We start from the raw sequence: 57,199 nt of genomic DNA on the forward strand, positions 1-57,199 counted from the left end.
TCCTTTGATAATTTTAGATTGAGAATTTTTTTATGTTTTTACCATAAAAAAATATATGGTTTAAGCCATAAGACATAAACCATATATCATTAATTTTTATTCACCAACACTATTTGACAAAGAACCATTATTATCGAAGAGCTGTCTTTTTTTGCAAAAAATTAATAATTTTATTATTTAAAACTTTAAAAATTTTAAACTAGAAAGAAAAGTGTGAACAGTAGATACAAAATTTAAAGTGTGAAAATTCAAATAGTTTGCCGATTAATATGAAATATAAAATTAAAAAATAAATCTTAATATAATTAAATTAAAAATATACTCAAATTGATTTAATTTTTCAATTAGCTATGGTATAATTAATTGAGAAATTGATAATCAAATTCAAATATTGAAAAGTATTTATAAAAGTAGGTAGGTGTTAAGATGCTTAGTTTAATAATGGCGCCTCTAAATATAAACTTTAAAGTTTTTAAAGTTAAAAGTTTAAGAAATAGTGACGTAACTGAATCACACCTTGCAAATCTTGGGTTTGTTAAAGGGGCGATTATAAAAGTTATAAGCGAGAATGATGGCAATTTAATAGTTTCTATTAAAGATGCAAGGGTTGCAATTGGTAAAGACATTGCAAAAAAAATTTTAGTAGAGGAGATGTAGAATTGCAAACATTAAAAGATGCAGTTGTTGGTAGATATTATATTGTAAAAAAAATAAATGGTTCTGGGCCTTTAAAAAGAAGAATAATGGACATGGGCATTACAAAAAATTCGAAAATCTACATAAGGAAGGTGGCACCTCTTGGCGATCCAGTTCAAATTAATATTAGAAATTATGAACTTAGCATAAGGCGTGCAGATGCTGAGTTAATTTTAATTGAAGAAATAGAAAAGGAGGAGATCTAATTGGCTATAACTATTGCACTTGCCGGGAATCCCAATAGTGGTAAGTCTACTTTATTCAACAATTTAACTGGTTCAAACCAATACGTTGGAAACTGGCCTGGAGTAACTGTTGAAAAAAAGACTGGTAAGTATAAAAAAGACAAGGAAGTACATTTTACAGATTTGCCGGGTATTTATTCTCTTTCTCCTTATACTTTGGAAGAAGTTGTATCAAGAGATTACCTTGTAAATGAAAGACCTGATGTAATAATTGACGTTGTAGATGGTACAAATATTGAAAGAAATTTATTTTTGGCTACACAACTTGTAGAACTTGGCATTCCAGTTGTAATTGCACTTAACATGATGGATGTAGTTAGAAAAAACAATGACTTCATCGACATTAAGAAATTAGAGAAAAACTTTGGATGCAAGGTTGTTGAGATTTCTGCACTAAAAAATGAAAACATTGAAAAATTAATTGAGACGGCAAAGGGAGCTGTTAATTCAAACACAAATTGTTGCTATGAATTTAACAGTGAAATAGAAAAATATATTACAGAAATAGAAAACTTTAGCGTTATAAAAGACAATCCTGCAAAGAGATGGCTTGCCGTTAAATTTTTTGAACAAGATGAAAAAATCTTAAAGGAATTTCCTCTCTATGGAAAAGAAATTAGAAGATTAAATGAGATTATAGAAGAAGCTGAAGAAAAATACGACGATGATGGCGAAGGCATAATCACAGATGAAAGGTATAATTTTGTATCAGAAGTTACAAAAGATTCTGTTAAAAAAGGTAGAAAGGGAATGACCACTTCTGACAAAATCGACAGAGTTGTTACAAATAGATTTTTGGCAATTCCAATTTTCGTTGGAGTTATTACCCTAGTTTATATTTTAGCAATAAATTATGTTGGAGGACCAGTTACTGATTGGGTCAATGATACTTTCTTTGGAGAAATAATTGGAGAAAACTTTAGGGGATTTTTAGAAAATGCTGGCACATCACCTGTATTGACATCATTATTAGTTGATGGAATCATAGGAGGAGTTGGAGCAGTATTAGGATTTTTACCAGTAATCGCTGTACTATTTTTATTTATAGCAATCTTAGAAGACATTGGTTATATGGCAAGAATTGCCTTTATACTAGATAGAGTTTTCAGAAAATTTGGTTTATCCGGTAAATCCTTTATTCCAATTTTAATGGGAACTGGTTGTTCAGTACCTGCAATTATGGGAACTAGAACTATTGAGTCAGACAATGACAGAAGAATGACTATTATGACTGCATCCTTTATGCCATGTGGTGCAAAGCTTGATATAATTGCAATGTTTGCGGCTTTCTTAGGTGGCAGCTGGTGGTATGCACCTCTATGGTACTTTGGTGGAATTATTGCAGTAGTAGTATCAGGAATAATTTTAAAGAAGACAAAATATTTTTCAGGAGATCCTGCTCCTTTTGTAATGGAACTTCCTGAATATCACATGCCAAGTGCTCACAATGTTTTTAAAGCAACTTGGAATAGATGTAAGGCCTTCGTAGTAAAAGCTGGAACAATTATCCTTCTTGCAACAGTTGTAATTTGGGTACTAAAGAGTATATCAGTTACAGGACAATTTGTGGACTTTGAATCAGATGCAAAGGACTCAATTCTAGCAGCAATAGGTAGAGCCATTGCACCAATATTTGCGCCTCTTGGTTTTGGAAATTGGATTGCAAGTGTTGCTACAATTCTTGGACTTGTTGCAAAGGAAGTTGTCGTTGGAACTTATGGAGTCTTAGCAGGAATTGGAGAAGTAGGAGCAGAGGATAGCAACATGATATCACTTGTAGCTTCACAATTTTCCGTTGCATCAGCTTTTGCCTTTGTATTTTTCAATCAACTTACAGTTCCTTGCTTTGCAGCCATGGGAGCAATAAAAGAAGAAATGGGATCTAAAAAATGGTTTGGATTTGCCGTAGGGTATCAAATTGTATTTTCTTACACAATTGCTTTTATGATTTATCAATTTGGAAGATTGTTAGAAGGAGGATCCTTTAATATAATGACAGGAATTGCAGTACTTGTTTTATTGGTATATATATATCTTTTGTTTAGAAAAGATAGATCAAAATTACAAGGTGGAGAATTTAAAAAGAAAAGGGACAAGGTGGTAAAGTATGAATCCAATTAATGTTGTAGTTGCCCTTGTAATAATTTTAGCAATTGTCTTTGCTGCAAAAAGGGTAATAAGTAAAAAAGGTGGATGCGATTGTGGATGCAATTCATGTCACAGTGCATGTTCATTAGGTGAAAAGAAAAAATAAATTTTAAGAATACCTCTTAGCAGGTATTCTTTTTTTGTGATTTTTTAATTAAAATCTTTCCTTAAATCCTTAAATAAATTTTAAAGTTGTAATAAAAATTTAGCTTTTTATAAATTCCTTATTACAAATTTTAAAACAAGGAAAATTAGAATAAAAAATATATTTTAATAGAAAATTATTTTTCGAATCATTGGAAAAAATTTATAAATAATGATTTTCACTATATAAAGGTTTTATTCATCATATGAAATGTGAAACTTTAGTGAAATTTGTAAATCTAAAGCAAATCCCTTGAATTAGAATTTCAAAGTAATATAATGAGAAATGCACAAGGTAATGAAAAGAGTGGTGATATTTTTGAAAGAAAGTATAGATAGTATTTTAGCAATAGATAAAAAAACTAGAGAACTTGTCGACAGCACTGAAAAAGAAATTGAAAATATTAAAAAAGACTTGAGAGAAAAGTTAACTGATATTGAAAATGAATCAATAGAAAGGGCGAAGGCTATTGGAAAAGAAAAAAGTGATGAAATTTTAGCTGATTTTGAAAAAAAAGCTGAAGATTTAAAAAAAGAAAATGAAAAGAATTTAAAGAGAATTGAAGAATTTTACAGTGAGAATTCCGATAAACTCATTCAAAATGCCTTTGAAATGGTGATTGGAAGTAAATCAAATGTTTGATGGTTTAAAGGCTTTAAATGCTAAAATCTCAAAAATGTATTCAGAATTTTTAGCCTATGAGGATTTTGAAAAAATGGCAGATGGTGACAATGTTAGATTCTGCCTTTCCTATTTAAAAGAAAAAAAATTTCCTAATATAGATTCTTTTTCGGATATTTATGAAATTGAAGTCTTTTTGGAAGAGTACAGAAGAAGTGAAATTGCAAAACTTCGTGGATTTTTGCCGCTGAGATATGCAGATTTTTTGAAGGCCTACTTGGAGAGAATAAATATTGAAAAGATCGTCAAGATTTTGAGGTCTTTGAGGATGAATAAAGAACCAAAGGTTGATAAACTTGTCATTTTAGGTAAAAAAATCAACTTTAAAGAGGAAACCTTTGAATCTTTTATAGACAATTTAAAGGACACACATTATTATGAGTATCTAAAAAACTATAAGTCATCTAAGGACGAAGATGCTCTTTTTTCTATTGAGATGAATTTAGAAAAATTTTATTACAGAAATTTAACTGAGACAACAAAATCTTTTTCCAAAGAGGATGTAGAAGAGTTTAAAAAAATTTTTGGTGTAAAAATTGATTTGCTCAATATTATTTGGATTTATAGAGCAAAGAAATATTATAATATTTCACCTGAAGAAATTTTCAACTTCACTATTTTTGGTGGAAATTATAATTCAGAAAAACTTCTTAAACTTTCTTATTTAGATGAAAGGGAATTTGAAGAAGAAATAAGAAATTCAAAATATGGAGCCCTTTTTGCACAGGGAAGAGTTATTGTTACTGGTAGAACTGCTAAAAAGATTATGTATTCTATTGTAAGGAAAAATTTTAGAAGAACCGATGGTATAGATAAGTTCATGAGTTTTTTGGTTCTTTTAGATTATGAAATTGCCAATATCGAAAGAATTCTTGAAGGCACTAGATTTGGTCTTAATAAAAAGGAAAAGTTAAAATACATGATTGTTGATAGAGAGGGAAGTGAAGAAATTGGCCGTTGAAAAAATGAAGGTCGCTAATATCATTGGCAATATTAGTGATATGGATTCAGTTGTTCTAGACATTTTGAATTTAAAATGTATGCAATTTATGTCCACTGAAGCGAATATAGCAGAAAATAAATTCACCTTTAGTTTGGACAATGAAGAAAACTTAGAGAGAAATCTTGAACTTAATTATATTTCTCCTATTGAAGAAGATCAATCCCATAAATCCACAGCTAAGAAAGCCACTGAAATTATGGATTTCTTAGGCTTTGACAAGATTGATGAGTATTACTTTGAAAAGGTAAATGTAAAGGAAGACATAGATTCTTTCGTAAAAAACATCAGTGATAAAATCAATGAGTACGAAAAGACTAAGGAAAATTTAAAAATACTTGATACTTTAAAAGAGAATTATGAATTATTTAAAAATGTTGATATTGACTTAAAAGACATTGCAGATTTAAAATATTTCAACTCTAGATTTGGTTTCTTGGACAAAGATGCTAGACAAAGATTAAAGAAAAACTATGGCAATATCCTTGCCATGATTTATCACACAGGTACTGTGGATAATCGTGAACTTTTCCTTGTAATCTATCCAAGGGAAGCTGAAAAAGATGTCGATAGACTGCTAAATAGCTTAAACTTTACAGAAGTGGAACTTCTTGGTGAAAATGTAGAGGGTACTGCAAACTTAATTTATAAGAACCTTGAAGAAGAAGAGGAAAATGTAAAGAGAAAGATTTTTGAAATAGAAGAGTATAAGAAAAATCTTTTGGAAAGTAGAAATGAGGAGTTAAAGACTACCCTCGCTCACATGCTTAGCTATGAGGGAATTGAAAAAGCTAAGAGATACATGCTTAAATCAAACAAGTACTTCTATCTTTCAGGTTGGATTGGTGACTCTGATAAGAGCAAATTAGAAAAAAAATTATCCAAATATAGGGACCTTGATATTAAGTATTTCGACCCAAAAAGCGAAAACATGAAGACACCGACAAAGTTAAAAAATGCAAATTTTTTCAAGCCCTTTGAGCTATTAATAAATATGTACGGAACGCCGAATTATGGCGAATTTGATCCAACTGTAATTTTTGGAATTACCTACATGATTCTTTTTGGAGCAATGTTTGGCGACTTGGGTCAAGGGGCTGTATTTGCAATTGCCGGACTAATATTAAGAAAGAAAAACAAGGATTTTGGCGGACTTCTTCTTAGGATGGGTGCATCTTCAATGTTTTTTGGTTTGATGTATGGATCAGTTTTTGGAAGTGAAGAAATCATTCGGGCAATGTGGTTTAGACCCTTTGAGAATATAAACGACACTCTTGTAATTGCAATATATTTTGGCATTATTCTACTTGCCATAGCTTATGGTATAGGTATTTACAATAGATTAAAAAGTGGAAAACCTGATGAAGCCTTTTTCTCTAAAGAAGGTTTTTTGGGAGTTCTAATTTTTGTAGCGATGATTAATATTGGAATGAATGTAATGGGAGCAAAATCACTTATACCTATGAATATTTCTTTAGGAATATTGGTGATAAGTCTAATAATTATGCTACTAAAAAGACCTATTCTTAAAATTTTATTTAATAAAGAGGCAGAGGGTTCTGCCGCAGATTATTATATTGAGTCCTCCTTTGGACTATTAGAGGCTTTATTATCTACCATGAGTTCAATTATTTCTTTTATAAGAGTTGGTGCCTTTGCCATAAACCACGTTGGTTTGTTCTTGGCATTTAAGACCCTTGGAGAAATGGTTGGTTCAAGTGGAGGAAATATTGCAGTTTTAATTTTTGGAAATATTTTGATTTTGGGACTAGAAGGTCTAATTGTATTTATTCAATCTCTAAGACTTGAGTATTATGAAATGTTTAGCAAGTATTATAGTGGTGACGGCATACTTTTTGAAGCCGATAGAATTTATTAAAGAGGAAGAGGAGTTTAAAGATGGAAAAAATTATTATTTTCGCAGTGTTGACAGTTTTTTCAATGGTAGTTTCAGGTTTTTATTTTATTTACAAAGGAACAGATGCAAATAGAAAGTTTGCACGTGCCTTTATGAAATTAAACCTATTTGTTTTCGTACCAATTTTTGTTTTTGGATTAATATCTCTTGTGCCACAAATGGCATCTGCAGCAACTGCTTCAACAGGTGGTAATGGACTTGGATTTTTAGCAGCAGGTCTTTCAACTGGACTTGCATCACTTGGCGCTGGTGTCGCTGTATCAAATGTAGGCTCTGCAGCAATAGGAGCTGTATCAGAAGATCCAAATATTCTTGGTAAGTCAATGATCTACCTAGGACTTGCAGAAGGTATTGCTATTTATGGTCTTATCATTTCAATTATGATTCTTGGAAGACTATAATGAGATCAATTCTTTTAACATCCAACGAAGATATTATTAACGGCCTTCGCCTTGCAGGTGTAAGGTCTGTTAAATGTAATGACAGATCTGAACTTTTAAAAAATTTTAAAATATATACAAAGACTGAAAATATAGGAATAATTATTTTGACATATTCTTCCTTCAAAGAAATCAAGGAAGAAGTCTTGGAATTTAAACTTAGTGGAGAACTTCCACTAGTGGTAACTATTCCCGATTTAGATGGACAAATGGAAGATGATTTTATTTTAAAATATGTCAGAGAAGCTGTCGGTGTGAAAGCTGTAGGTGATTAAATGATTTTACTTGAAAACAAAATTGCCATATTTAACAAAATTGTTTTTTTAAAGCAAAAGGAAGAATGTGAAAAGAGGATTCGAGAAGAAAAAGAAAGGGCTGAAAAGATTTTATCTGAAAAAATTGAATCTCTAAAAAAAGCTGAAGAAGCTTTTATAGATAGAAGAATAACCCTTGCAAATAGGAGAGGATATGAACTCATTGCCTCTGTTGAGGAGCAAAAGAGAGTTTTATTTTTAGAAGAAGATGAAAAGCTATTAAAAGAACTCCTTGAAACACTTTCACAAAAGCTTTTAGAATTTACTAAAACAGAAGAATATGTGAATATGGAAACTGAAAATTTTAAAAATATTTTAGAAGAAATAGATGAAAAAAGCATTTATCTCTATGTAAAAAACAATGAAAATGAAGAACTCATTAAAAAATTTAAAGAAATTGCAAAAAAAAGGGGAGTTGAGTTAAAAATCGACGAGCTTTTTGAATATCATATTGGCGGATTTATAATTTCTGATATAGAACAAACTTATAACATCAATATGTCTTTAAAAAATAAATTGGAAGACATGAGATATGAAATTGGATCAATGCTACACGAAAAATTAAAAGAAAGAGGTGAAGTCATTGGAAAGGGCAACAATTAAATCAGTTGACGGACCAGTAGTAATTGGAAAGAACATGGCAGATTATAAAATCAGAGAAATGGTTCTTGTTGGCGAAAAAAAATTAATTGGTGAAGTTATTTCAATTGATGGAGATCTTGGTACAGTTCAAGTTTACGAAGAAACTGAAGGACTAAAAAGAGATGAAGACATTATTTCCACTGGTGCACCTCTTTCTGTAAAACTTGGGCCTGGAATGATTAGAGGAATATTCGATGGGATTGAAAGACCCCTTGAAGTTATAAAAAAAGAACATGGATCCTTTATGCCAGAAGGTATTGGACTTATTTCCCTCGATGAAGAAAAACTTTGGGATGTAAACTTTAAAGTTTCGCTGCACGATAAAGTTCACCAAGGACAAATTTTTGCAGAAGTTCCAGAAACTGATATTATAACTCACAAAGTTATGATTCCACCAGGAGTAGAGGGAGAAATTGTAGAAATCCTTGAAGATGGTAAATACAATATTGAAACAGTTTTATTAAAGGTAAAGGATGAATTAGGAAAAATCAATGAAGTCAAGATGTACCAAAACTGGCCAGTAAGAATTCCTAGACCCGTTAAGGAAAGACTTCCAATTGATAAATTACTTGTAACTGGACAAAGAGTCTTCGATGTATTTTTCCCAATTGCCAAGGGAGGCACAACTGCAATTCCAGGAGGCTTTGGCACTGGAAAAACTATGACACAACATCAAATCGCAAAATATTGTGATGCCGACATAATCATATACATTGGATGTGGTGAAAGAGGTAACGAAATGACAGAAGTTTTGGAAGATTTTCCAAAACTAATTGACCCAAATACGGGCAAGGCTCTTATGGATAGGACTATTCTCATTGCCAACACATCTAATATGCCAGTTGCAGCTCGTGAAGCATCAATTTACACAGGCGTAACTATGGCTGAATACTTTAGAGATATGGGATATCACGTTGCATTAATGGGAGATTCAACATCTCGTTGGGCAGAAGCACTTCGTGAAATTTCTGGTCGTCTTGAAGAAATGCCAGCAGAAGAAGGATACCCCGCTTACCTTCCATCAAGGATTGCAGGTTTTTACGAAAGGGCTGGTTATGTAAAGACTTTATCAGGCAAGGAAGGTTCTGTAACTCTTATTGGTGCAGTTTCACCAGCTGGTGGAGATTTCTCCGAACCAGTAACAGAAAATACAAAGAGATTCGTAAATGTATTTTTAGCATTGGATAAAGAACTTGCCTATTCAAGACACTATCCTGCAATTAACTGGATGAATTCCTATTCAGGTTATATACCATTACTAAAAAATTACTACGACATGAGACTTGATGGAGATTTGCCAGAACTTAGAATAAAATATTTAGATTTACTTCACAAAGAAGCTAAGTTAAATGAAATTGTAATGTTAGTTGGAGAAGATGTGCTTCCTGACGAAGAAAGGCTTGTTCTTGAAATTTGTCGTGTTGTAAAAGTTGGATTTTTACAACAAAATGCCTTTAACCCAATTGACACTTTTGTGCCACTTGAAAAACAATTTGAAATGTTAAAGACAATAGACAATCTTTACGAAAGAGGCAAGGAAGCTTTAAAACTAAAAATTCCAATTTCAGTAATAAAGAACGATGCTATTTACGGAAAAGTAATTAACATGAAATACGATATAGAAAATGAAGATTTAAAGAAATTTGTAAGCTTAAACAATGAAATCAATGATTTTTATTTAGAGCTTAGCACAACTTATGGTGATGTAGAATGAAAAAAGAATATTTAACACTTGATAGAATTGAAGGATCATTGCTAGAACTTTCAAATCTTCACAGAGTTAGTTATGGTGAAGTTGTAAAAATAATGTCAAAGGATGGCAAGAGTTCAGAAATTGGGCAAGTTATAAAAATTGACGAGGATAAGGCAATTGTTCAAGTTTTTGGCAATAACTTAGGTGTTTCGACAAAAAATACCAAGGTAGAATTTTCTGCACATCCCTTTGAAATTCCACTTTCAGAAGAAATTTTAGGAAGAGTATTTAATGGAACAGCAAAGCCCATTGACAAGGGCGGTGCAATTTATTCCAAGAATGTATATAACATAAATGGCAGACCGATTAATCCGTCAGCTAGAGAATACCCAAGAAACTTTATCCAAACAGGTATATCCTCAATTGATGCACTAATGACTCTTATTAGAGGTCAAAAGTTGCCAATATTTTCTGGATCAGGACTTCCTCACAACGAAGTCGCTGCTCAAATAGTTAGACAAGCAAAAATTGTCGATGAAGGTGGAGAAAATAACTTTGCCATTGTCTTTGCAGCCATTGGTGTAAAGCATGACGAAGCCGATTTCTTTAGGGAAAGCTTTAAAAACTCTGGAGTAATAGACAAGGTAGTAATGTATATAAATTATGCTGACGATCCAATTATGGAAAGACTAATTGCACCAAAATGTGCTCTTACAGCTGCGGAATATTTAGCATTTGAAAAGAATATGCAAGTTCTTGTAATAATGACTGACATCACATCCTATGCAGAAGCATTGAGAGAAGTTTCATCATCGAGAGAAGAAGTGCCTTCAAGAAAGGGCTATCCAGGACACTTGTACTCTGACCTTGCATCACTATATGAAAGAGCAGGTATGATTAAGGACTCCAAGGGTTCTGTAACACTTATACCAATTTTAACAATGCCAAATGACGATATTACACATCCGATACCTGACCTCACAGGTTATATCACAGAAGGTCAAATTGTAGTAAGTCGTGATCTATTCTCAAAGGGAGTTTATCCTCCGATAGATGTACTTCCATCACTTTCAAGACTTATGAAGGATGGCATTGGAGAAGGATATACTAGAGAAGACCACCCAGATCTATCTTCACAACTTTTTGCATCATACTCAAAGGTACAAGAAACTAGAGCCCTTGCACAAATAATTGGCGAAGATGATATTTCCGATGACGAAAAATTAGTTTTAAAATTTGGAGATGAATTTGAAAAAAGATTTTTGACGCAAGACCAAAATGAAAACAGAGATATAGAAGAAACACTAAATTTAGGTTGGGAATTATTGAAGATTCTTCCACCTGAAATGATTGATAGAATTGATCCTAAGTTAAAAGAAAAATATTTAGGTGATAAGAATGGCAATTAAAGTTACTCCAACTAAGGCAAATTTAATCGCATCAAAAAATGCACTTGTCCTCGCAGAAAAGGGTTATGACCTTCTCGACAAAAAGAGGACTGTCCTAATTAAAGAAATGATGGACTTAAATAAAAATGCAAAGAAACTTCAATCTGATATAGAAGGTAAATTCGCAGATTCCTACTCTGAACTTGTAATGGCAACTATTTCCATGGGAGCACTTTCCTTAAAAGACATGGGAGAATCTGCTCCCTTGGAAAAGGAATATGAAATAATATCTCGTTCAGTCATGGGACTTGAACTTCCAAAAATAAAATATGAAAAAAAAGTAGTTAAGGCAGATTATTCCCTTCATCAATCTAATGCAGCCTTTGACAGGGCAAAGATAAATATTTCAGAAATTCTGCCAGTTATCTATGAGCTTGCAGAGATTGAAACATCAGTCTTTAGACTTGCAAATGAAATAAAAAAGACTGCCAAGAGGGCAAATGCCCTTGATAAAATTCAAATACCTAAGTATAATCACATTATCAAGGAAATTGAAGACACTTTAGCAGAAAAGGAAAGAGAAGATTTCTTTAGACTTAAAAAAGTAAAGAATAAAAAGAATAGAAAAAATAAAGAAAAAGTTAATAAATAAAAAAGCTCCTAAAGTTTTAAAGCTTTGGGAGTTTTCTTTTTGCAAAATTTTTTAAGTTCAATAAAATATTTTGTCTTCCATATATTTTTAATATATTTTTAATCAATTCCAATAAGAAGCGCAATTATTTGTGGTAAGAATACCATAAAAATTGTTGCAGTTGGTTGAGTTGCAGCATAAAAAGAAGATACTCTATCATCTTCTGTAACTGTTAAAAGAGCTCCAAGAGATGGTGCACTTGTCATAGCTCAAGTAGTTGCTCCCAGTGCTCCAAACAAAGGAAGTTTAAATACTTTATATGAAAGTAAAAATGACACGATTGTAGTAATAAGAGTCATGAGAACTCCTACAAAGAAAAGTTTTATACCATATTGACTTACAACTTCAATAAATCCAGCCCCAGCTTTTAAACCTGAAGGGAGAAGGAAAAATGCAAGTCCTAAGTCACGAATAGCAGATAATATACCCTTATCAGCACGAAGATTAATTTTACCAATATTGCCAATATGTCCTAAAATAAGACCACCTATTAAAGAACCTCCACCACTTCCAAGGGAAATTTTAGCAGAGCCAGCTTTAATTTTAATCATTCCAATTAAAATAACAAGAAATGCTGCAATTGCAATTGAGAAAAGTCCACTTTTTTCAATTGTGATGAGTTTAGAAGCATCAACGATTTTTTTGTTGGAAGATTTAGAACTATGAATTTCAAGTTTTGCATTTTCAACTTCTCTATCTGCACCTAAAAGTTTAGGAACAATTTGAACGAAGAGCACAACGCCAACAACTCCAAAAACATAAGCAATACCATAACCAACGCCTGGTAAAATAGAATCTGTCAATTCATTTACTGTTCCCAACATAGAAGTTGAAGTAAGAGCTCCTGTTGCTAATCCAAGAGAAAGAGAAACAGGGAGTTTAAAAATCTTAACAGATGCTATAATTGTAAGGCCTCCTACTATTGCAGCGACAATAGATATTAAAAGAAAAGATACTCCATTTTTTTTAATATTTTCTACAAAATCGGGGCCAGCCATAAGACCAATAGGCGTTAAGAATAAAACAAGACCAATTTTAGATAAAAAAGCAGGTGCTTCAAATCCATAATGACCAAAGAATAGTGCGACAATCAAAATCGCTGAAGCTCCAAACTTAATTCCAAAATAATACCTCCTAAATAAATGATTTTAGTATATTACCATAAAAGCATTATACATACAAATTATATTTATCCAAATAAAAATTTATTTAATCACAATATTAAATAAAGAGGGATTGTAAAATAAAAATTTTAATTTTTTAAAATTTCTATTGCAATTTTAAAAAGGTAACTATATAATAATTATTGTATTAAGGAGTTGATACAACAGTACAAAAATTATTTTAATATTATTAAGTTTAAGATTTATCTTTGATTTAATTAAACTTAAAATTATAAGATTAAAAATAAGAAAATTTATGGAGTCAAGACTAAAGTAAAATCAATAACTCTACATATAAGGAGGGTTTTATGGAATTTGATAACAACAGACCTATTTATCTACAACTTCTCGAAGACTTTAAATTAAAAATTTCAAGTGGTCAGTGGAAAAGTGGAGAAAAGATGGACACTGTAAGGAATTTGGCAAAAATTTATGGCGTAAATCCAAATACAGTGCAAAGAGCACTTCAAGACCTAGAAAGAGAAGGACTAGCAAAATCAAATAGGACTATGGGAAGATTTATAACTGATGACGAGAGTTTAATAGAAGAAATTGCAAGGGGAGCTTTTTATAAATCCTGCGATGAATTAATTGAAGTTGCAGAAGAACTCAACTTGACAAAGGAAAAATCACTTACGCTTTTAGATGAATATTGGAGGGAGTCATGAGCAAATTAGAAATAAAAAATTTAAATATTAACTACAAAAATAAAGTACTTGACGATTTAAACCTAGAGTTAGATAAGGGACAAATAGTTGGACTAGTTGGGCCAAATGGCACGGGAAAATCTACATTACTTAGAATACTTGCAGGACTCGAAAAAACTTATAAAGGAGAGGTATTGATAGATGGCGAAGAAATATCACATAAGACGGCAGACATCTTGTCTTATCAACCGGACAAATTTGCATTAAGTGATAGACTATCAGTAAAAGAAGTTGTCAATACTTATAAATTATTCTTCAAAGATTTTGACGAGGATAAGTTTTACAAAATTTACGAAGAATTTAAATTGCCAATTAAGTCTAAAGTAAAGGAAATGAGTAAGGGAATGAGAGAAAAGATGCAAATTGCCCTAAGTCTTTCAAGAAATGCTGAAATATTTCTACTAGACGAGCCAATTTCTGGCGTTGATCCATCAGCTAGAAAGATGATTATACAAACTATACTAAATAATTTTAAAGAAGACAATTTAATAATCCTGTCAACTCATCTAATAAATCAAATTGAACCACTTCTCGATAGAGTATTATTCCTATCCGATGGAAAAATTACGATAAATAAAAGAGTTGACGAGATAAGAAGTGAAGAAAACATGAGCATAGAAGATTATTTTACGGAGGTATTTTAATGGGAAAATTATTAGGACATCAAATAAAAAGTCATTTTAAAAATAATTGGTTCATACCAGTTTTGCCCCTTGTACTCATAGTGTTTGGATTGCTATTTAGTAGTATTAATTATTATAATTTAGCAATGCATTCAGTTACTATTGGCATTACGGCATTGTTCTGTGGATACATTGTAGCAGCAGTAACAGTAATAGTTGGCGACTACAATATGTTTTTTGGCGACAGTGCATTATTTTATGAATCAATACCAATTAGTCCTTTGGCAAAGACATTTTCGAGATTTATATATTACTTTGTGATGTTTACAATTTATTCCTTGTATCTTGGAGCAATTTTTGTAATATTAACATTAGCTAGCACAGGAATTTCTACAATTCCGTGGAAGGAAATATCAAGTGTAATAAATGAGATTGGAGCAAAGAATTTATTAATATCAATAGGCATAGCAATAATATTCTTATTTAATTGCATTGCGAGAATAGTATTTTCAATAAGCCTTGGTGGTGGCAAAAAACTAAGAAGATTTGGATTTGGCGGTTCAGTTCTAGCGTTTATAATTCTAGGAGTATTAGAAGGATTTGCAATTAAATTGCTAGACACTTTTGACCTCTTCACAAAAATGGAATTAGTTATGAATAATGGAGATGTATTTGTTAATTTTAGAGGAGTAGGATCTTTAATGCTATTAGTAGTAGAAACTATATTATTTCTCCTTGGAGTGTACTATTTTCACAAAAATAGAATTTCAGTAAGTTAATAAGAATTTTTTAAAGTTCATGGGATTTTCTCATGGACTTTTTTATTGTATGACGGCATGTCTTAATGCTGGATGAATTCCCTAAGGAGCATAGTTGTCGACGAATACCATAGCGACTAGCAAGTTTTACATGGCGATATGCAGGAGAAAAGAAGGTTATTCTCATTATGTGGTGATAGAGCTATTAAATTAGTCCTACTCAATTTATAAAAAATTAAATATAAATATATTTACTCCACCCCCTATGTAATTGGAGAAGAAGAGCTTATAAAAGTCATGAGGACTATGAAAGAATGGTTTGAAAAGAAATAATACAAATATTTTATTACAGCTGATTTTTGAACTGATACTGAGAGTTAGACTTATAAACTAACTAAGAAGGTCAGTTCATTTTATTGGGAATTTTTATTTTTAAAATAATTTCTCCACTTTACAAGTTTTTTACTCACAATACATAGCTTTTATTTAATTTATAAGTAAAATAGTTGGAGCGAAAGGAGGAGGAAAGTTGTCCAAAATCAGCTTAAATAATATATGTAAAAAATACGAGGAGAATGAGGACTATTCAGTAAAGGATTTTTCTATAGAAATTAATGAAAGTGAATTTATTGTTTTCGTTGGCCCTTCAGGTTGCGGGAAGTCCACTAGCCTTAGGATGATTGCAGGTCTTGAAGATATAACTAGTGGTGAGCTTTACATCGACGGAAAATTATCAAATAATGTGCCACCAAAGGATAGAAACATAGCAATGGTTTTTCAATCCTATGCACTTTATCCTCATTTAACCGTTTACGACAACATAGCTTTTGGGTTGAAAATTAGAAAACTAGACAAAAAAACAATTGATTATAAAGTTAAAAAGACTGCAGAAATTTTAAATTTGACTAATTACTTAAAGAAAAAGCCAAAGGAGCTATCTGGTGGTCAAATGCAAAGAGTTGCCCTTGGAAGAGCAATTGTAAAGGAAAGTGATATCTTCTTAATGGATGAACCACTTTCAAATTTAGATGCAAAACTTAGAGTTGAAATGCGAAAGGAAATTTTAAATTTAAAAAATAAATTAGGTTCCACAGTAATTTATGTAACTCATGACCAAACAGAAGCTATGACAATGGCAAGTAGAATTGTCTGTTTAAATAATGGCATAATCCAACAAATTGGAACACCGAGAGAACTTTATACTAATCCAATAAATGCTTTTGTGGCAGGATTTTTAGGTTCACCATCTATGAATTTTATTGAAGGTAAAGTTAAGGATAAAATTTTTTATGATGATGACAATAATAAAATTATAAGTGGAGTAAATTCACATGACGGAAGGGTAACTCTTGGAATTAGACCTGAGTCAATTGAACTTTCTAAAGAGGGGGATCTTCCCTTTAATATAAATTTAATTGAACTTTTGGGGTCTAATTATGATATTTCTGGGAAAATTTTTGAAAATAAAATTGTTTTAAAATGTGATCTTGAAAAAAATCCAAAGAATAATGGAGAATTATTTGTAAAAATTCCATTGGAAAAAACTTATTTATTTGATAGAGATTCAGGAGATAGAATTTTTGTAGGTGAAAAGCATGAAGATTAGTGCAAGAAAAAGTTACGAGAGAAAGCTTGGATTTAAGGAATTTTTAATTTATTTTTTAATTCCCTTGGCTCCACTGATAATTTTTTGGTTTTTGCCAATGATTGCATCATTTCTAATTTCCTTTACGAATTGGAATTATGTAAGTCCAAACTTTGATGTAGTTGGCGTAGATAATTACAAATATATTTTGCGAAGTAATTTCTTTTGGCAAGCTTTAAAAAATACAATTGTCTTTGGCATTGGCACAGTTATTCCTGTATTATTTTTCGGCTTTGTCTTTGCGCTTTTCTTGCAAGGAAATTTCAGGGGTAAATTAATTTATCAAGGATTTTTATTTTCACCGTGGGTTACTCCCATGGTTGCGATGTCCATTGTGTGGTCTTGGATGTTAAGGGGCGATGTTGGTTTAATAAATAGATGTCTTGCCATGGTGGGAATAAATGGCCCCGAATGGTTATCAAATGAAAACACAGCTATGATTGCAGTAATTATGGTAACTATCTGGAAAAACTCTGGATGGGCGATGTTATTTTACACAGATGCCATGAGCAAAATCCCAAGTAGTTTATTTGAAGTTGGCGAGCTTGAAGGGATAAATATTTTTGAAAAAATAAAATATATTTACTTTCCAATGACTAAAAACACAACTTTTTTCTTATTGATTATGAATTTAATAACATCAATTCAAGCTTATGATCAGTTTTCAGTTTTGACGAGAGGAGGGCCTGCTGGTTCAACTAGAACTCTTCTATATATGTTTTATCAAATGGCCTTTGAAGAGTTTAACATGGGAAAGGCAAGTGCAATATCCCTAATTATAGTGATAATCACTGCAATGCTTTCACTATTTATGATTTTTATGAGAAGGAAGATGGAATCATGATGAAAAAAATAGGAAGACATTTTGTGCTAATAATTTTATCGGTAATTACTTTTTTTCCACTAATGTGGATGATGTCAAATTCTTTTAAAAGTACAGAATCTATTATGCGTAAGCCTCTTAGTTTTATGCCGGATTTTTTAGATTTTAGGAATTTTGTGGGAGCATTGAATTTAGCACCCTTTGACTTATACATCATAAATTCCATTGTAACATCAATTGTAATAGTTATTTTGCAAATTATAACAGGAGTTCTGCTTGCCTATGGAATGTATAGATTTTCCTTTAAACTAAAGGGCTTTATGTTTAAGGCAATTTTATTGACTTATATGCTTCCAGCTGCCACAACTTATGTGCCAAGTTATGTAATAATTGCAAAATTAAATTTAATCGACACCCTTTCAGGGATTATAATTTCCAATGCAGTGGCAGTTTTTACAATTTATATGCTCTACAACACCTTTAAAGAAGTTCCAAAGGAATTAATTGAGGCTGCCGAAATGGATGGTGCAAGTGATATGGACATACTTTTAAAAGTTGTACTTCCAATCTCAAAATCTACAATACTTACAAATGCGTTGATCCAGTTTGTTACAATGTATAACAATTATATGTGGCCATCACTTATCACAAATTCAAAATCAAAGTATCTAATAAGCGTTGGTCTAAATAAATTTTTCACATCACAGGGCAATTTTGGCGAGAATTTACCACTTCTAATGGCAGGAAACACCATATCAGTTCTTCCACTTTTAATTTTATTTATAGTTTTACAAAAGTGGTTTATAAAGGGAATTTCTGATAGCGGCATTAAAGGTTAAAATTTTAATTTTAATAAAAAATATTTAAAGGAGAAGAAATGAAAAAAACATTTAAGACAGCATTAATTATGCTATGCGCACTTATACTTTTTACAGGATGTTCAAGTTCTGCGAAAAATGCAATGAAGACAGAAGAAAAAACAGAAGAATCCAAGGGCAAAACTGAAATTCAATTTTGGTACGGACTTGGCTCAGTTGCCGGCGAAACTATGGAAGAAATCATCAAAGAATTTAACGAATCACAAGATAAAGTAAAGGTAGTTGGAGTTCAACAAGCTGACTATGACGAAACCTTCCAAAAAGTACAAGCAGCTATTGCAGCTAATGAACCACCAGCAGTTTATATTGGATCAAATATTGAACTTAGAGTTAAAGATGGAATGTTAGCTGATTTAACAAAATACATGGACGACAGAACTCCAATTGACGACTATCTAGATGTATTTATGAAACCAGCAATGATTGATGGAAAAGTTTACGGCTTCCCAGCTTATGGAACTACACAAGTAATCTATTATAGAAAAGATCTCCTTGAAAAAGCGGGCATGGATCCAAAGGAAGTTTACAGCACTTGGGAAAACACATTTAAAGCATCAAAGGAAATACAAGACAAGAAAATTGCAAAATGGGGACATCTTGTAATGTACAATCACGAAAATTTAAGAGATATAGCTCTATCAAATGGAGGAAAAATTTTATCTGACGATGGCAAAAAAGTTTTAATAAATAGTAAAGAATGGGTTGATTCTTGGAATTTTATAAGACAACAAATTTTTGAAAACAAAACTACAAAAATCGAATCAGGAGGACAAGGTTGGGAATATTGGTATAGAACTATTGACAATGTAATGAATGGTGAAGCGATGTCCTACACAGGTTCATCGGGAGATAAGGGAGACCTTGACTTTACAAAAATTGCATCACTTCCACAACCTGGCTTAAATGGAAATCCAGCAAGACCAGTTGCAGGAGCTCACTCACTTCTTGTGCCAGAAGCTGCAAGTGAAGAACAAAAGAAGGCAGCTTACGAATGGATTGCATACTTCACAAGCCCAGAAGTTTCAGCAAAATGGTCAGAAAAGATTGGATATATTCCTGTAAGAAAGTCTGCAAAAGATGTCGATGAATACAAGAAATTTATAGAAGAAAATCCTTATGCAAGAGTTCCCTATGAACAAGCAATGCACGCTTCACCTGCTTTTATTGACCCAACAGATGGAAAAATCACAGACGCACTTTCAATTGCAGCGGATAAAGTCGAACTTCAAAATGTAGATGCAAAAACTGCTCTCGATGAAGCAGCAAAGACTGCACAAGCAGCACTTGATGAAATTAACAAATAATAAAATTAAAAAAAGCTTTGGGTTAAAGCCCAGAGCTTTTTTAAGGAGAAAAATGAAAAGCATTACAAAAAATTTAAAAGATGGCTACAATGAATTGATTTTAAGAATAAATTTAGAAGATTTAAAAGAAAATTCACTAAAGTTTAGCATAAAAGGAGAAGATTTTTTTATAACTTTATTTGTATATGCAGAAGATGAAATTGTGGGTAGCATCACTACAAATAGAGATACCGAAAGATATATGTCGAAAAATATTTTAAAATCTTCAAATGGCTTTAAAGCCTTAAAAAGTGGCGACTACAAAATAGCCTATATTCTTCATAAAAAAAGTGACGTAATTTTAAAAATTGAAGAAAAAAATAGCGACCTAAATTCAAAGGATGAAATTTCAATCACAGAAGATGAAGTTAAGTGTGAAGAGGAAAAATGGTACGCAGGAGATTTTCACACCCACACTTTTTACTCTGACGGAAAACTTTCAAGAGAAGAAAATATAAAAATTGCAAAGGATAGAGGACTTTCCTTTTTTGCTCCAACGGATCACAATTTTAATCATAGCAAATTTCCAAAAAGTGATTTGCTAATTATCGAAGGAACGGAAATCACGTCAAAGTTTGGGCATATAAATTTATTTTTCACAAATGAATCCATTTTTTCTAAATTTTCAGTCAAAGGTCTAAATACAGAAGATTGGCTAAAGGAAGTTTTAAAAAATATTAAAGGGGAAATTTACTCTATAAATCATCCCTTTATGGAGACCTTTGAATTTTTAGTTTCTGATTATAATTTGTCTGACTTAAAATTTATGGAAATTATAAATGACCCAACATATTTGACTTCAATTGACGCAATGGAAAAAGCACTTCTTGCTTGGGATATTCTTCTAAAAAATGGCTACGTAGTTTATGGAATTGGCGGCAGTGATTCACACCTTTATCCCTATGAAAAATATGAAAATTCAAATTATCCATCGCTTCTTGGAGATCCAAAGACCTTTATATTTGTAAAAAATCTTTCAAAAGATGAAATAAAAAAAGCCATGCTTCAGGGAAAAATTTCTGTATCTCGTGAAAAATTAATTGAACTAAAAAAAATAGGCAAATATGAATTTACTATGAAATTGGAAGAAAACACTTTTCACAATAAAAAAATTCATATAGAATTAATAGTAGATGGAGAAATTTATGAAACTTACGAAGATAATTTGCATGTAAAGCTAAATTTAGATAAAAATTATCACTATGTGAGGGCAAATGTAAGATGTGAGGATGGAGAACTCTACGGATTCACTAATCCCTACTTCTATAATTTAGAAAAAAGTGTTAAAAAGATAAAAAGGTGGAAGGAACTTCAAAAATTAGTATGATCAAGGCAATTTTATTTGATAAAGATGGAACTCTACTTAAATTTTCTAAAATTTGGGTGGAATCAATTGTAGAATTTTTAAAGGTGAAAAATTTAAGCGAAGATTCAAAGAAAAAACTTTTAAAAAAAATAGGAGTAAAAGAAAATAAAAAAGTAGATGAAAACTCTATTCTTTCTTCTGAAACTGTAAAGGATTTGGCGATTATATTTTCAGAATTTATGGAGGAAAGCATAGAGGAAATTTACAAAGAAATTGACGATTTTCTGCTAGAATTTTTAAAAAACAATAAAGATGGAATAAAGGAAACTTGCGACCTAAAAAGTTTATTTGCGGACTTAAAAGAAAGAGGAATTATTATAGGACTTTTCACTTCCGATAATTATAGGCAGGCGAAATTTTCTATGGAGTATTTAGAACTTGACAAATTTATTGACTTTTATGCAGCAGCAGATTTATATGAAAAGAAACCTAGTACAGAAAGCCTAGAAATTTTTAAGGACAAGTATTCCCTTAAAGATGATGAAATTATAATTGTTGGAGATTCAAAAGTAGATATGATTTTTGGAAGGGACACCCTAAAATTAGGAGTACTATGTGGCACTGGCTCCAGAGAGATGTTAGAAAAATACACTGAAAATATTTTAGAAGATCCAAGGGGAGTTTTAAAATTTTTATAGAGTAAAAAACTAAAAATTGACAAAAAAACAAGGGCTTCTCGAGCCCTTTTAAAATACAAATTATTATTCAGCGTCCTCTTCAGTTTCAGAAACAGTAGGAACTTCTGCAGAAACTTCTTCCTCACCTTCTTCAGGTTCTTTTTCTTCTGTTGGTTCAACAAGAGTTGCAACAGTTTCTTCAGCATCAATGTCAATTTTAATATTTTCGTCGCCGTAAATGTCAAGGTCAGCAACAGTTTTAACATCGCCAATTTGCATTTCAACAACATTTACAATAGCTTCAGAAGGAAGATATTTTGGAAGGCAAGTTACTTCAACTTCGTTTAATACTTGGATTAATGAAGATGGTTGAACCTTAACTTCTTCTCTACCTTCAAGAACAACAGGAACTGCAACAGTAAGTTCAGTGTTCATATCAACTTCAAATAGGTCAAAGTGAACCATTGCATTTTTAATATGGTGCATTTGAACTTCTTTAAAAAGAACGGAAACAGTTTCTCCATCAACTTCGATTTCAAAAATATTTGAAAATCCCTCATCAGAAAAAACCTTAAGTAAATCTTTTTCAAGACCAGATACTAACTTTGCTTCCTCTCCCTTTGAATAAAGAACTCCAGGAACTTCACCCTTAACTCTAAGTTTATCAACTTTGTTTTTGCCCTTTGCATCTCTTTTGTTTAAAACTAATTTCATATATACCTCCAAAATTATTTTATAATACCTGAACCAAGACATACATCGCCTTGATAAAAAACACATACTTGACCAGGCGTAACACCCTTGAGTGATTTTTTCAATTTAACAATATATTTACCATTATTATTTTCAAGCATCGCATCTTCATCGCTTGCCCTATATCTTATTTTAACAGATAAATCAATGGGAAGAGAAGGAATTTCTGTAATCCAAAAAACATCTTCAACTTCAAACTCATCTTTATAGAGTGCAGGGTTATTAATTCCCTGTGCTACAATTAAAAGATTATTTTTCAAATCTTTGTCGGCAACGAAGAAGGGTTCACCACTTCCAACGCCACCTATGCCAATTCCACGCCTTTGACCAATTGTGTAGTGCATAAGACCAGAATGTTCTCCAATTACATTGCCCCTTTCGTCCACAATCTTGCCAGGTTTAGTAAAAAGGAATTGGTCTAAAAATTCATTAAAATCTCTTTCGCCAATAAAACAGATTCCAGTAGAATCCTTTTTTGAAGCAGTAGAAAGATTATACTTTTTTGCAATGCTCCTTACCTCGTCCTTTTTTAACTCGCCAACGGGAAAGAGAGTCTTTGCAAGTGCATCAGACCTAACCCTTGACAAAAAATAAGACTGATCCTTATTAGGATCGGCTCCCCTTAAAAGATAAGTTTTACCATGGATATTTTTTGTACGAGCATAATGACCCATTGCAATATAATCAGCATCAAAATCCATTGCATAGTCGAGAAATGCCTTGAACTTAATTTCAGTATTGCACATTACATCTGGATTGGGAGTTCTGCCCTTTTTGTATTCACTAAGGAAGTAAGAAAAAACTCTATCTCTATATTCTTTTTCAAAATTGACAGTAAAGTATTTTATATCAAGTTGAGAACATACAGAAACTACATCAATGTAATCTTCTCTTGCCGTGCACATTCCGTCATCTTCAGCCCAGTTTCTCATAAAAACAGCTGTAACATCGTAGCCAGCTTCTTTTAAGAGAATTGCAGACACAGACGAATCCACGCCGCCACTCATTCCTAGAATGACTTTTTTGTTTTTTTGCATCAATACCTCCAATCCACTTAATAACAATACATAATTATACAATAGTTGAGTTGAAAAATCTAGACTTATTTAAAAAATACAAGTTCTAGGGGCTTTTTGAATAAGAAATAAAAAAATTATAAAATAACTTTGGAATAAAAATTATTGTTATAGAATAAAAATTAGGGAAAAAAAATATTTCAAAATTGTTGAAATATTCATTGACAAAAAAATTTTTATGGAGTAAAATAATAAATTTATTTGACATAGTTAGACTTTTATAATATAATAAATTAGTATTAAAAGTATTTGGAAGGAATGGATATCAAATGAATCAAATGCAATTAATCAAGAAAGAACTTGAAAATCATATTGGAAAGAAAGTTATTGTACAAGCCAACAAGGGCAGAAAAAAAATTGTTACTCGCAAAGGAGTATTAAAAGCAATTTATCCAAGTCTTTTTGTACTTGAAGTTTTTAACGGAGAGGAACTTGTAACTGCAAGCTACACATATTCTGATGTACTGACATCAACTGTGAAAGTTACAGTTTTAGACGAAGATGTAAGCTATAAAGATGCAAAGATGATTTCATAAAATATTAGCTGCTTAGGCAGCTTATTTTTTTGCCTAAATTTATCGAAAAATTTTAAGAGAAGATTAAATTTTATAATAAAAGAAAAATAAAGCAAGAAGCCTTAATATACATTGATGCAAAAAAATAAATTATGAATTATAATTAATTTGAGGTGTATTATGATTAAAAAAAATGCCCACGCAAAATTAAATTTATCACTGGATATAATTGGCAAAAGGGAAAATGGATACCACGACATAAAAACCTTAATGGTAATGACAGATCTTTACGATGAGATGAATTTTTCAAAAAGCAATAAAGTAGAAATCTCACAAGACTTTAGCTTTGACATAAAGGACAATTTAATTTACAAAGCTTATGAAACCTTAAAAAATAAAGCTGGACATGACCTTCCCTTTAAAGTTCAAATAAATAAAAAAATTCCAATTGCAGCAGGGCTTGCTGGCGGCACTTCCAATGGAGCAGCTACTTTTTACGCACTAAATGAACTTTATGACTTAAATTTTCAAAGGAAGGAGCTAATAGAAATGGCAAAGGATCTTGGAGCAGATTTTACATATATGATGACTAGTGGGACAAAAATTGCCAGTGGCATTGGCGATATTTTAGAAGATGTAAGGCCAATATATCTTGAAAATATTTTAATCATAAATCCCGGATATGGAATCTCAACACAGGAAGTCTACAAAAAAGCAAAGATAGATGATGAGCGAATAGATTTTCAAAAAATTTTAGATGCAATTTATAAATTAGACATAGAAAAACTAAATTTTCTTCTGAGAAATAAAATGGAAGATGTAGTTTTTAATGTGCACAGAGATTTATTGGAGATTAAAAACAAATTAATTGACTTTAAATCTGCGGCACTAATGAGTGGAAGCGGCGCAACAATTTTTGGAATATTTGAAGACAAAAAATCTTTAGAGGAAGCATATTTTTATTTTAGTAAAATTTATAAACAAGTATACAAAGTGAGAGTAGGTGAAGAATTTGGCAGTTTTTGACACGGGACCTGGCATAGTAGGTCTATACCAAGAACATCGTGACTTTTTAAACTATTATATTGACGACAAGTTTGAATACTACGGGCTTTACAAAAGGGACGCCGTAAATGAACGAATTGAATATATAAAAAAATTTTTTAAAAAGGACAAAAAAGTCTATGTCATGGACTTTGACGCCATAAATTATTTTAAAGATTTTAAAAATGCAGAATTTGGAGAAAAAGCTTTAAAAAATAAACTTGCCCACAGAAAAATTTTGTGTCTTTCATCAAAGCTTACCTTAGAAGAAAAAACTCTAGATAATTTCACAAAATCCTATGTAAAATACTTTAACGCTCCACTACTTATAAACGCATGTAATGACACAATAGCAGATGAAATTATAAAAAAAATTTGCGATGAATATTTCCAAGATTTTGATTTTAATGGCTACGATTTAATTTTTCTGGCGTCAAGTGGACTTCACCTAAAAAAAGATTTTTTCAAAAAATATTTTAAGGGAATAGAAATTTTTTCAAACACAGATGCCCTTTTAGAGGATTATAAGTATAAAAAGGAAAATTACATAAGAGATTATTTCTATGTAACAAATTCAAAGAGAGGCTTTTATTCTAGAAGTGAAAAATACTTGAGAGAAAAAGGGGTTTTGAAGGATAAAGAAATCTTAAATGTATCAAAATTAAAAAAGAAAAAAGTCCCAAATAAATGGGACTAATATGTAGCCATGCACCCTATGTCGAAAGTTAACCTCATCCGTTACCCATACAGTTAGCTCAAATCAGGCGACCCTTGCGGCACACAAAAGATCTTACTTAGTGCTGCTTCGATCAAGATCTGACACGGTTCATAAGTTTCTGTTGCGCAGGACCCAATCATCAACACCACTTATATGGGGCAGGCGATAAAGTTAAAATCCTAGATAGGGAATTCAGCCCTGCTGTAGCGAATTGCAGGTACAGGACATCGCTAATTTCCCGCTTAGCATGGCGATGGCGGAGAGAGGGGGATTCGAACCCCCGATACACTTTCATGTATACTCGCTTTCCAGGCGGGCTCCTTCAGCCACTCGGACATCTCTCCATAGCCTAGAAAATCATTTTACAGTAGATTTATAAAAATGTCAAGAAGGTGATATATTGAAAACAAAGGATATTGTATTAAGAGAATTAGAAAAAAACAGAGCAAATTATATTTCTGGTCAAGAGTTGGCAGAAAAATTAAATATTTCAAGAACGGCAATTTGGAAGGCAATAAATAGCTTAAAGGAAAGCGGATTTCAAATTGAAGCTCAAACAAAACTTGGCTACAAACTTTTAGAAACAGACGATAAATTATCTGAAGAAGGAATAAGAAAGGGACTTCGTGAAGAATTAAAGGACATTGACATAATTGTATTTGATGAAATTGATTCAACTAATACCGAAGCAAAGCGAAGGCTATATTCTAGAGAGGTCAAGGATTTTACTGTAATTGTATCTGATATGCAAAGGGGAGGACGTGGAAGAACGGGCAAAACTTTTAAATCGCCAAAGGGAAGCGGAGTTTACTTTAGCATAATTTTACATCCAAAGGAATTTTTTGATTTTTCTTTTTTTGATTTAATCACAGTGAAGGCGGCAGTTTCCGTTCTTCAAGGTATAAAAGAGTCTACGGGGAAAGAACCTCAAATAAAATGGGTCAACGATTTATTTTTAAAGGGCAAAAAGATTTGTGGAATTTTATCAGAACTTGATGCAGACTTTGAATCGAGGAGCGTGAAGTCTGTAATTGTTGGCATTGGGATAAATGTCAACAAACCAGAGGACGATAGTTTCAAAGAATTAAAGGACATTGCAGGCTATATTGAAACTGATACCATAAGAAATGAAATTTTATCTAGCATCTTAAATGCCTTTTATGAAAATAATTATAGAAAAAAAGACCACGAAATTATAGACTATTACAAAAAACATTCACTAGTAATTGGAAGGGAACTTTCCTTTGAATTAAATGGCAAAAAATATTCGGCAAAGGGGATCGACATAAACGAAAAGGGCAATTTAATAGTGGATACTGGAGAAGAAAAGATCACCCTTTCAAGTGGCGAAGTTTCCATTAAGGGAGATTTTTATGAAAAGGGCTAACTTTTAAATGATTATAAATTATAGTATAATTAAAGGAAGTTGAGGAAAATATGAAGAGCCCTTTAAAAAATGAAATCAATAAAATTAAAGATGTAATCTCTTTTGGAATGCCCGCTCACAAAGGCAAGAACTTTTTTGATTTGGATATAAAAAGTGATTTGACTGAGATATTAGACACAGACAATCTCCTAAATCCAAGGGGAGCAATAAAGGACTTGCACTTAGAGATAAAAAAAATATTTGGCTCAAAAGAATCCTTTATGATTACAAATGGATCTACGGGAGCACTTCACATTGCAATTTCCATGGCTACATCCTCGGGCGACAAAATTTTAATACAGAGAAACGCACACAAGTCCATTTACAACGCCCTTCTTTTAAATGACTTAGACCCAATTTACTTAAATACAATTTACGATGAAAATCGTGCCATGTATTTTGGCATAGACCAAGAAGAACTAAAATATAAAATCAAAAAAAATAATATAAAAGCTTGCGTACTAGTAAGCCCAAATTATTTTGGCGGAATTTTAAAATTAAAGGAAATCGTAAAAATTTTGCATGACAATGACATTGCAGTGATTGTCGATGAAGCCCATGGAGCACATTTATATTTTTCAGACTTAAAAAAATATTCAGCAATAGAAGCAGGTGCCGACTTAGTTATAAATTCAACGCATAAGATGATACCTTCGCTTACGCAGACTGCATTAATTCACAGAGGGACAAATAGATTTTCTCACGATGAACTTTTAAAATATATAAATATTTATAATAGCACATCGCCCTCCTATTTATTTATGCTTTCCATTGAAGCGGGGTTAAAATACATGGACGAAGTTGGACGATTTGAGTTAAAAAATAGAATAGAAGATATTGAGAGCCTAAAAAGAGAAATAAATTATAACTTAGATTTAAGCCACGACTCTATAATAGCACTAGATCCAATGAAATTTATATTTAGAATTGGCAACATGAGTGGCGAAGAAGTCCTAAAGGACTTTTTAAAAAACAAAAACATTAGGCTTGAAATGGGCGATTTATACTATGCTCTTGCCCTAATTTCTCCAATAAATTCTAAAGCTGAAATAGAAAAATTAAAAGATGTAATTTTAAGTTACAAAAACAATGAATACAAGGAGATTTCGCCCTTAAAAATTGAAATCCCAAAAAGAAAAATGATGCCAAAAAAAGCTTTTTTAGCAAGGGGCGAATACCTTTCATATAAGGATGCAAAGGGCAGAATTTCCAAAGAGATAATAGCAGCCTATCCACCAGGAGTACCCCTAGTGAGTTTTGGCGAGATTATTGACGATAAAATTATAGAAAGTATAGATAGGTTTTTAAATGAAGGAATTGAAATAATAGGACTTCACGAAGATAAAATTGAGGTAGTTAAATGAGTGCATTTATTACATTTGAAGGACCAGACGGGTCTGGAAAATCAACAATTTGCAATTTAATTTATGAAGAACTTTTAAAGAAGAAAGTAAATACAATAAAGACAAGAGAACCCGGTGGCACGAGAATTTCTGAAAAAATAAGAGAAATTATCTTAGACGAAGATTTAAGGGAAATGGACATGAGGACAGAAGCACTTTTATACTCTGCATCACGAGCCCAGCATACTTACGAAAAAATAATTCCCGCTTTAGAAAGGGGAATCACAGTTCTCTGTGAGAGATACGTACTCTCATCTCTTGCCTACCAAGGATATGCAAGGGGACAAAAAATAGAAGACATTTTAAGCATAAATAATTTTGCAACGGGAAGGATTAAACCCGACATTGTATTTATCTTTAGAAGCAGTGGCGTAACTCTTCACAGAAAAGATAAATCCTGCTATGACAGATTAGAGAGAGAACCTGACGAATTTCACAAAAAAGTTCGAGACTACTACAATAATTTAGAAAAAGAAGACAATTATTATTTTATAGATGTAAATAAAAGTATAGAAGAAGTTTTTTGCGACTGCATGAAAGTTCTAAAAGAGAGGATGGTTGTGTGAAACTTGTAATCGCAATAATTCAAGATGAAGATAGCGAAAATTTAATAAAAACTCTTAACGAGAATAATTTTAAAGTTACAAAAATAAGTTCCACTGGCGGATTTTTAAAATCGGGAAATGTTACAATCCTTTCAGGGATTGACGATGAAGACAAAGATAAGTTCATGAAAATTTTAGAAGAAAACTCAAAAACAAGAGAAGTAAAAAGAACTATCCAACCAATTAATATTCCTGGTCAAGCCATGATTCCAGTGCCAATAAGCGTAAAAGTTGGTGGAGCGACAATTTTTGTAGTTGAAGTATTTGATTTTAAAAAGTTTTAGGTGATATTATGAAAATGATAATAGCAATAGTGCAAGAAAAATACACAGATGCACTAATAGATAAATTTTTAGACGAAGATATATATGTTACAAGGTTAAGTTCAACAGGTGGTTTTTTCAAATCGGGCAATACCACACTTTTGTTAGGCTGCGAAGAAAGGGAACTAGATAGGATTTACGCAATTTTTAAGGAACTCACTGAACCCGAAGACATTCACATAAAGGAAGGGGACTTCAAAGTTTCTGGAGCCACAATATTTGTAGTTGACTTGGAAGACTCAAAGAGAATTTAATGTTTTTAGAAAACCCAGAAATAATAAATAGCTTAGAAAGAGATTTACAAAAGAAATCTTATAGCCACGCCTATCTTTTTTGCGGCTCAAAGGGAATAGGGAAATTTTCACATGCAAAAAATTTTGCAAGAGCAATCTTAAAGGACAATAGCGAAGCCCTCAGATTTTTTAGTGGAATAAATCAATACGAAGACTCCGACCTTTTCATAGTAAAGGGAGGAGGCATAATAAAAAAAGAAGAAATCGAAGAAATCATCGAAAACTCCTTCTCAAAACCCTATAACAGTAGCCACAAAGTTGTAATCATAGACGATTTTGACAAAGTAACAGTAGAAGGACAAAATGCACTTTTAAAAACCTTGGAAGAGCCAATGGATTACTTGATTTTAATATTAATTTCAAGCAACATGAAAAAAATTCTTCCCACAATTATTTCAAGATGCAGAATTTTAAAATTTGCAGATGTAACAAGAGATAGAATAGAAGACTTTTTGATTAAAAAAAATATTACAGAAAAAAATGCAAAACTTTTCTCACGACTTTCCAAGGGGAGTGTAAGCCTTGCCCTTAGATATTACGAAGATCCTGAACTTCTCTCCAAGAGAGAAGATGTAATAAAATTAATTGACAAAATTATAAGAAATACAGAATTTATTTTTGACGAAATAAAATTTTTCAAGGATAATAAAAATGAATTTGAAAATATTTTGAATTTTATGCTCACATGGTACATGGACTTAATATATATAAAAAGTGGCAGAGAAGAAAAAATTGCAAACATAGATAAAATAGACTTATTAAAATTAGAAGATGTCAATGTATCGCAAATAATAAAATCCTATGACGCAATTATAAATGCACTTAAACGCAATGAAAATAATATAAATTTTGACTTAAATGTAGAAACACTTTTAATGGAATTAGGGGGAATTAGATGATAGAAATAGCTGGAATTAGATTTAAAAGAACTGGCAAAATCTATTATTTTGATCCCATTGATATAGATTTAAAAATTGACGATTATGTAATAGTAGAAACTGTGCGTGGACTTGAATTTGGCACAGTAAAACTTTTAAAAAAAGTAGAAGAAGAAAGCATTAAGGGCGAGCTTAAACCAGTAATACGAATTGCAAATCAAGAAGACGAAAATATCAATGTGGAAAATAGAAATAAAGCAAAAGAAGCAATTATAATTTGCGAGCAAAAGGTAAAAGAACATGGACTTGATATGAAACTAATCTCCTGCGAATACACCTTTGACCGCTCAAAACTATTGTTTTATTTCACATCAGAGGGCAGAGTGGACTTTAGAGAATTAGTAAGGGATCTAGCCGCAATTTTTAAAACAAGAATTGAACTTAGACAAATTGGAGTTCGTGACCAAGCAAAATTCGTTGGTGGACTTGGATGCTGTGGCAGACCAACTTGTTGCTCCACATTTTTAAGCGAATTTTCACCAGTTTCAATAAAAATGGCAAAGGACCAAAATTTAAGCTTAAATCCCACAAAAATTTCTGGCATTTGTGGCAGGCTTATGTGTTGTCTAAAATACGAACAAGAGGGTTACGAATGTATTAACAAGAAAATGCCAAGAGCCGGCGAAATTGTAAAGACAAATAGAGGCAAGGCGACAGTAGTTTCAACTTACACAATACAAGAACTTGTAAAAGTCATGTATGAATTTGAAGAAGAAAAAGAGATAGCCTATTTAGAACTCGATGAAATAAAGCGAACTCGTGAGTTTAACAAAACTTTTATAGCTGAATCAATATCACTTAATGTCGAAGAATATGACGAGAGTGAACTTGTAGAATTAGAGAGGGATTAAGGATAAGTGAGAGCTTATCCTATTATTATGAAAATAAATAATTTTTTAATAAAAATATCAAACAAAATAAATAATTTTTTCAAAAAACATTTTGGAAGGGCGAGGGGATTTAACCTAATAGTATTGGCGATAATGTCTTTCTTTTCAGCAATGTTTTTTTATTACTACATAGAGGACTTCAATGTACCAAGGTTGCTAGCTCTTCTTATCTTTATAGCATTATTTTTTATAATTTACACCATAGCAGAAATTTTGCTAAAAATTATAATTATCTTGATAAAAAGAATTAGAGCCAAAAATCTAGCTCTTTATGCAATATTAATTTACGGAATAAAATATTTTTACGACCAATGCCTATACTATGTAGACCTAAAACACTTTGAAATAATATTCACACTAGGGACTTTTTTAACAATTCTGGCCTTTTCAAAGTCCCTAATTAGCTTAACAAAAAACAAAAAGAAAAAAGCACTACTATTTCTAATGCCTAGCACAATAATAATTCTTGCATCCCTTTACTTTATGTTTTTTCCGGGATTTGACAGCGGAGAAATATATGAAATAAAGGGCGAAAAAAATAAAATTGCATCAGAACCAGAAAAATACAAAGTAGAAGTAATAGATTATGAAGGCAAGCCCGTAAATTTACGTGACTTTGTAAATTATAGCGGCAACACAAAAAAAGTTAGAGATAAATTTTTTGGCAAAACTTTAAAAGAAACAGAAGTCAAGGGCAGAATTTATGCACCAAAGGATTTAAAGAGAGCACCACTTTTATTTGTCCTTCACGGCAATCACAGATTTACAACAAAAAATTATTTAGGCTACGATTATCTTGGTCATTACCTCGCACAAAGAGGTATTGCAGTAGTATCAGTGGACGAAAATATGTTAAATGGATTTTTAAAATTTGGACTTTCCAACGAAAATGACGCAAGAGCAGTCCTATTACTTGAAAACATAAAAAATATTTTGACGAGAAATAAAAGAGAAGATAGCATCCTCTACAATAGATTTGACCAAGAAAATATTGCATTACTTGGACATTCTCGTGGCGGAGAAGCAGCAGCAATAGCCTATAATTTTAACCAGCTCCATTTTCACCCTGACGATGGAAGCATTTCCCACAAATATAACTTTAACATCAAGGGAATAATAACAGTTTCGCCAACTTACGACCAATACGAACCATCAGACAAGAGCATAATCTTAAAGGATGTGGACTATCTCACAATTGGCGGCAGCAACGATGCTGACGTAGATGGCTTTGAAGGTATGTTACTCTACGACAATGTGTTTTTTTCGGGAGAAAAGGACAAATTTAAAGCAGCAATATATCTCGGCTATGGCAATCACGGCAACTTCAATTCACTTTGGGGCGACTACGACATAGACCCAGTTGAGGGATTTTTCTTAAATCGAAGAGAACTCTTAGACGGAGATGACCAAAGAGAAATTCTTTCAATATATACTCTAAACTTTTTAGAAAATGTCTTTGAACAAAGTTACAACAGAGAAATTTTTAGAGAAGGACCAAAGGATTACGGAGATTTGCCAAAAACAAATTACTACAATAGATACATGGACTCAACCTTTTTGAAAATCGCAGATTTTGAAGAAGACTATGACTTGACCACAACATCAATAAGGGGCGGAATAATAAATTTTGACAACTTAAAGGATATCTATGAACACAGCCACGAATATGGCGAAAGCAAATCCAATACAACGGCAGTTTTTTTAGAGGGCAAAGAAAAATCAACCTATGGAATAAGATTTACAGAAAAAATACCAACTGGAAAGTTTTTGCAATTTGACATAGAAAATTTAAACCTAATAGAGAATTCTGAGTCAATTGACATAGAAATTCAGGACACTTGGGGCAGCAGTGCCTTGCTAAACCTATCAAAATACAAAAATATTACACCAATGACAAAAGCCTTTATCTACAAGACAGATTATCTCACAGATGACTATCTAAAGAGATATAGCCCACAAACAGTATTAATCCCAATGGAAGATTTTAAAAAGCAAAATAGCAACATAAAATTAGATGAAATAAATAAAATAGAATTTCAAATTAAAGACAATACAAAAATATCAATAGATAACTTGGGTATTTCCAACTAATTGTTTAAAAAGGGAAAAGAAGGGTAATATAAAAGCATGAGTAATAGAGTTGAAACTAAAACAATATAAACATAGGAGGTTTTAATATGGGAAAACTATTAAAAAAATTAAACGAACAATACAATTTTGAAATATCTTCAGGATATATTTATTATTCAATGGCTAATTACATGAAGGACAAGGGCATGGACGGCTTTGCTCACTTCTTCAACAAACAAGCAGAAGAAGAATTTGAACACGCAGAAAAATTAAGACAATTCTTATTTGAAGTAGATGTAAGACCAGAACTTGAAAGCATAGAAAAACCTCAAGTAGAATTTGGAAGCTTCACAGAAACTTTCAAGACAGCCTATGAGCATGAACAAGAAGTAACAAGAAGAATCAATGAACTTGTAGACTTAGCAGCAGAAGAAAAGGACCACAGAGTAACATCACTCCTACAATGGTATGTCGACGAACAAGTTGAAGAAGAAGATAACTTTAGAGGAATTATCGAAAGACTTGAAAGAATTGGCGAAAGTTGGGCAGGACTATATATCTACGATGGAGAACTTGGCAGAAGATAATAATATAAATAATTTGAAATCAAAAGGTACCCTAGGGTATCTTTTTTTATTATTTTTATAGAGTATTTTATTAAAAATAAAGACAAAATATTTAAAAAAATCCTTAAAATTACCCCTTTACAAAAAAGAAATTGCAAAAAAGTAACCCTTTTGTTATAATTTTACTTACGGTCGAAGGACCCTTTTTATTATCGCTAAAAACAACTAAAGTAAAATCAATATTACATAAATATTTCAGAACAATATCACGCACTAAATTTATGTAATGTAATTGTAATTTTACAAAGGAAGTTTCTAGTGTATAATAGAAACATAAGAGGAACATGACAATTAAATAAAACCAAAAGTAAGGCGATATTTATTTGTCACCTCTGAGTCGAGATTGTTCAGTCTCGGCGACAAAAGTTTGAGACTTTTGTAGAATCTACAAAATTTTTAAGGAGGTCGAAAGACAAATGAACAAAAAAATTATTTCCTTAGTACTAGCACTAGTAATGGTACTAGGAACATTCACAAGTGTCTTCGCGGCTGAACCAACAAAGAAAGAAGAAGCTAAAAAACCAGAAGCTTCTGAAAAAGTTGAAAAAGTAGTTGGAAAAGATAATAAAATCCAATACGTTATCGACAAAAAACTTGTTGAAGGCTACGAAGATGGAAGCTACGGACTTGATAAAAACATCAAGAGATCCGAAATTACAAGATTACTTGTACTAGCTAATGGTAATGAAGAACTATCTAAAAAACTTCAAGGTTCAATGAAAATCTACTCTGACGTAGATGCTAAACACTGGGCTAACGGAGTTATCACAGTAGGTACAACAGTTCCTTCTGATGCTAACGGAATCGCTATGCTAGCAGGATATCCAGATGGATCTTTCAAACCTGAAAACGACGTAACTTATGCTGAATTAGCAAAAATGTTAGTAGTTCTTGCTAAAAAAGATTTAACTGCTGACATGGTTAAAAATGCAGTTTGGGCATCTTCTTGGATGACTTGGGCAGCTGAACTTGGAATTCTTGACGATGTAACAATCACTGATTCTAACAAAGCAGCTAACAGAGCAGATGCATTCACAATGGTTTACAATGCTCTTTACAAAATGCAAGAATTCAAGAGAGTACCTGCTAACGAAACTAGAGGTATCATCTCTAACTTAACTAAAGATGTACTTCAACTTAACCAAGATTCTAAAATGGAATACAAGGTTACAGCTGATACAGTATTTGTAACTGGAAAAGATGCAAAAAGACAACAAATTGTTAAATTAAGCGATATTAACTACAAGTTAGATAATTATTATCTAGGATCACTAGTAAGAATTATTACTAATGACAAAAACGAAGTAACTCACATTATTGAACTTGGTAACCCAGCAGAACTTGCTATAAACAATAACCCAGCAGAAGTTAAACGTGATAACTCTGTATGGAGAGGTGTTGCTGATAACACTGTAGAAACATTATATCTTGGTAAAACAAGAGACATAAAAAATGATAATTACCAAGGAAAAATCAAAAATAATGATGCTTATGCAACTATCCAATTCAAAAACAATGATGTAGATGCAAAAACTATTACATTTAACAATGTATACGATAAGAACGAAACTAAAGACTTAGTTCTTAAGATCAACGACAAAACTGAATTTTATGTAGCTAACCCTGGTAACAATATCATGAAGAAAGTTGCTAATGTAAACGAAGCACTTTCTCTTATCGGATTTAAAAACTATCATAACTACAAGATAGTTGACGTATATGCTGGATTTGATACTGACGGACTTGACAGAAACTGGAAAGCTATCAAATATGATGATGCTAATAGAAATACTGCAAAAGTTGTAGTATTTAACCTTGTAAATAAGTCATTTGAAGGCGAAAAATTCAGAGTAATTGAATCTTCAGGATCTAATTATAGTACAACTCTTGAAAAAACTGACGGTACATTAGTTGACAGAAACAATGTAAGAGATACTTCAAGCTTCCCACTAAACTATGGTGATAAACTTGATGTTATTGAACTTGACGATGTAAGAGCAGGATCTAACTACAAAACTTTAATTGATCACTCTTCATCTGATTACCCAATCGTTAAGATTACAAAAGTTGACTCTGATAAGAAATTCATCGAAATTGAAGACAAGAATGGTGAAAGATCAATTCTTGATATTAGAGATGCTGACATCTTCTCTGCTAAGAGATATGGTAAACTTGAAGTTGGTAATACTATCCAATTTAAAGTAGAAAACAAAAACAGCAATGAAGCTAAAATTATTTCACTTCTTGGTGATTTCAAACTTAGAGATTCTATCGTAGGAATTCTTCCAACAGCTGACAAAACTCAAAGAGTTGGAGAACTTGTAAGAGTTGAAAAAGTAAATGGTGTATGGCACATGGTTGTAAGAGTAGATTACAACTTATTTGATGAAGCTGACAGAAGCGGATATGCAACTTATATCATTTCAGACACAAATGCAGAAGCTCTTAAGGATCTTGCAGGAAAGAAAATTGCTTTCAAAGTATTTGAAAGAAATAACAATGGTCTATTCTATGCAAGTGATATTGTATTAAATGACAATCAAACTCCAGTAACAGCTAAAAAAGTTGAAACTATTAAAGATGAAATCAGAAAGCTTGATGCAAAATATCCAAATCAAGAAGCAGTTAATAAAGATTTTGAAAATGCAAAGAAAGCAGTAGAAAATATTCAAAAAATGATTGACGATCTTAAGTTTGAAGATAAAACTGAATGGGCAAAGGTTGACCCAAGTTATAGTGAAGCTTTAAATGCTGTTAAGGGATATGTTCAAACAAAAGAAAATGCTATTAAAGCCGAATATACAGAACAAATTACAAAAGTTAAAGAAGCAGCTGATAAAAAACTAGCTGAAGTTAAGGTAGCAAAAGATACTTTAACTCAAGAAACAGCAGTAGCTAAAGTAACAGAATTAGTTAAAGCAGAACTTAAAGATGGAGTAACTGCAAAATATGAAGTAACAAGCTTTTCTAATGAAACAAAGCAAGCAAAAATCAAAGTTACTTTTGAAAAAGCTCCAGCAGAAGCTCAAACTACAGAGGTTACAGTAACTGAAGAAGCTTAATTAGCCTAACTAATTAAAAAGAAAAAACTCGAGGGAAACCTCGGGTTTTCTTTTTTTACATATTTTGCTCTTTTACTTTTTTCATTTTTGTAAAAATTAATAATTTTATTTTTACTTAATATTATCTTCAATAATCTTTTTAAAATTTGTTTTGTCCATTTCACCACTTGCAACTTTCAAACCTATCTCAATCAGATCTTCATTAGTTAAGTTATGTTTTACTTCATTTATTTCTAATAAATACAATAAAATCATTATTCCAATTCTCTTATTTCCATCTATAAAACAGTGATTTTTTATAAGAGAATAAGAAATTTGTATTATTTTATCTAATATGTTTGGATATAATTCTTCTCCGTCAAAGGTTTGAAATACACTTTCTATTGATGAATTTAATAAATTCATTTCTCTAATGCCATAAGAACCCCCATATCTTTTAATTAATTTTTCTTGGATTTTTATAACTTCTTTTACACTTATATACCTCATTTTGCTAATTCCTTAAAGGCAAAATCATACTTATCCATAATTTTTTCAGAAACTTTTTCTGTGTCTATAAAATTTTTCTCTTTCTCATTTAGCGATAAATTTAAGGGCAGTCTTTGTTCTCTTATAGCTTGTTTTATAAACATATTTATTGCCGAAGATGTATTTATCCCAATTTCTGCAACTAATTTGTTAAAGGACTCTTTATCTTTATCGTCAATGCTTATTGTTAAATTAACTTTGCTCATTTCATCACCTCTCAATGTAATTATATAAGTATTACACATTATTTTCAATATTTTACACATTTAATTAACATAAATCCTTTGCATGTACCTGTCTTTATCTTTTTGAAAAAATTTTTTTATTCTATTATCTCTATTCCAACAAAAATTTTTTTAGTAAAAAACGGGGAAAATTAAAAAAAAGTTTAAATATTCGTTTGACAAAGTGTAAGAAAAGAATTATAATTACATCATAGATTAAATAGGAGGGAGCTATGATGAATGATTATAAAGATTTTAATAGAGTTTTGAGGTCTGCCCTTGTGGGTGAAGAGAGGTCAAAGGTGAAGCTTCTTGATATGCTCGATCCTCTAATTAGATCTTCTATTAAAAGGTATTGTCCAGTGTTTAATGAGTTTGAGGATCTTTATTCTGATGGGAGGGCAATTGTGCTTTCTTGCATCGAAAGTTTTGACAACAAGAGATCTTTTTTAAGATATGTAGAGTCCTATCTCAGATATTATTATCTCGACACTTATAAATATCTTTTGAAGGTGAATAGCGATGTCCACGAGGGTGTTACATATGATGAGGAAGAGAGTTTAAATATTTTCGATTCTATTGATGCTGGTGTGGATATTGAGGGCGACTATTTGGAGGGTGAGAGGCTTGGAATTTTGAAGAAAGCTATGGATTCTCTTACTCCAAGGCAGGAGACTGTGGTTAGGCTTTTTTTCTACGAGGGATTTGGTCTTTCTGAGATTGCAAATTTTCTAGGTATTTCTAAATGGACTGTGATAAATCTCAAGAGAAATGCTATTAATAATATGCGTAATTTTATTTCTTGTTATTATAAGTAGGGATATTTTAGTTTTATTAGGATTATATTCTAGGAGGTGAATTATGTTAATTGAAAAGCGACTTATTAGTTTTAATTATTCTAAGAGAAGGGGCATGGTAAAGCCTATCTATATTGTGGTGCACGATACTGGTAATGTCAACGCTGGTGCTGATGCCATGGCTCATTATAGGTATTTTAATGGTGGCAATAGAAAGGCCTCTGCTCATTATTTTGTGGACGACAAGAGGATTGTGGAAACTGTGGAGACTACTAATGCTTCGTGGCATTGTGGCGATGGCTATGGCAAGTACGGCATCACTAATTCTAATTCCATTGGTGTGGAAATCTGCGTGAATAGTGACGGCAATTATGAGAAAGCTCTTGAGAATGCACGCATTGTCATTAGGTTTCTCATGGCTTTTTATAATATTCCTGTGGCGAGAGTGGTAAGGCATTTTGATGCTTCCCACAAGATTTGTCCTCGTTCTATGAGTGATAATAATTGGAAAAAGTGGTGGGAATTCAAGGAAAGTTTGTAGTTTAAAATTTTTTATTTTTGTCATAGCAACTTTTGACTATTTTTTCTATATATATAGTAGGAGGTGAAAATAATGGCAGTTGGAGTTAGTGAAAAGAAAGCAATGTTAAAGACTGTTACTACTAAGACTAATGATGACGGTAGTATGAAGAAGAGAAGTGTTACTATTAGAAATATTAATGCTGATGCTGCTAATGAGGTTCTTTATGATTTATCTAAGGGTATTGGCAATTTAGTTGATGGTGCATTTGCTTCTGCTTCTAAGGTTACTGAAGAAGTTTTTGAAGAGCAAGTATAATTTTATTTATTGAGAAAGGAGAAGGTCAATGAAAAGTACAAATACACTAAGAATTGCTTTTGCTGATGAAGGTGGCAATCCTTACAATCTTTCTATTTTAAATCCTAAAGCTGAGGTTACAAGAGAGGAAGCAAAGAAGGTTGGAGATGTTATCACTAATAATGATCTCATCAATGGCAAGCAAGGTTTTGTGAAAACTTTCAATGGTGCTACTATGATTACTAGAACTGAAAGAGATCTTTAATTATGGAAGATCTATTGACTAGTATTTCAAATATTGGTTTTCCCATTGCTATTTCTTGTTACCTTTTAGTTAGGTTAGAGAAAAAAATGGAGGAACTAAGGGAAGTTATTGTGAAGTTAAGTAATGCTATTGAAAAGTTTAGCAAGTAATGCTATTTAATTTAATTGATTTATTTAATTAAATTTTTACATAGGCGAAAGCCTTATTTTTTTGTGCAAATATAAGGCTTTTTTATTTAGTTTCTAATTAATAGATGGTCGCCAACTAGTGCTACTTTAAAGGTTTTGTAAAAGTCGGGGTCAAAAAATATTTTATAGCAGTTTTCGTCCTTGGTTTTTGCTATAAAATTTTTATAAATTATTTTTATATTTTCTTTTTTTAGTCCAAAGCATATTGCGAGGAGAAATTCTTCTTCTGTATCTCCACAGGATTTTAAGAGTTTATTTTCTATTTTTTCTAGTTCTCTAAATTTTTCATTGCCAAGTTCAGTCATTTTGGAAAAGCTCGTTATTAATGTTGCGTAAAAAAATAGTGATAGAATTATGCTTGCAATTCCAAAAAAGTTTTTATTATAGACTGTGATAATTCCAAGGAAAAATAGTAGGGAAAAGATGACAAAGGAAAGTAGAATTTTGAAGGTTTTCTTTTCTCTTGTAAAAAGTTTTTTTGCAATCATTTCATCTTCTAAAAAGCAAATAAAGTCGTTAAATTTTTTGTTGTAATCGTCTGGTTCTCTTCTCCTTACTTTGTCGAGGGTTCTCGTTGAGATTTCATCCTTGCCAAAGGATATAAGTATGTCAAAAAGTTTTTTTTCTGCAATATCAAGGGCAGGAAAGTTTATATTTTTAAGTTTAAATTCTACTTTTTCTTCGTTTTTTTTATTTTTGTAAAAATTTTTTTCGATTTCTAAATTTCCATTTTCATAGGCTTTTAGTATCATTGCGATAATTGTGTTGTAAATAAAATTAGGTCCTTTGTAGAGGTAGCCCTTCTCGTAAAATTTTAAGTCGATGTTTTTGTTTTCTGGGACTTTGGCTTTTTTCTTCATGAGGAGATAGCTCATGATAAAGGATAAAATTATTAGTAAGGTATTTGTTAGTAAAAAGTATGTGCTTGATAAATTTATTTTAAAATCCATGTAATCACCTATTTATATTATATACAAAAAAAATATTTTGGGTATAATAAATGTAATGGAGGGATATAATGTACGATATTATTATAATTGGCGGAGGTCCAGCAGGTTTATCTGCGGGTCTTTATGCAGCGAGAAGTAAAAAGAAAACTTTAATTATAGAAAAGGGAATCGAAGGCGGTCAAATAGCTGAAACTACTAATGTGGAAAATTATCCCGGCATTGATTCTATTACTGGTGTTGAACTTGGAAAGAAAATGGCAGACCAAGCTAAAAAGTTTGGTGCAAAAATTGTCATGGATGAAGTTGTAGATATTGAGTTAGAAGGCGAAGTTAAAAAGATTAAGGGTTACATCGATACTTATGAAGCGAAGGCAATTATTATTGCGACAGGTGCTTCTCCACGAGAAATTGGTGCACCTGGTGAAAAAGAATACAAGGGACGTGGTGTAAGCTATTGTTCTACTTGTGATGCTGCTTTTTATGAAGATGAAACTGTTTATGTAGTTGGTGGAGGGGACTCTGCTATTCAAGAGGCACTTTTTATTGCTAATTTTGCAAAAAAAGTTTACATCATTCACAGAAGGGATGAACTTAGAGCGACAAAGGCTCTTCAAGAAAAGGCATTTAATAATGATAAAATTGATTTTATTTGGAATTCAACTGTTAAGGAAATCAAGGGCGACAAAATTGTCGAGGAAATGATTTTAAAGGATACTAAAACTGGTGAAGAAAGGTCAATTAAGTCTGATGACCCCTTTGGAATTTTTGTGTTTATAGGATATATTCCTAAGACTGAAATGTTTAAGGGAAAGCTTGAAATCACTGATGATGGCTACATTAAGACTGACGATGAGATGAGGACAAATGTGAAGGGAGTTTTTGCGGCAGGCGACATTAGAGAGAAAAGCGTTCGACAAGTTGTAAATGCTGCGGGCGACGGTGCTGTTGCCGCTATGAATGCTCAAAAATACATTGACGAAGAAGAAGGAAACTTATACGAAGGTTTTAAAGAAAATAAATAATAGAAAAAACATTGGTTGAATTCAATCAATGTTTTTTTTATGCAATGCTTTACAATTTTTATTTTTTAATTTTTTATTTCAAAAATTTTTTTATAATACATCAAAAAAATGTAATTTAATAAATTTGTGCTATTTACTTGATATTAATTTTATAAGTATTATAATAGATTGTGAACTTTTTAACCAAGATAGGATATTATGGAAAAAATACAAGAAATTTGCAAAAACTTTTATAAAACTAAAAATATTTCCTTTGATGATTTTTCTTTTTTGATGAATTTAAAGGATGAAGATGCAGAAGAGCTTTACGCCTTTGCGAGAAATTTGGCAGTAAAAAACTTTGGCAGGGAAATCTACATAAGAGGTCTAATAGAGATAAGCACTTATTGCAAAAATAATTGCTTTTATTGTGGCCTTAGAAATGCAAATAAAAATGCTACGAGAATTAGATTGTCCAAGGAAGAAATTTTAAATTTGGCACAGCATTCTGTTTCTCTTGGCATTAAGACCATTGTCATGCAAGGTGGCGAGGATGATTTTTATACTCTTAGCTATCTAAAGAAAATTATTGGAGAAATCAAGGACAGGTTTGGAGATGTTGCAATTACTCTTTCCCTTGGAGAGAGAGATTTTTGCGATTTTGAAGAACTCAAGGACATGGGTGCTGATAGGTATCTTCTTCGTCACGAAACTTTTTCTAAAAGTCATTATGAAAAACTGCATCCAAAGTCCATGAGTTTTGAAAATAGGATTAACTCTATTTTTAAATTAAAGGAACTGGGATTTCAAACGGGTTGTGGAATGATGATTGGTTCGCCCTTTCAAATTTTAGAAAATTTATATGACGACTTAAATTTTATTTTAAAGTTAAAACCTCAAATGGTTGGTCTTGGGCCTTTCATACCACAGCAGGACACTCCCTTTAGAAATTATGAGAGGGGAAAGATTTCCGATGTTTTAAAAATGCTCGCTATTATTAGAATTTCAGATGAAAAATTGCTTTTGCCAGCTACTACTGCTCTTGGAAGCATTGATGATTTTGGAAGAGAAAAGGGAATACTAGCAGGGGCAAATGTCTTGATGCCAAATGTAGGTGCAGAAAAGCTCAGGAAAAATTATAAACTTTATGATAATAAAATTGGGACACAAGTTGAAAACTTTGATGATTTTAAAGGTTTAGAGGATAAATTAAAGAGGATTGGTTATAGGATCTCTTCCTCAAGGGGAGATTATAGGTAGAAAAGAAAGAAGGCAGAAATGTATAAGGTAGATTCAAGAGTTGCAGAAGAATTTATTAATCACGATGAGATTATGGACACTATTGCTTTTGCTGAAGAAAACAAAAACAATAGAGAGGTGCTTGAAAAAATTCTAGAGAAGGCAAAAAAGGAAAAGGGGTTAAGTCATAGAGAGGCGGCTGTCCTTCTTCTAAGTGAAGATGATGCTATACAAGATGAAATTTATAAATTGGCAAAGAAAATAAAGGAAGACCATTATGGCAATAGAATTGTACTTTTTGCGCCACTTTATCTTTCAAATTATTGCATAAATGGTTGCACTTATTGTCCCTACCACTCAAAAAATAAAAATATTAGAAGAAAAAAATTAACTCAAGAAGAGATAAGAAAAGAAGTAATTGCTCTTCAAGACATGGGACACAAAAGACTTGCCATTGAACTTGGAGAAGACCCTGTGAACAATCCAATAGAATATGTTTTAGATTCTATAAAAACTATTTATTCTATTAAGCATAAAAATGGTCAAATAAGAAGAGTCAATGTCAATATTGCAGCGACTACTGTGGAAAACTATAAGAAGCTTAAGGATGCTGGAATTGGAACTTATATTTTGTTCCAAGAAACTTACAACAAAAAATCCTACGAAGAGCTGCACCCAACGGGGCCTAAACACAATTACGATTATCATACTGAGGCAATGGATAGAGCTATGGAAGCTGGCATAGACGATGTTGGCATGGGAGTTTTATTTGGGCTTGAAACTTATAAATATGAACTCGTGGGACTTTTAATGCATGCGGAACATTTGGAAGCGACTTTTGGAGTGGGACCTCATACTATTTCTGTGCCGAGGATACAACCAGCTGACGACATCGACCCTCATGAATTTAAAAATCAACTTTCCGATGATATTTTTGAAAAAATAGTTGCACTTATAAGGGTTTCCGTTCCCTACACTGGAATGATTATATCTACAAGAGAGTCAAAAAGGGTAAGGGAGCGTGTGCTTCAACTAGGGGTAAGTCAAATCTCTGGCGGTTCAAAAACTTCTGTTGGTGGTTATGTTGAAGAGGAAAAAGAAGAGGATAATTCACAACAATTTGATGTTTCCGACAATAGAACTTTGGAGGAGGTTATAGACTGGTTAATTGAACTTGGTTACATTCCAAGTTTTTGTACAGCTTGTTATAGAGAGGGAAGGACTGGCGACAGATTTATGAAACTTTGCAAGTCAGGTCAAATTTTAAATTGTTGTCAGCCTAATGCTCTTATGACTTTAAAGGAATATATGCTAGATTACGGAAATGAAAGGACTAAAGGGCTTAGCGAGAAGTTAATCGAGGAAGAGCTTAAAAAAATTCCCAATGAAGTTGTGAAGAAAAGGGCGACAGAATACATCAATGAAATGGAAACTGTGGGAAAGAGAGATTTTAGATTTTAATGGAGCTTAACAAAACTAATTCTGGAAATAGAATTCACATTGGTTTTTTTGGGAAAGTAAATGCGGGGAAGAGTTCTGTAATAAATGCCTTTGCAAATAGAGATATATCTATTGTGTCAAATAAAGAGGGAACTACAACTGATCCTGTGTACAAATCTATGGAAATAAAATCTTTAGGACCTTGTCTTTTAATGGACACAGCTGGCATAACTGATACAACGGAGCTTGGAGAAAAAAGGCTAAAGAGGACTGAAGAGGTAATTTTAAAGACTGATATAGCAGTTGTGGTAGTGGCTGATACCGATAATTCAAGGGAAAAAGAGCTGATAAAAAAATTTAAGGACACCCCCGTTATTATATTGATAAATAAAATTGATATTTTGCGTGAGGGTGAAGTTAAAAAAATTAGAGAAAATTTTAGGGGTTTTCCCGTGGTGGAAGTTTCTGCAACTGCGAAAATTGGCTTTGATATATTTTTAGAAGAACTTTTAAAATTCAAACCAAAAAAAGAAGAAAAACTTTTTGATGGAAGGGTGAAGGAAAAAGATTTAGTACTACTTGTAATTCCTCAGGATATTGCAGCACCAAAAAATAGATTGATTTTGCCACAAGTGCAATCAATTCGTGAACTTTTGGACAGAAATGCAATTGTAATGATGGTAAAGCTAGAGGAACTTCCCGATGTACTTTTAATTTTAAATAAAAAACCGGACTTAATCATTGCTGATTCTTCCGTTTTCTTGGAAGTTTATGAAAAGAAACCTGAGGATGTAAAACTCACTTCATTTTCAGTTTTATTTGCAAAGTTAAAGGGCGACATTGAGGAGTATTTAAGGGGAGTAGAAGCCCTTAAAGCTTTAGATGAAAATTCAAAAATTTTAATCGCCGAATGTTGCACTCATGCTCCAGCAGAAGAAGATATTGGAAGGATAAAAATACCAAATATGATTCGTAAAAAAGTTGGAGAAAATTTAAAAGTTGATGTAAGTAGCGGATCGGCTTTCCCTGAAAATATTTCAGATTATGATTTGATTATTCAGTGCGGCGGCTGTATGTTAAATGCGAAAAATATAAGAAATAGGATAAAAATTGCAAAAGAAAAAAGTATTCCCATCACAAATTATGGCATTGCCATTGCATATTTTAAGGGGATACTTGAAAAAATAGATTATTGATTTAGGAAAAGTTAAAGTAATGTATTGTTCCGTGGTTTTATCTTTGCTCTGGCTCTGCTATAATGCCAGAGTTTTTTTGTTGGCAAATTTTTATTTATTTTGCTTTTAATAAAAACTTTTGCTTTCTTAACTTTAACACGATAATATATTGACAAAATATTTTATATATTATAAAATGTTTTCACAAATAAATAACAACTGCTTCATTTTGCATGAGCTATTACAGTAGCTCAAGAAACAATTTGAGACCCAGTAAATAAATAACTTTTATTTTGCTGGGTCTTTTTATTTAGAAGTATAATTTTTTAAATTTAAGATGAAAATTTAGAAGGAGGTAAAAATGAAAATAACGAAAGTAAAATTGGGGATTTTATCAGTACCACTACGAGTACCCTTTAAGACAGCACTAAGATCTGTAAATAGTGTTGAAGACATAATAGTGGAGATACATACAGATACTGGGGAAGTAGGATATGGAGAAGCACCTCCAACAGGAGCAGTAACAGGCGAAACACAAGATTCAATTATTGGTGCTTTTAAAGATCACATAATAAAAGCAATAGTTGGAAGAGATGTAGATGATTTTGAAAATTTGATGAAAGATTTAAATTCATGCATAGTAAAAAACACAAGTGCAAAAGCAGCTTGTGACATGGCACTTTGGGATTTATATGGACAACTTTATAAAATACCAGTTTATAAATTAATGGGTGGATCAAGAAATAAAATAGTAACAGACATAACAATTTCTGTAAACGATCCCGAAGAAATGGCAAGAGATGCTATAGATGCAGTAAAAAGGAAGTATGATACTTTAAAAGTAAAAGTGGGGATAGATTCAACACTTGATGTAAAAAGACTTGAAGCCATAAGAAAAGCAGTTGGACCAAATGTTAGAATAAGAATTGATGCAAATCAAGCATGGAAGCCTAAAGAAGCAGTTAGAATTTTAGACTCAATGCAAGAAAAACAACTAGATATAGAATTAGTAGAACAACCAGTAAAGGCACATGATTATGAAGGATTAAAATATGTAACAGATCACTCAATAGTGCCAGTATTGGCAGATGAAAGCGTATTTTCACCAGAAGACGCAATGACAATACTAAATATGAAGGCAGCAGATTTAATAAACATAAAATTGATGAAGTGCGGAGGACTCTACAATGCGTTAAAAATAATTAGCATAGCAGAACTTTGCGGAATAGAATGCATGATAGGATGTATGTTAGAAGCAAAAATATCAGTGAATGCAGCGGTTCATCTAGCATGTGCAAAACAGATAATAACAAAGATAGACTTGGATGGACCAGTGCTTTGTTCGGAAGATCCAATAGAAGGCGGAGCAATTTTCAATGAAAAAGAAATCACAGTTTCAAAGGACATTGGACTAGGAATAAAATCTGTAAAGGGTATAAAGTATTTAGATATTTAAAATGTTTAAGAATAAAATTGAAGGGGGAAAATTATGGTAATAACTAATGGATTTACTTATATAGCATTTCTAATGTTCATTGCAGGATCATTACTAGCATTAGAAAAATACACAAAATGGAAAATATTTAACGTAATTCCACCACTAGTATTCATTTACGTATTAAATATGATTTTCTGTACAATTGGACTATATGCATCAGAAGAATGTTCCAACGCATACTCAGCATTAAAAAACAACTTACTTTATGCAATGATTTTCGTAATGTTACTTCGTTGCGATTTTAGAAAATTAGCAAAACTTGGCGGAAGAATGATAACAATATTTTTAGGATGTTCACTAACGCTATTTGTAGGATTTGTAGTTGGATATCCAATATTTAAGCATACATTGGGAACGGACACATGGGCAGCAGTAGCAGCATTATTTGCATCATGGGTGGGAGGATCAGCAAACATGGCAGCTATGCAAGCCGCACTACCAGTAGATGCAGGAGCTTATTCTTGTGCATTAGCACTTGATACAGTATGTTATTCACTATGGATTGCATTACTATTACTTGCAGTAAGATATGCACCAAAGTGGAATAAATCAACAAAAGCAGACACAACAAAATTACAAGCAGTAGCAGATGCAGCAGCAGAAGAAGTATCAAAGGACAGAAAAACTGCTAACTCAGCAGATTGGATTTTTTTAATAGGGTTATCGCTAATGGTATCAGCACTATCTCAATTAGTTGGAGAAAAATTATCAGATTCTTTTACAAATATTGGGTTAGCAATGTTCGACAAAGGGACAATAACAACATTGTTTGTAACAATATTAGGGCTTATTTGTGCATTATCGCCAATAGGAAAATTGCCCGCAGTAGAAGAATTATCAAACGTATATCTATACGCAGTAGTATCACTATTAGCATCAACAGCATCAGTTGTAGATTTGATTTCTGCTCCAATGTGGGTAGTGTACGGATTATTTATCCTAACAATTCACGTAATACTTATGTATATACTTTCAAAAATTTTCCACTGGGATCTATGTATGGTATCCACAGCGTCACTTGCAAACATAGGCGGTTCAGCATCAGCTCCAATAGTTGCCAGTGCTTATGACGCATCTTATGCAGGTATAGGAGTACTAATGGGAGTACTGGGAGCGGCAATTGGAAATTTCTTTGGGATAGGAATGGGACAAATATTAAAGCTTTTAAGCTAAGTTTAATAGAAAAGAAAGAAATGATATGATAAACTATAATAAATTAAAAGATGAAGTAAAAAATATTATAAATGAAAGTTTTTTTAATGTATCTATAAGTTTTTGTGACTTGGATAATGGAGAGCGTTTTTCTGTTGAAGGAGATAAAAGAATGCAATCAGCAAGCATGATAAAACTTTTGATAATGCTTACTCTTTTGAAAAAGGTTGAAGAAGGGGAAATTTCTCTTGACGAAAAGATAAAACTTGAAAAAGAAAAAAGAGTAGAAGGATCTGGAATATTAAAGGAACTTTCCTATGATCATTTATTTTCTATAAGAGAGCTTTTGACGCTTATGATAATAATAAGCGACAACTTTGCCACAAATATTTTGATTGGAAAAATTGGAATGGACGAAATAAACAGAACTGCAAAAGATTTTGGACTAAAAAAAACAATACTTCAAAGAAATATGATGGATTTAGATGCCAAAGAAAGAGGACTTGATAATTATACATCTTCAGATGATATTTTGAAAATCCTAAAAAGTATTTATGAAAAAAATTTTTTAGGTGAAGACATGTCTAAGCTTGCTATTGATATTCTTTTGAAACAACAGGAAAGAGATCGACTACAAAGGTATCTAAAAGAAGATCTAAAAATTGCAAATAAGACTGGAGATTTAGATAATTTGGAAAATGATGGAGGTATATTTTTTACAGAAAATAAAAATTATATTCTCGTAGTTTTGGTAAACCAAGCAAAATCCAATGTTCTTGCAAAAGAATTAATTGGTAAAATTTCTCTAAAAATTTATAATAGTATTGGAGTATAAAATGAAAAACACATTGTATCTCACAGGAGAAGCTAGGACAAATTTAGACAATGCCATTACGAAGATTTATGGAACTTTTTATATGGCTTTTGAAATAGAAGAAAATGGAGTTATTGTCAATATGGACAGTAATGCTACTCTTAGACTTACTCGTGATTTTATAAGGGGAATTTTCATTGGCAAAAATATTGCTGATGAAGATTTAATTACGGATGAAATTTTAAAAAGATATAATGCGTCTTCTACTAAGGCAATAATTACAGCTTATAAAGATGCCTTGCAGAGATATAAAAAGTTAAAATAATGGATTGCCCTCTACTTTTTGTGGAGGGTTTTTACATCCTATTATTTAAAGTAAAAAAGAGGGCGACCCCTCTTTTTATTTTACATATCTTTTTCAATTAATTCGCCAGATGCTATGTCATATTTGTAGGAAATATCATTGCCATCTTTTTCAACTTCAACTTCAACTACATATCTACCGTCGTCGTAATCAACTGAATACTCTTTTGCAATATAGCTTTCGCCTGCTTCTGCTACTGATTTTTCTATTAATCCGTCAACTGATGATAATAGGTTTTTTTGAAGGTCAGATACATTGTCCTGTTTCTTTTCTGCTTCAAATTCATCTTTAATGATTTCTTTAGTTTCTGCATTAATTGTAACTTCGTATTCTTTTTCTGCATCGTATCCGTCAATTTCATAATATAAATTTGTACCTTCAGTTTTTAATTTTAGAGATTCGATTTTTGCGTCAGCGTGCAATTTTTTAAATTCGTCAAAGGCTTCTTCTTTTGTCATTTTTGCATCTGAAAGAGATTTCATTTTGCTATTGCTTGGAGCTGCTTTTGTGTTATTTTTGTTAGCATTTTCTGTTTTTTCATTTTTTTCTAATTTATTATTAGTGTTTACTGCTGCGTTATTTTTTGCTTCTCCTGTAGTTTTATTTTTTCCGCCAGAACATGCTGATAACATGAGCAGTAAGGCAAGTCCTAAAGTTGTAACTAAAAATTTCTTTTTCATATTATTAAATTTCCTCCTATTGTTAATATTTTTATTTTACCCAATAAGTAAATTAGTAAACTTTTTGTAAATTTTATAATTATTTTAGTTTAAAAATACATTTTTGTGATATAATTAAAAAAAGTTATATCGACATAAAGAAAAGCATTTTAAGGAATGGGAGAGTGAATTTTTTGGATCTTCGAAACAATAAAAAATCTCTTAGCAATTTGGTCTATAGAAATTTAAAGGAAAAAATTTTAAAAAATATATTACTTCCAGGGGATAAGTTAATAGAAATGGAAATTGCTTCTAATCTTGGTGTCAGCAGGACTCCAGTTAGAGAAGCGTTAAAAAAATTAGAGGAAGATGGCCTTGTAACAAGTTTTCCGAGAAAGTCTTTTATTGTTTCTAAAATTTCTGTAAAAGAGGCAAAAAATCTTTATATTGTCAGAAAGTCATTGGAACCTCTTGCAGTGGAACTTCTTGCGAGTAAGGGTTTTAATGAAAAAACTGAGTATTTTCAAAAGGTTAATGAGGATCTTAGAATTGCAATTGACAATGAAGATGATGAGCTAGCTCAAAAATTAATTATCGAGTGGAATATGGCACTTGTTAGTTCTCTCAACAATGAAGTTTTAATTGAAGTCATGAATATGATTAACAAGCGACTTTATAGATTTGGAAATTTCATATTTAAGGAAAATAAAAATTATAGAAAGCATTATGATAATTTACAAAAAATTTATAAACTAATAGAGGAAAAGAAGCCTGCTGAGGCGAAAAGGGCAAGTGAAAAAACTATTGAGAATTTATATTGCATGTTTGAAGAACAAGCAGATTACAAAATGTTTAGAAATTAAAAAAACACTTGACAATGTAAATTTTTTTATTTATAATTATTTCTGTTGCATCGGCAATGTAAAAATTCCATAGTTGAATTGTAAATTTTGCACCTTTAGCTCAGTTGGTAGAGCAACTGACTCTTAATCAGTGGGCCTACGGTTCGAGTCCGTAAAGGTGCACCACTTAGAAGTCTGTAAATTCAATGTTTACAGACTTTTTTTAAAGAAGAATTATATATTTTAGCAATTATTATATTATTTTTGTTTTTCATCATTTATAGTATTATAATAAAAGAGTTGGTGATTCAATGAAAAAAGATTTGATTGGCTTTTATGATAGTGGCGTAGGTGGTCTTTCTGTTTTAAAAGTTGCTTTGAATAAAATAAAAAATAAAAATTTTGCCTTTTTTGGCGATACCTTGAGAATGCCCTATGGTGCGAGAAAAGATGAGGAAATAAGAGAATACACGATTGAAGTTATGGGTTTCTTTGAAAATTTAGGCGTGGATCTTTCTATCATCGCTTGCAACACTGCTACAAGTTATGGACTTAAAGAGGCAAATTCTATTTATAATTATCCAATTATTGGTGTGGTTGAACCTGGAAGCGTGAATGCTATTGAAAGGACTAAGAACAAAAAGGTTGCTTTAGTGGCTACAAAGTCTTGTGTACAAAGTGGAATTTATGATAGGGTTTTAAAAAATATAGATCCATCTATTGAACTAAAGTCAGTCTACTGCCCAGATCTTACCCTTGCTATTGAAAGAGGGGAGCTGGAAGAGGATCATATAGATGAAATTGTTAAAAGTTATTTAAGGGAGTTTGGAGATTATGATTTTGATACTATGATCCTTGGCTGTACTCATTATCCCATTGTTGAAGATTCTTTTAATAGGATTTTTAAAAGGCAAGGCAGAGAGGTTTTTGTGGTGGACCCAGCTTACAAAACTGTTTTAGATGCTACTAATATTTTAAATATAGATAATGATAAGGAAGAAATTCAAAATAGGACTATTGATTTCTATATTACTGGTGATGTCGACAAGTTTCGCTTCACAATGGATAAAATAGCAGATTTAAGTGATTTCGATGTTAGTTTTCATCATGTTAAAATTGAAGATTTAGAAAAGTATAAAAAATAGGCTTCCCTTTTTTAGGAAGCCCTTTTTTTGTTTAGGTCATAAATTATTTTTAATCCAACAATTCCAAGAGTCTGATCTTCTTCAAAGAGATAAGTTTCATTTTTTAATAGACTGGCAAAGGAACCTGTGATTAAAAATTTTGTGTTTTCTTTTTTTAGGGAATAGTTGTTTACAATTTCGTCGACTATTCCAAGCACAGCCTTTTTATATCCAAAATAAATTCCTCTTTGGATGGCTTTTTCTGTGTTTTTGCCAATTATGTCTTGGGGTTGTTTTATTTCTACATGAGGTAGTTTTGCGCTGCCCTTAACTAGTGATTCTTGAAGAAGATTTATGCCTGGGAGAATTAGTCCGCCGAGAAATTCTTTTTTTGAATTGATATAGTCAATCGTAGTAACTGATGAGGCAGAAATAATTATAATATTTTCTTTATACATATTAGTAGCAGCCACTGCTTTTATAATTCTGTCTGTGCCAACTTCTCTTGGACTTTCACATTTTATATTTAAGCCAGTTTTTACTCCGGCAGAAATAACTATTGGACTTTTGCCAAGTAGGTCCATGGAAATATTTTCGTAGTTTGAGTTGAGTTCAGGAACTACTGTTGAAAGAATCATGTCTTTTATATCAGATAATTCAATTTTTTTGTCCATTAATATAAGTTTAATAGTTAGTTTAATTTCTTCAGCAGATCTATTTTTGTCAGTCATTATGGAAAATTTCGTAACAAGTTTATCTTCATCGAATATGCCAAAGTCAGTATTTTTATTATCTATATCAATTGCAAGTAACATATTAACACCTTCTTGATTTTAATGCTTTTATAACTGCTGTAGTGATTATAACAGATAGAATTGCTTCAGGTATTCCTGATGTTACAGATACTCCAAGTATTGCTGATTTTGCACTTTCCATTGGAATGTTTAGTGCTTCTACATATTTTTTTGCATAGATTAAATAAATTCCGCCAAGCACTAAAATTGTGTTAGTCATTGAACCTACAAAGGCTCCTATGGCGATAGGAAAGTCCCTTTCGCTTGACTTAAAGGAATAGATTAAAAATCCTAGACATAATACAAGTAGTATTATTACAAAAGTAATGTTAAGAGTTGTTCCACCAGTTTTAATATTTTTATAAAGTAGATATGCCAAGAATAGGGTAACAAGTCCCCACAAAACCTTTGTAAGAGTTCTCAAATTTTTGTCTTCAAGTTTTTTCATTGCAGTGTAACTGTAATAAGAAGTTATCCCAATTAAAACTCTAGGTACAACTGAGATGAGTGGATTGTAGAAGACAAAGGCAACGGGACTGGCATTTCTTAAAATTGCATTTAATAGTGAAGAAACTCCAAAGATAAGTCCAACAAGTGCACCAACAACAGGTCCTTCTGCGATAGCTGCAATAATTACTGGTATGTGCATAGTCGTTGCGTTGATAACGCCAAGGGGAATTAGTCCAAGTGGTGTCATACTAAGCACAACAGTTATTGCACCGAGCATAGCAGCTATTACTAGCTTTCTGTTACGTTCAATACTTTTATTCATTTTTACCTCCAGATAGGGTTCAAAAAGATACCCTTCACGCATCATTTGATGCTATTATAACTTACAAGCCCGCCTGCATCCTTTGCAGAATAAATTGCATTTGCAATAGATCTTGAAATAGTTTTTGCAGCAAGTATGCCAACTAAATTTATATCTGCTTCGATTTCACCATTAGAAAGTGTAAAAATAGTATCTCCATCGTTCATTGTATGCACTGGATTTATGCTCCTTGCATAGCCGTCATGAGCCATTTGTGAGATCTTATTACAATTTGCTTTAGTGAGTTTTGCATTTGTTGCAATTACAGATATTGTTGTATTGGCTGGGCTAAATAGATTATAGTCTTTAAATTTGCTTTCGTAAAGAGTATTTGTGTTTAAAAATTTTTTATTTTCTTTGTCGTAAACTCCTCCAATTCTTTTTCCCACTTCATAGTCAAAAATATCTCCCAAGGCATTTAGTGCGACTATGGAGGATACGACAAGCTCGCCAACTTTTACAGAGGATTGACCTATGCCCGATTTCATTACAAAATCATTGCCTAAGATTTTTCCAACGCTTGCACCACAACCTGCACCAAAGTTGCCCATTGTTTTATCTTTATCCCTTGCCTTTTTTGCTGCAACATAACCCATATTAAAGTCAGGGCGGACTTTTGCATCGCCTATTGCAAGATCAAATAAAACTGCACCGGGAACTATGGGCACGACACCTACTCCAACATCAAAGCCACAATTTTTTTCTTCTAAAAATTTCATAATACCGCCGCCAACATCAAGTCCGTAGGCAGAGCCACCAGTTAAAAAAACTGCGTGAACTTGTTGCACTAAATTTTCTGCACGCAAAAGATCAGTTTCACGAGTGCCTGGCCCAGCGCCACGAACATCTACTCCTGCAGTAAAACCATCTTCACACAAGACCACGCTTGTGCCAGTAAGAGCATGATAATCTTCTGCGTGGCCAAGTTTTATTCCCTTGACATCAGTTAAAAATCCATCGTACATATTTTTCCTCCTAAAAATTATAAATATTATAAAATATTTTAACATAGAAATGAAGTTATAAAAATTAATGATTTTATTTATATGAGTTCTCTTCTTAGTTTACTAATAATTAATTTTTTATTTGAAAAATAAACTTTAATATATTAAAATTATAATTAGATAAAAAAATTTTATTATATCTTACTTATGTGGGTACGAGCACATGTAAATGGAAATAGAATATGGACTGAAACAAGAGGAGGACTCTAAGTTGTTTATTTTCTACATACCAATTATTCTTTTAATATTAAAAATAATTGTAATAGTGTTAATAATAATTTTTTTAGTAAAAAAAATACGTGAAAAATGATATTCTAAGTAAAAATTATAATAAGAAATATATAAAACCGAAAAGTGTTGGTCTTTTGCCAACACTTTTTTAAAGTACATAATCTAATTTCTTCTCTTTTCATTTACAGACTTTACTTTATCTTTAAAGGTATAATTTTTATCACGTCTGTCGTCAATTTTAATAACAGAGTAAACTCTATTTGCTCCAGCTTCAAAAACTGATTCTTGCATTCTTCTTATAACATCATAAAGAACTGATAGATCGCTATGAGATATAACTGTTCCCATTGGGTTAAGTTCATAAGTAAGCCCTTTAATTTCACCAATTGAATCAAGGGCATTTGCAATGTACTTACTAACAGATGTGGTATTTGTTCCTATAGGTACAAGGGTTAATTCTGCTACTGCCATTTTTTCCTCCTAATCTACTATTCTGGGCAAATTCCAATTTTTCTTCACGGCTAAAAGTCTAAATATTAAAACTGTGAAAAAACAAATTATCATTGAAATTTGATAACTTAAAAAATGCCTTGCTATTAAAAAAACTGTGGCACCTAATATGCAGGCACCGGCATAAATTTGTTCACGAAAGATAAAGGGAATAGTCCCTGCTAATACATCGCGAATCATTCCGCCACCAACGCCAGTTATTGATCCTACAAAAATCAAAAGAAATTTTTGATGGTGGCCAAGGGAGATTGCCGTAGCCATTCCCGTTATGGTAAAGGAGGCAAGTCCAATGGTATCTGTAATAATCATAAATTTATTCATTATTTTAATCCAGTTTTTGTTTTTAAATCCAGATTTTTGTAAATAAAAAATAAAAACTAAGATTGAAAATAAGGTGGATATAATAGCGTTAGTGGAGTTTTGAAACATCTTTGGCGGCGTTATTCCAAGGACAAGGTCGCGAATAAATCCACCTCCAAGTGCCGTAACAAGTCCCAAAACGATTACACCAAGAATGTCCATTTTCTTTTTGCATCCAAGTATGGCACCTGAAATTGCAAAGGCAATTGTGCCAATGATGTCGAAAAACACATTAAATTCTAAATAATTTCCATTCATGAAATTATTATATCAAAGTTTATTTTTATAGGGCATAAATTTCAATAAATTAAAAAATTTTTTTAATCTTTGTTATAATAATACTATTGGAGGAATTATGAGCGTATTAATAAAAAATATTTCCTATTTAGATCTAGAAGGGGAAAAAATAGTAGACAATGCAGATGTTTTTATTGAAGGCAATAAAATAAAAAAAATCGGCGAAAATCTAAATTTAGATGTAGATGAAATAATTAATGGCGAGGATAAACTTTTGACACCTGGATTTGTCAATGCACACACTCATCTTGGCATGAGCTATTTTAGAAATTATGCCGACGACTTGGCGCTGATGGACTGGCTTGAAAATAAAATTTGGCCCATTGAAGCAAAATTAAATAGAGAAGACATCTATTGGTCGTCAATGCTTTCTATTATAGAAAATATAAAGTCAGGGGTTACAACTTTTTGCGACATGTATTATGAAATGGATAGAGTTGGAGATGCGG

The 57,199-nt window shown here is 31.8% G+C and carries 64 protein-coding genes, 2 tRNA genes and 1 other RNA gene (1 of these 67 cut by a window edge); 52 read left to right on the top strand and 15 right to left on the bottom strand.

Going from position 1 to position 57,199, the window contains the following annotated elements; genetic code table 11:
• Positions 1-426: 426 nt before the first annotated feature.
• The 13 genes from HKO22_RS06425 (at position 427) to HKO22_RS06485 (ending at position 11,962) form a co-directional block, all read left to right on the top strand.
• A complete protein-coding gene (locus HKO22_RS06425; protein WP_075659446.1) occupies positions 427-657 on the top strand; it encodes a FeoA family protein in 231 nt (76 codons plus the stop codon).
• A 2-nt stretch (positions 658-659) separates the two neighbouring features.
• The gene (locus HKO22_RS06430) at positions 660-902 is read left to right on the top strand and encodes a FeoA family protein (protein WP_075659445.1); all 243 of its coding nucleotides are present in this window, start codon (positions 660-662) and stop codon (positions 900-902) included.
• Positions 903-3,062 (top strand): ferrous iron transport protein B, encoded by a 2,160-nt coding sequence (gene feoB / locus HKO22_RS06435; RefSeq protein ID WP_169969369.1) that lies wholly within the window; start codon positions 903-905, stop codon positions 3,060-3,062.
• A complete protein-coding gene (locus HKO22_RS06440) occupies positions 3,049-3,195 on the top strand; it encodes a FeoB-associated Cys-rich membrane protein (RefSeq protein WP_075659443.1) in 147 nt (48 codons plus the stop codon). Before feoB ends, HKO22_RS06440 begins: the two co-directional genes overlap by 14 nt.
• A gap of 348 nt (positions 3,196-3,543) precedes the next feature.
• A complete protein-coding gene (locus HKO22_RS06445; protein WP_328819077.1) occupies positions 3,544-3,876 on the top strand; it encodes a hypothetical protein in 333 nt (110 codons plus the stop codon).
• Positions 3,869-4,876, top strand: coding sequence for a V0D/AC39 family V-type ATPase subunit (locus HKO22_RS06450; RefSeq protein ID WP_169969372.1), 1,008 nt, complete (start codon positions 3,869-3,871; stop codon positions 4,874-4,876). The genes HKO22_RS06445 and HKO22_RS06450 overlap by 8 nt, the downstream gene beginning before the upstream one ends.
• Positions 4,857-6,794: a V-type ATP synthase subunit I gene (locus HKO22_RS06455; protein ID WP_328819013.1), complete on the top strand. Its 1,938-nt coding sequence runs from the start codon at positions 4,857-4,859 to the stop codon at positions 6,792-6,794. Before HKO22_RS06450 ends, HKO22_RS06455 begins: the two co-directional genes overlap by 20 nt.
• A gap of 20 nt (positions 6,795-6,814) precedes the next feature.
• Positions 6,815-7,234, top strand: coding sequence for an ATP synthase subunit C (locus HKO22_RS06460; protein WP_169969374.1), 420 nt, complete (start codon positions 6,815-6,817; stop codon positions 7,232-7,234).
• The gene (locus HKO22_RS06465) at positions 7,234-7,548 is read left to right on the top strand and encodes a V-type ATP synthase subunit F (protein WP_075659438.1); all 315 of its coding nucleotides are present in this window, start codon (positions 7,234-7,236) and stop codon (positions 7,546-7,548) included. Before HKO22_RS06460 ends, HKO22_RS06465 begins: the two co-directional genes overlap by 1 nt.
• Positions 7,549-8,190 (top strand): hypothetical protein, encoded by a 642-nt coding sequence (locus HKO22_RS06470; protein WP_169969376.1) that lies wholly within the window; start codon positions 7,549-7,551, stop codon positions 8,188-8,190.
• Positions 8,171-9,943 carry a V-type ATP synthase subunit A gene (locus HKO22_RS06475; protein ID WP_075659436.1) on the top strand — a complete coding sequence of 591 codons (1,773 nt, stop codon included), beginning with the start codon at positions 8,171-8,173 and terminating at the stop codon, positions 9,941-9,943. The genes HKO22_RS06470 and HKO22_RS06475 overlap by 20 nt, the downstream gene beginning before the upstream one ends.
• Positions 9,940-11,331: a V-type ATP synthase subunit B gene (locus HKO22_RS06480; protein ID WP_075659435.1), complete on the top strand. Its 1,392-nt coding sequence runs from the start codon at positions 9,940-9,942 to the stop codon at positions 11,329-11,331. Before HKO22_RS06475 ends, HKO22_RS06480 begins: the two co-directional genes overlap by 4 nt.
• Positions 11,321-11,962 (top strand): V-type ATP synthase subunit D, encoded by a 642-nt coding sequence (locus tag HKO22_RS06485; protein ID WP_169969378.1) that lies wholly within the window; start codon positions 11,321-11,323, stop codon positions 11,960-11,962. Before HKO22_RS06480 ends, HKO22_RS06485 begins: the two co-directional genes overlap by 11 nt.
• Positions 11,963-12,060: 98 nt before the next feature.
• Here the strand turns inward: HKO22_RS06485 and HKO22_RS10860 are convergent, their stop codons facing one another.
• The gene (locus HKO22_RS10860; protein WP_235932830.1) at positions 12,061-12,207 is read right to left on the bottom strand and encodes a hypothetical protein; all 147 of its coding nucleotides are present in this window, start codon (positions 12,205-12,207) and stop codon (positions 12,061-12,063) included.
• 3 nt (positions 12,208-12,210) lie between these two features.
• Positions 12,211-13,119, bottom strand: a complete 909-nt coding sequence (locus tag HKO22_RS06490; protein WP_328819079.1) for an aspartate-alanine antiporter-like transporter — start codon at positions 13,117-13,119, stop codon at positions 12,211-12,213.
• Between the two features lie 353 nt (positions 13,120-13,472).
• On the opposite strand from HKO22_RS06490, the gene HKO22_RS06495 reads away from it, so the two are divergent.
• The 9 genes from HKO22_RS06495 to HKO22_RS06535 all read left to right on the top strand — a co-directional run bounded on the left by HKO22_RS06495 (position 13,473) and on the right by HKO22_RS06535 (position 21,945).
• Positions 13,473-13,832, top strand: a complete 360-nt coding sequence (locus HKO22_RS06495; RefSeq protein WP_075659433.1) for a GntR family transcriptional regulator — start codon at positions 13,473-13,475, stop codon at positions 13,830-13,832.
• Positions 13,829-14,515 (top strand): ABC transporter ATP-binding protein, encoded by a 687-nt coding sequence (locus HKO22_RS06500; protein WP_169969380.1) that lies wholly within the window; start codon positions 13,829-13,831, stop codon positions 14,513-14,515. Before HKO22_RS06495 ends, HKO22_RS06500 begins: the two co-directional genes overlap by 4 nt.
• Positions 14,515-15,273 (top strand): hypothetical protein, encoded by a 759-nt coding sequence (locus HKO22_RS06505; RefSeq protein ID WP_169969382.1) that lies wholly within the window; start codon positions 14,515-14,517, stop codon positions 15,271-15,273. Before HKO22_RS06500 ends, HKO22_RS06505 begins: the two co-directional genes overlap by 1 nt.
• Positions 15,274-15,781: 508 nt before the next feature.
• Entirely contained in the window at positions 15,782-16,858 is a 1,077-nt protein-coding gene (locus HKO22_RS06510; protein ID WP_169969384.1) for an ABC transporter ATP-binding protein, read from the top strand.
• Complete coding sequence (locus tag HKO22_RS06515) at positions 16,848-17,741, top strand: carbohydrate ABC transporter permease (protein WP_075659429.1); 894 nt, start codon at positions 16,848-16,850, stop codon at positions 17,739-17,741. Before HKO22_RS06510 ends, HKO22_RS06515 begins: the two co-directional genes overlap by 11 nt.
• A complete protein-coding gene (locus HKO22_RS06520; RefSeq protein WP_075659428.1) occupies positions 17,738-18,559 on the top strand; it encodes a carbohydrate ABC transporter permease in 822 nt (273 codons plus the stop codon). The genes HKO22_RS06515 and HKO22_RS06520 overlap by 4 nt, the downstream gene beginning before the upstream one ends.
• Before the next feature lie 38 nt (positions 18,560-18,597).
• A complete protein-coding gene (locus HKO22_RS06525; protein ID WP_169969386.1) occupies positions 18,598-19,902 on the top strand; it encodes an ABC transporter substrate-binding protein in 1,305 nt (434 codons plus the stop codon).
• 52 nt (positions 19,903-19,954) lie between these two features.
• Positions 19,955-21,268, top strand: a complete 1,314-nt coding sequence (locus tag HKO22_RS06530; protein ID WP_169969388.1) for a CehA/McbA family metallohydrolase — start codon at positions 19,955-19,957, stop codon at positions 21,266-21,268.
• Positions 21,265-21,945 (top strand): HAD family hydrolase, encoded by a 681-nt coding sequence (locus HKO22_RS06535; RefSeq protein ID WP_169969390.1) that lies wholly within the window; start codon positions 21,265-21,267, stop codon positions 21,943-21,945. Before HKO22_RS06530 ends, HKO22_RS06535 begins: the two co-directional genes overlap by 4 nt.
• 63 nt (positions 21,946-22,008) lie before the next feature.
• Here HKO22_RS06535 and HKO22_RS06540 read toward each other — a convergent pair whose 3' ends face one another.
• Both HKO22_RS06540 and mnmA read right to left on the bottom strand, forming a co-directional pair.
• Positions 22,009-22,638 (bottom strand): 50S ribosomal protein L25, encoded by a 630-nt coding sequence (locus HKO22_RS06540; protein ID WP_075659424.1) that lies wholly within the window; start codon positions 22,636-22,638, stop codon positions 22,009-22,011.
• A gap of 14 nt (positions 22,639-22,652) precedes the next feature.
• The gene (gene mnmA, locus HKO22_RS06545) at positions 22,653-23,714 is read right to left on the bottom strand and encodes a tRNA 2-thiouridine(34) synthase MnmA (protein ID WP_169969392.1); all 1,062 of its coding nucleotides are present in this window, start codon (positions 23,712-23,714) and stop codon (positions 22,653-22,655) included.
• A 308-nt stretch (positions 23,715-24,022) separates the two neighbouring features.
• Between mnmA and HKO22_RS06550 the strand changes: the two genes are divergently transcribed.
• The 3 genes from HKO22_RS06550 to HKO22_RS06560 all read left to right on the top strand — a co-directional run bounded on the left by HKO22_RS06550 (position 24,023) and on the right by HKO22_RS06560 (position 26,009).
• Positions 24,023-24,289 (top strand): Veg family protein, encoded by a 267-nt coding sequence (locus HKO22_RS06550; protein ID WP_075659422.1) that lies wholly within the window; start codon positions 24,023-24,025, stop codon positions 24,287-24,289.
• Between the two features lie 159 nt (positions 24,290-24,448).
• Positions 24,449-25,294 (top strand): 4-(cytidine 5'-diphospho)-2-C-methyl-D-erythritol kinase, encoded by an 846-nt coding sequence (ispE, locus tag HKO22_RS06555; RefSeq protein WP_169969394.1) that lies wholly within the window; start codon positions 24,449-24,451, stop codon positions 25,292-25,294.
• Positions 25,281-26,009 (top strand): hypothetical protein, encoded by a 729-nt coding sequence (locus HKO22_RS06560; RefSeq protein WP_169969396.1) that lies wholly within the window; start codon positions 25,281-25,283, stop codon positions 26,007-26,009. Before ispE ends, HKO22_RS06560 begins: the two co-directional genes overlap by 14 nt.
• Positions 26,010-26,016: 7 nt before the next feature.
• Here the strand turns inward: HKO22_RS06560 and ffs are convergent.
• Positions 26,017-26,281, bottom strand: an RNA gene (gene ffs, locus HKO22_RS06565) — signal recognition particle sRNA large type.
• A 3-nt stretch (positions 26,282-26,284) separates the two neighbouring features.
• Positions 26,285-26,374, bottom strand: a tRNA-Ser gene (locus HKO22_RS06570).
• A 56-nt stretch (positions 26,375-26,430) separates the two neighbouring features.
• Here HKO22_RS06570 and HKO22_RS06575 point away from each other — a divergent pair.
• The 10 genes from HKO22_RS06575 to HKO22_RS06620 all read left to right on the top strand — a co-directional run bounded on the left by HKO22_RS06575 (position 26,431) and on the right by HKO22_RS06620 (position 37,666).
• Positions 26,431-27,417 carry a biotin--[acetyl-CoA-carboxylase] ligase gene (locus HKO22_RS06575; RefSeq protein ID WP_169969397.1) on the top strand — a complete coding sequence of 329 codons (987 nt, stop codon included), beginning with the start codon at positions 26,431-26,433 and terminating at the stop codon, positions 27,415-27,417.
• 50 nt (positions 27,418-27,467) lie between these two features.
• Positions 27,468-28,820 carry an aminotransferase class I/II-fold pyridoxal phosphate-dependent enzyme gene (locus HKO22_RS06580; RefSeq protein WP_169969399.1) on the top strand — a complete coding sequence of 451 codons (1,353 nt, stop codon included), beginning with the start codon at positions 27,468-27,470 and terminating at the stop codon, positions 28,818-28,820.
• Positions 28,817-29,425 (top strand): dTMP kinase, encoded by a 609-nt coding sequence (tmk, locus tag HKO22_RS06585; protein ID WP_075659417.1) that lies wholly within the window; start codon positions 28,817-28,819, stop codon positions 29,423-29,425. The genes HKO22_RS06580 and tmk overlap by 4 nt, the downstream gene beginning before the upstream one ends.
• Positions 29,422-29,748 (top strand): cyclic-di-AMP receptor, encoded by a 327-nt coding sequence (locus tag HKO22_RS06590; RefSeq protein ID WP_075659416.1) that lies wholly within the window; start codon positions 29,422-29,424, stop codon positions 29,746-29,748. Before tmk ends, HKO22_RS06590 begins: the two co-directional genes overlap by 4 nt.
• 8 nt (positions 29,749-29,756) lie before the next feature.
• Positions 29,757-30,041, top strand: coding sequence for a cyclic-di-AMP receptor (locus HKO22_RS06595; protein WP_169969401.1), 285 nt, complete (start codon positions 29,757-29,759; stop codon positions 30,039-30,041).
• Positions 30,041-30,979: a DNA polymerase III subunit gene (locus tag HKO22_RS06600; protein ID WP_169969403.1), complete on the top strand. Its 939-nt coding sequence runs from the start codon at positions 30,041-30,043 to the stop codon at positions 30,977-30,979. Before HKO22_RS06595 ends, HKO22_RS06600 begins: the two co-directional genes overlap by 1 nt.
• Complete coding sequence (locus HKO22_RS06605; protein WP_169969405.1) at positions 30,976-31,869, top strand: PSP1 domain-containing protein; 894 nt, start codon at positions 30,976-30,978, stop codon at positions 31,867-31,869. Before HKO22_RS06600 ends, HKO22_RS06605 begins: the two co-directional genes overlap by 4 nt.
• A 27-nt stretch (positions 31,870-31,896) precedes the next feature.
• Positions 31,897-33,999 carry an alpha/beta hydrolase family protein gene (locus tag HKO22_RS06610; RefSeq protein ID WP_169969407.1) on the top strand — a complete coding sequence of 701 codons (2,103 nt, stop codon included), beginning with the start codon at positions 31,897-31,899 and terminating at the stop codon, positions 33,997-33,999.
• A gap of 86 nt (positions 34,000-34,085) precedes the next feature.
• Complete coding sequence (locus HKO22_RS06615; protein WP_169969409.1) at positions 34,086-34,565, top strand: ferritin; 480 nt, start codon at positions 34,086-34,088, stop codon at positions 34,563-34,565.
• Positions 34,566-35,020: 455 nt separating this feature from the next.
• A complete protein-coding gene (locus HKO22_RS06620) occupies positions 35,021-37,666 on the top strand; it encodes an S-layer homology domain-containing protein (protein WP_169969411.1) in 2,646 nt (881 codons plus the stop codon).
• A gap of 111 nt (positions 37,667-37,777) precedes the next feature.
• Here HKO22_RS06620 and HKO22_RS06625 read toward each other — a convergent pair whose 3' ends face one another.
• Both HKO22_RS06625 and HKO22_RS06630 read right to left on the bottom strand, forming a co-directional pair.
• Positions 37,778-38,155: a type II toxin-antitoxin system death-on-curing family toxin gene (locus HKO22_RS06625; RefSeq protein WP_169969413.1), complete on the bottom strand. Its 378-nt coding sequence runs from the start codon at positions 38,153-38,155 to the stop codon at positions 37,778-37,780.
• Entirely contained in the window at positions 38,152-38,400 is a 249-nt protein-coding gene (locus tag HKO22_RS06630; protein WP_075659409.1) for a type II toxin-antitoxin system RelB/DinJ family antitoxin, read from the bottom strand. Before HKO22_RS06630 ends, HKO22_RS06625 begins: the two co-directional genes overlap by 4 nt.
• A 251-nt stretch (positions 38,401-38,651) precedes the next feature.
• Here HKO22_RS06630 and HKO22_RS06635 point away from each other — a divergent pair, with 251 nt between their 5' ends.
• The 5 genes from HKO22_RS06635 (at position 38,652) to HKO22_RS06655 (ending at position 40,446) form a co-directional block, all read left to right on the top strand.
• On the top strand, positions 38,652-39,236 hold the full coding sequence (locus HKO22_RS06635) for a sigma-70 family RNA polymerase sigma factor (protein WP_075659408.1): 585 nt from the start codon (positions 38,652-38,654) through the stop codon (positions 39,234-39,236).
• 43 nt (positions 39,237-39,279) lie between these two features.
• Positions 39,280-39,756 (top strand): peptidoglycan recognition protein family protein, encoded by a 477-nt coding sequence (locus HKO22_RS06640; protein WP_169969415.1) that lies wholly within the window; start codon positions 39,280-39,282, stop codon positions 39,754-39,756.
• 72 nt (positions 39,757-39,828) lie between these two features.
• Positions 39,829-40,053, top strand: coding sequence for a DUF1659 domain-containing protein (locus tag HKO22_RS06645; RefSeq protein ID WP_169969417.1), 225 nt, complete (start codon positions 39,829-39,831; stop codon positions 40,051-40,053).
• A 28-nt stretch (positions 40,054-40,081) separates the two neighbouring features.
• Positions 40,082-40,297 carry a DUF2922 family protein gene (locus HKO22_RS06650; protein ID WP_075659406.1) on the top strand — a complete coding sequence of 72 codons (216 nt, stop codon included), beginning with the start codon at positions 40,082-40,084 and terminating at the stop codon, positions 40,295-40,297.
• 14 nt (positions 40,298-40,311) lie between these two features.
• A complete protein-coding gene (locus tag HKO22_RS06655) occupies positions 40,312-40,446 on the top strand; it encodes a YvrJ family protein (protein WP_407947281.1) in 135 nt (44 codons plus the stop codon).
• 86 nt (positions 40,447-40,532) lie between these two features.
• On the opposite strand, the gene HKO22_RS06660 is transcribed toward HKO22_RS06655, so the two are convergent.
• The gene (locus tag HKO22_RS06660; protein ID WP_169969419.1) at positions 40,533-41,435 is read right to left on the bottom strand and encodes a DUF2207 family protein; all 903 of its coding nucleotides are present in this window, start codon (positions 41,433-41,435) and stop codon (positions 40,533-40,535) included.
• Positions 41,436-41,503: 68 nt separating this feature from the next.
• Here HKO22_RS06660 and trxB point away from each other — a divergent pair, with 68 nt between their 5' ends.
• From trxB to HKO22_RS06700, 8 genes are all read left to right on the top strand, one after another.
• The gene (gene trxB, locus HKO22_RS06665) at positions 41,504-42,457 is read left to right on the top strand and encodes a thioredoxin-disulfide reductase (protein ID WP_169969421.1); all 954 of its coding nucleotides are present in this window, start codon (positions 41,504-41,506) and stop codon (positions 42,455-42,457) included.
• 198 nt (positions 42,458-42,655) lie between these two features.
• Entirely contained in the window at positions 42,656-43,696 is a 1,041-nt protein-coding gene (gene hydE / locus HKO22_RS06670) for a [FeFe] hydrogenase H-cluster radical SAM maturase HydE (protein WP_169969423.1), read from the top strand.
• A gap of 18 nt (positions 43,697-43,714) precedes the next feature.
• The gene (gene hydG, locus HKO22_RS06675; protein ID WP_169969425.1) at positions 43,715-45,136 is read left to right on the top strand and encodes a [FeFe] hydrogenase H-cluster radical SAM maturase HydG; all 1,422 of its coding nucleotides are present in this window, start codon (positions 43,715-43,717) and stop codon (positions 45,134-45,136) included.
• Positions 45,136-46,311 carry a [FeFe] hydrogenase H-cluster maturation GTPase HydF gene (gene hydF / locus HKO22_RS06680; RefSeq protein WP_169969427.1) on the top strand — a complete coding sequence of 392 codons (1,176 nt, stop codon included), beginning with the start codon at positions 45,136-45,138 and terminating at the stop codon, positions 46,309-46,311. Before hydG ends, hydF begins: the two co-directional genes overlap by 1 nt.
• A gap of 340 nt (positions 46,312-46,651) precedes the next feature.
• Positions 46,652-47,746 (top strand): dipeptide epimerase, encoded by a 1,095-nt coding sequence (locus HKO22_RS06685; protein ID WP_075659399.1) that lies wholly within the window; start codon positions 46,652-46,654, stop codon positions 47,744-47,746.
• A 33-nt stretch (positions 47,747-47,779) separates the two neighbouring features.
• Positions 47,780-48,961 (top strand): DUF819 family protein, encoded by a 1,182-nt coding sequence (locus tag HKO22_RS06690; RefSeq protein WP_169969429.1) that lies wholly within the window; start codon positions 47,780-47,782, stop codon positions 48,959-48,961.
• Between the two features lie 25 nt (positions 48,962-48,986).
• Positions 48,987-49,775: a serine hydrolase gene (locus HKO22_RS06695; RefSeq protein ID WP_169969431.1), complete on the top strand. Its 789-nt coding sequence runs from the start codon at positions 48,987-48,989 to the stop codon at positions 49,773-49,775.
• A 1-nt stretch (position 49,776) separates the two neighbouring features.
• Positions 49,777-50,079 (top strand): DUF3870 domain-containing protein, encoded by a 303-nt coding sequence (locus HKO22_RS06700; protein ID WP_169969433.1) that lies wholly within the window; start codon positions 49,777-49,779, stop codon positions 50,077-50,079.
• An 80-nt stretch (positions 50,080-50,159) separates the two neighbouring features.
• On the opposite strand, the gene HKO22_RS06705 is transcribed toward HKO22_RS06700, so the two are convergent.
• A complete protein-coding gene (locus HKO22_RS06705; RefSeq protein WP_169969435.1) occupies positions 50,160-50,798 on the bottom strand; it encodes a PepSY domain-containing protein in 639 nt (212 codons plus the stop codon).
• Positions 50,799-50,962: 164 nt separating this feature from the next.
• Here HKO22_RS06705 and HKO22_RS06710 point away from each other — a divergent pair, with 164 nt between their 5' ends.
• The 3 genes from HKO22_RS06710 (at position 50,963) to murI (ending at position 52,764) form a co-directional block, all read left to right on the top strand.
• Entirely contained in the window at positions 50,963-51,640 is a 678-nt protein-coding gene (locus tag HKO22_RS06710; RefSeq protein WP_235860779.1) for a GntR family transcriptional regulator, read from the top strand.
• A gap of 89 nt (positions 51,641-51,729) precedes the next feature.
• Positions 51,730-51,805: transfer RNA gene (locus HKO22_RS06715), tRNA-Lys, on the top strand.
• 125 nt (positions 51,806-51,930) lie between these two features.
• Positions 51,931-52,764: a glutamate racemase gene (gene murI / locus HKO22_RS06720; RefSeq protein ID WP_169969437.1), complete on the top strand. Its 834-nt coding sequence runs from the start codon at positions 51,931-51,933 to the stop codon at positions 52,762-52,764.
• Between the two features lie 11 nt (positions 52,765-52,775).
• Here the strand turns inward: murI and HKO22_RS06725 are convergent, their stop codons facing one another.
• The 5 genes from HKO22_RS06725 to HKO22_RS06745 form a co-directional block, all read right to left on the bottom strand.
• Positions 52,776-53,558 (bottom strand): type III pantothenate kinase, encoded by a 783-nt coding sequence (locus HKO22_RS06725; RefSeq protein WP_169969439.1) that lies wholly within the window; start codon positions 53,556-53,558, stop codon positions 52,776-52,778.
• A 1-nt stretch (position 53,559) separates the two neighbouring features.
• Complete coding sequence (locus HKO22_RS06730) at positions 53,560-54,309, bottom strand: ECF transporter S component (protein ID WP_169969441.1); 750 nt, start codon at positions 54,307-54,309, stop codon at positions 53,560-53,562.
• Positions 54,310-54,350: 41 nt separating this feature from the next.
• Positions 54,351-55,313, bottom strand: a complete 963-nt coding sequence (locus tag HKO22_RS06735; protein WP_169969443.1) for a P1 family peptidase — start codon at positions 55,311-55,313, stop codon at positions 54,351-54,353.
• A 432-nt stretch (positions 55,314-55,745) separates the two neighbouring features.
• Positions 55,746-56,054: an MTH1187 family thiamine-binding protein gene (locus HKO22_RS06740; RefSeq protein ID WP_075659389.1), complete on the bottom strand. Its 309-nt coding sequence runs from the start codon at positions 56,052-56,054 to the stop codon at positions 55,746-55,748.
• Positions 56,055-56,063: 9 nt separating this feature from the next.
• Positions 56,064-56,711, bottom strand: a complete 648-nt coding sequence (locus tag HKO22_RS06745) for a trimeric intracellular cation channel family protein (protein WP_075659388.1) — start codon at positions 56,709-56,711, stop codon at positions 56,064-56,066.
• A 97-nt stretch (positions 56,712-56,808) separates the two neighbouring features.
• On the opposite strand from HKO22_RS06745, the gene HKO22_RS06750 reads away from it, so the two are divergent.
• Positions 56,809-57,199, top strand: partial view of an amidohydrolase gene (locus HKO22_RS06750; protein WP_169969445.1) — the beginning only. 893 nt of this gene lie beyond the right edge of the window; the window shows 391 of its 1,284 coding nt (coding positions 1-391); its start codon is at positions 56,809-56,811; the stop codon falls past the right edge of the window.

Origin of the sequence: Peptoniphilus faecalis (assembly GCF_012976305.1) — a bacterium.
GTDB classification, from domain to species: Bacteria; Bacillota; Clostridia; order Tissierellales; family Peptoniphilaceae; genus Peptoniphilus_A; species Peptoniphilus_A faecalis.

Excerpts from the sequence above, each read along its gene's own strand:
- HKO22_RS06450 (WP_169969372.1), top strand. The coding sequence starts at position 3,869 with ATGTTTGATGGTTTAAAGGCTTTAAATGCTAAAATCTCAAAAATGTAT.
- HKO22_RS06630 (WP_075659409.1), bottom strand. The coding sequence starts at position 38,400 with ATGAGCAAAGTTAATTTAACAATAAGCATTGACGATAAAGATAAAGAG.
- HKO22_RS06440 (WP_075659443.1), top strand. The coding sequence starts at position 3,049 with ATGAATCCAATTAATGTTGTAGTTGCCCTTGTAATAATTTTAGCAATT.
- HKO22_RS06460 (WP_169969374.1), top strand. The coding sequence starts at position 6,815 with ATGGAAAAAATTATTATTTTCGCAGTGTTGACAGTTTTTTCAATGGTA.
- murI (WP_169969437.1), top strand. The coding sequence starts at position 51,931 with ATGAAAAAAGATTTGATTGGCTTTTATGATAGTGGCGTAGGTGGTCTT.
- HKO22_RS06535 (WP_169969390.1), top strand. The coding sequence starts at position 21,265 with ATGATCAAGGCAATTTTATTTGATAAAGATGGAACTCTACTTAAATTT.
- HKO22_RS06425 (WP_075659446.1), top strand. The coding sequence starts at position 427 with ATGCTTAGTTTAATAATGGCGCCTCTAAATATAAACTTTAAAGTTTTT.
- HKO22_RS06640 (WP_169969415.1), top strand. The coding sequence starts at position 39,280 with ATGTTAATTGAAAAGCGACTTATTAGTTTTAATTATTCTAAGAGAAGG.
- ispE (WP_169969394.1), top strand. The coding sequence starts at position 24,449 with ATGATTAAAAAAAATGCCCACGCAAAATTAAATTTATCACTGGATATA.
- hydG (WP_169969425.1), top strand. The coding sequence starts at position 43,715 with ATGTATAAGGTAGATTCAAGAGTTGCAGAAGAATTTATTAATCACGAT.
- HKO22_RS06540 (WP_075659424.1), bottom strand. The coding sequence starts at position 22,638 with ATGAAATTAGTTTTAAACAAAAGAGATGCAAAGGGCAAAAACAAAGTT.
- HKO22_RS06745 (WP_075659388.1), bottom strand. The coding sequence starts at position 56,711 with ATGAATGGAAATTATTTAGAATTTAATGTGTTTTTCGACATCATTGGC.
- HKO22_RS06605 (WP_169969405.1), top strand. The coding sequence starts at position 30,976 with ATGATAGAAATAGCTGGAATTAGATTTAAAAGAACTGGCAAAATCTAT.
- trxB (WP_169969421.1), top strand. The coding sequence starts at position 41,504 with ATGTACGATATTATTATAATTGGCGGAGGTCCAGCAGGTTTATCTGCG.
- HKO22_RS06530 (WP_169969388.1), top strand. The coding sequence starts at position 19,955 with ATGAAAAGCATTACAAAAAATTTAAAAGATGGCTACAATGAATTGATT.
- HKO22_RS06500 (WP_169969380.1), top strand. The coding sequence starts at position 13,829 with ATGAGCAAATTAGAAATAAAAAATTTAAATATTAACTACAAAAATAAA.
- HKO22_RS06685 (WP_075659399.1), top strand. The coding sequence starts at position 46,652 with ATGAAAATAACGAAAGTAAAATTGGGGATTTTATCAGTACCACTACGA.
- HKO22_RS06740 (WP_075659389.1), bottom strand. The coding sequence starts at position 56,054 with ATGGCAGTAGCAGAATTAACCCTTGTACCTATAGGAACAAATACCACA.
- HKO22_RS06620 (WP_169969411.1), top strand. The coding sequence starts at position 35,021 with ATGAACAAAAAAATTATTTCCTTAGTACTAGCACTAGTAATGGTACTA.
- HKO22_RS06550 (WP_075659422.1), top strand. The coding sequence starts at position 24,023 with ATGAATCAAATGCAATTAATCAAGAAAGAACTTGAAAATCATATTGGA.
- HKO22_RS06515 (WP_075659429.1), top strand. The coding sequence starts at position 16,848 with ATGAAGATTAGTGCAAGAAAAAGTTACGAGAGAAAGCTTGGATTTAAG.
- HKO22_RS06700 (WP_169969433.1), top strand. The coding sequence starts at position 49,777 with ATGAAAAACACATTGTATCTCACAGGAGAAGCTAGGACAAATTTAGAC.
- tmk (WP_075659417.1), top strand. The coding sequence starts at position 28,817 with ATGAGTGCATTTATTACATTTGAAGGACCAGACGGGTCTGGAAAATCA.
- HKO22_RS06660 (WP_169969419.1), bottom strand. The coding sequence starts at position 41,435 with ATGGATTTTAAAATAAATTTATCAAGCACATACTTTTTACTAACAAAT.
- HKO22_RS06600 (WP_169969403.1), top strand. The coding sequence starts at position 30,041 with ATGTTTTTAGAAAACCCAGAAATAATAAATAGCTTAGAAAGAGATTTA.
- hydE (WP_169969423.1), top strand. The coding sequence starts at position 42,656 with ATGGAAAAAATACAAGAAATTTGCAAAAACTTTTATAAAACTAAAAAT.
- HKO22_RS06470 (WP_169969376.1), top strand. The coding sequence starts at position 7,549 with ATGATTTTACTTGAAAACAAAATTGCCATATTTAACAAAATTGTTTTT.
- HKO22_RS06465 (WP_075659438.1), top strand. The coding sequence starts at position 7,234 with ATGAGATCAATTCTTTTAACATCCAACGAAGATATTATTAACGGCCTT.
- HKO22_RS06705 (WP_169969435.1), bottom strand. The coding sequence starts at position 50,798 with ATGAAAAAGAAATTTTTAGTTACAACTTTAGGACTTGCCTTACTGCTC.
- HKO22_RS06735 (WP_169969443.1), bottom strand. The coding sequence starts at position 55,313 with ATGTACGATGGATTTTTAACTGATGTCAAGGGAATAAAACTTGGCCAC.
- HKO22_RS06495 (WP_075659433.1), top strand. The coding sequence starts at position 13,473 with ATGGAATTTGATAACAACAGACCTATTTATCTACAACTTCTCGAAGAC.
- HKO22_RS06610 (WP_169969407.1), top strand. The coding sequence starts at position 31,897 with ATGAAAATAAATAATTTTTTAATAAAAATATCAAACAAAATAAATAAT.
- HKO22_RS06695 (WP_169969431.1), top strand. The coding sequence starts at position 48,987 with ATGATAAACTATAATAAATTAAAAGATGAAGTAAAAAATATTATAAAT.
- HKO22_RS06650 (WP_075659406.1), top strand. The coding sequence starts at position 40,082 with ATGAAAAGTACAAATACACTAAGAATTGCTTTTGCTGATGAAGGTGGC.
- HKO22_RS06520 (WP_075659428.1), top strand. The coding sequence starts at position 17,738 with ATGATGAAAAAAATAGGAAGACATTTTGTGCTAATAATTTTATCGGTA.
- HKO22_RS06690 (WP_169969429.1), top strand. The coding sequence starts at position 47,780 with ATGGTAATAACTAATGGATTTACTTATATAGCATTTCTAATGTTCATT.
- HKO22_RS06485 (WP_169969378.1), top strand. The coding sequence starts at position 11,321 with ATGGCAATTAAAGTTACTCCAACTAAGGCAAATTTAATCGCATCAAAA.
- HKO22_RS10860 (WP_235932830.1), bottom strand. The coding sequence starts at position 12,207 with ATGACAAGTGCACCATCTCTTGGAGCTCTTTTAACAGTTACAGAAGAT.
- HKO22_RS06730 (WP_169969441.1), bottom strand. The coding sequence starts at position 54,309 with ATGAATAAAAGTATTGAACGTAACAGAAAGCTAGTAATAGCTGCTATG.
- HKO22_RS06580 (WP_169969399.1), top strand. The coding sequence starts at position 27,468 with ATGAAGAGCCCTTTAAAAAATGAAATCAATAAAATTAAAGATGTAATC.
- HKO22_RS06595 (WP_169969401.1), top strand. The coding sequence starts at position 29,757 with ATGAAAATGATAATAGCAATAGTGCAAGAAAAATACACAGATGCACTA.
- HKO22_RS06615 (WP_169969409.1), top strand. The coding sequence starts at position 34,086 with ATGGGAAAACTATTAAAAAAATTAAACGAACAATACAATTTTGAAATA.
- HKO22_RS06505 (WP_169969382.1), top strand. The coding sequence starts at position 14,515 with ATGGGAAAATTATTAGGACATCAAATAAAAAGTCATTTTAAAAATAAT.
- HKO22_RS06645 (WP_169969417.1), top strand. The coding sequence starts at position 39,829 with ATGGCAGTTGGAGTTAGTGAAAAGAAAGCAATGTTAAAGACTGTTACT.
- HKO22_RS06625 (WP_169969413.1), bottom strand. The coding sequence starts at position 38,155 with ATGAGGTATATAAGTGTAAAAGAAGTTATAAAAATCCAAGAAAAATTA.
- mnmA (WP_169969392.1), bottom strand. The coding sequence starts at position 23,714 with ATGCAAAAAAACAAAAAAGTCATTCTAGGAATGAGTGGCGGCGTGGAT.
- HKO22_RS06480 (WP_075659435.1), top strand. The coding sequence starts at position 9,940 with ATGAAAAAAGAATATTTAACACTTGATAGAATTGAAGGATCATTGCTA.
- HKO22_RS06725 (WP_169969439.1), bottom strand. The coding sequence starts at position 53,558 with ATGTTACTTGCAATTGATATAGATAATAAAAATACTGACTTTGGCATA.
- hydF (WP_169969427.1), top strand. The coding sequence starts at position 45,136 with ATGGAGCTTAACAAAACTAATTCTGGAAATAGAATTCACATTGGTTTT.
- HKO22_RS06635 (WP_075659408.1), top strand. The coding sequence starts at position 38,652 with ATGATGAATGATTATAAAGATTTTAATAGAGTTTTGAGGTCTGCCCTT.
- HKO22_RS06525 (WP_169969386.1), top strand. The coding sequence starts at position 18,598 with ATGAAAAAAACATTTAAGACAGCATTAATTATGCTATGCGCACTTATA.